Genomic DNA, 56827 nt, shown 5'->3' with positions numbered 1-56827 from the left:
GCTCAGCCCGGTCCTCGGTCTGCCCGAGGACAAGATCCGTATGACGCTGTCCGGCGTCGGCGGTGCGTTCGGCGGCCGCGAGGACCTGTCGATGCAGGCCCACGCGTGCCTGCTGGCGCTCCGCACCGGCAAGCCGGTCAAGATCGTCTACAACCGCTTCGAGTCCTTCTTCGGCCATGTGCACCGCCACCCGGCGAAGCTCTGGTACGAGCACGGCGTCACCAGCGAAGGCAAGATCACGCACATGAAGTGCCGGATCGTGCTGGACGGCGGCGCCTACGCATCGGCCTCCCCGGCCGTCGTCGGCAACGCCTCCTCGCTGGCGGTCGGCCCGTACGTGATCGACGACGTCGAGATCGAGGCCGTCGCGCTCTACACCAACAACCCGCCCTGCGGCGCGATGCGCGGCTTCGGCGCCGTCCAGGCGTGCTTCGCCTACGAGGCGCAGATGGACAAGCTCGCCGCCGCGCTCGGCATGGACGCGGTCGAGTTCCGCCAGCTCAACGCGATGAGCCAGGGCACGATCATGCCGACCGGCCAGAAGGTCGACTCCCCGGCCCCGGTCGCCGAACTGCTGCGCCGCGTCAAGGCGCTGCCGATGCCGCCCGAGCAGCAGTGGCTGGCCGGTGACGCGGAAGGCCGGTCCATCGACATCCGTGACCTGCCCGGCGCCCTGTCGAACACCACCCACGGCGAGGGTGTCGTGCGCGGGGTCGGCTACGCGGTCGGCATCAAGAACGTCGGCTTCTCCGAGGGCTTCGACGACTACTCCACCGCCCGCGTGCGGCTGGAGGTCATCAACGGCGAACCGGTCGCCATGGTGCACACCGCGATGGCCGAGGTCGGCCAGGGCGGCGTCACCGTGCACGCCCAGATCGCCCGCACCGAGCTGGGCGTCACGCAGGTGACGATCCACCCCGCCGACACGCAGGTCGGCTCCGCCGGCTCCACGTCCGCCTCCCGGCAGACGTACGTGACCGGTGGCGCGGTGAAGAACTCCTGCGAGGCCGTCCGCGAGAAGGTCCTGGAACTCGGCCGCGCGAAGTTCGGCACCTACCACCCCGCGTGGGCCACCGCCGAACTCCTCCTGGAGGGCGGCAAGGTCGTCACCGACGGCGGCGAGGTGCTCGCCGATCTGGTGGATGTCATCGAGGGCGAGACCATCGACCTCGAGCTGGAGTGGCGGCACCGCCCGACCCAGGCGTTCGACCTGGTCACCGGGCAGGGCGACGGTCACGTCCAGTACTCGTTCTGCGCCCACCGCGCGGTCGTCGAGGTCGACACCGAACTGGGCCTGGTCAAGGTCATCGAGCTGGCCGCGGCCCAGGACGTCGGCAAGGCGCTCAACCCGCTGTCGGTCGTCGGCCAGATCCAGGGCGGCACCACCCAGGGCCTCGGCCTGGCCGTCATGGAAGAGATCATCGTCGACAAGAACGCGAAGGTACGGAACCCGTCCTTCACCGACTACCTGATCCCCACCATCCTCGACACGCCGACCATCCCGGTCGACGTGCTGGAACTCGCGGACGAGCACGCCCCGTACGGGCTCCGCGGCATCGGTGAGGCCCCGACGCTCTCCTCCACGCCCGCCGTCGTCGCCGCCATCCGCGCCGCGACCGGCCTGGCACTCAAGCGCGTACCGGTCAGGCCCGAACACCTCACCGGCACGTGACGACCTCCGGACGGGGTGGGGGAATGACGATCCCCGCCCCGTCCGGGGCCACCCAGGCGCCACCACTCGGCCTCCGTGGCAACGGCATCCGACCGGACCGGCCGCACCCGCGGCCGCCGGACGGACACCGTCCCGGCCCCTGCCCGGCTCCCGCCGCGCGCACCGGCCAAACCGCTTCATCCCGTTCGCCTCGGGCCGTCCCCCGGGTCGTGCAGCCATAGCAGCATCCCAAAATCCGCACACCATGTGCGGGTGTCCCATTGAACCTTGGGAGTCGGCACCATGACCCAAACCCCTGTAGAGCTGAAGACCACGGCGGAGGACGCGGGCGCGGGCTCGCGCCCGCCGGCCGGACGGTCCTGGCTCGACCGGTACTTCCACATCTCCGAGAGAGAGTCGACGATTCCCCGCGAGGTCCGCGGCGGCATCACGACCTTCATGGCGATGTGCTACATCCTGCTGCTCAACCCGCTCCTGCTGTCCGGCCCGGACGCCAGCGGTCACAAGCTCAGCCATGCGGGACTGATCACCGCGACGGCCCTCGCCGCGGCGGTCTCCACCCTGCTGATGGGATTCCTCGGCAAGGTACCGCTCGCACTCGCCGCGGGACTGAGCGTCTCCGGCGTGCTGGCCACCCAGGTGGCCCCCAACATGACCTGGCCGCAGGCCATGGGCATGTGTGTGATCTACGGCGCCATCATCGTGCTGCTGGTGGTCACCGGGCTCCGCGAGATCGTCATGAACGCGATACCGCTGGCACTGAAGCACGGCATCACCATCGGCATCGGGATGTTCATCGCCCTCATCGGCCTGGTGAACGCCGGATTCGTCGGCAAGGGTGACGCGAAGGGCACCGCCCCGGTCGCCCTGGGCGTCGGCGGACAGCTCTCCGGCTGGCCGGTCCTGCTCTTCTGCGTCACGCTGCTCCTGATCTTCATGCTGCAGGCCCGCAACATCCCCGGCGCGATCCTGATCGGCATCGTCGTCGGCACGATCCTCTCGGTCGTCGTCAACTCCGTCGGCGGCCTGACCGACAAGGACTGGGGCGGTGCGGCCCCGAAGCTGAACGGCAGCGCGGTCTCCATGCCCGACTTCGGGCTCTTCGGACACGTCGAGTTCGGCGGCTGGGGATCCATCGGCGGCATGACCGTCGGCGTCATCGTCTTCACCCTGGTGCTGGCCGGCTTCTTCGACGCGATGGCCACCATCATCGGCGTCGGCACCGAGGCCAAGCTCGCCGACGAGCAGGGCCGGATGCCCGGCCTCAGCAAGGCACTGTTCATCGACGGTGCGGGTGGTGCGATCGGCGGCGTCGCCGGTGCCTCCGGCCAGACGGTCTTCATCGAGTCGGCCACCGGAGTCGGCGAGGGCGCCCGTACGGGTCTGTCCAGCGTCGTCACCGGTCTGCTCTTCGCGGCCGGCCTGTTCTTCACCCCGCTGGCCCAGATCGTCCCGGGCCAGGTCGCGGCGGCGGCCCTGGTCGTCATCGGCGCGATGATGATGAGCAACGCCCGGCACGTCGACTGGTCGGACCGCTCGGTCTCGGTCCCGGTCTTCCTGACCGTGGTCCTCATGCCCTTCACGTACTCCATCACCGCAGGTGTCGCCGCGGGCGTCATCTCCTACACCGCCATCAAGGCGGCGCAGGGCAAGTGGCGTGAGCCCGGCATCTTCATGTGGGTGCTCACGGCGGTGTTCTTCGTCTTCTTCGCTCTCCACCCCATCGAGAGCTGGCTCGGCGTCAAGTAGAGGAGCTGTTCACCATGCTGGACATCGCTGACGAGCTGCACCGCTGGTGCCGCCAGGGGCGTCCGTTCGCCGTCGCGACCGTGGTCGCGGTGGGCGGAAGTGCGCCCCGGCAGCCCGGTGCCGCGCTCGCCGTCGATTCCGACGGCACCGCGATCGGCAGCGTGTCCGGAGGGTGCGTCGAAGGAGCTGTCTACGAGCTCTGCAAGGAAGCGCTGGAGTCAGGGGACTCGGCGGAGCCCGTGCTCCAGCGCTTCGGATACTCGGACGACGATGCGTTCGCCGTGGGGCTCACCTGCGGCGGCGTCATAGACATCTTCGTCCAGCGAGTGGACCCCGGCGTGCGGCCGGAGTTCACGGCGGCCCTGGCCGCCGCCGCAGCGGGAGAGACGGCCGCGGTGGCCAGGATCGTCGAGGGACCGGCCGGGCTGCTCGGCCGGGCCCTGGCCCTGCGGGCCGACGGACGGTACGAGGGCAGCCTCGGCGACCCCGAGCGGGACCGCACGGCGGCGGCCGAGGCCCACGCCCTGCTGGAAGCGGGCCGGACCGGCACGATCGGGATCGGCGCGGACGGCAGCCGCTGCGGCGAACCGCTCACGCTGCTCGTCGAGTCCAGCGTGCCGGCGCCCCGCATGATCGTCTTCGGCGCGATCGACTTCGCCGGCGCCGTCGTCAAGGTCGGCAAGTTCCTCGGCTACGAGGTGACGCTCTGCGACGCGCGCCCCGTCTTCGCCACCCGCGCGCGCTTCCCGGAGGCCGACGAGGTCATCGTCGACTGGCCGCACCGCTACCTCGACGAGACCACCGCCGCGGGACGCGTCGACGGCCGCACGGTCATCTGCGTACTGACCCACGACGCCAAGTTCGACGTACCGCTGCTGGAGCGGGCCCTGAAGCTTCCCATCGCCTTCGTCGGCGCCATGGGCTCACGCCGCACCCACCTGGACCGCCTCGAGCGGCTGCGGGAGGTCGGCGTCACCGAACTCGAACTGGCCAGGCTGCGCTCGCCGATCGGTCTCGACCTCGGCGCGCGGACGCCCGAGGAGACCGCGCTGTCCATCGCCGCGGAGATCGTCGCCCACCGGCGCGGCGGCAGCGGCGTTCCGCTGACGGGCGCGCACACGCCGATCCACCACGAGGCCGAACCCCCGATAGCCCGGCGGGTCGGCTCCTCCGCGGCATAGCTCCTGCTCGTGTCGTCGTTGAGGACCGGAACCGTCCGCAAGGCGTCGTAGCGTAGGCGGTATGCCGACGACGACGCTGGACCGCCGTACGCTCAACCGCGCTCTGCTGGAGCGCCAACTCCTCCTGGAGCGGGCGAAGGTGCCCGCGATCGAGGTGATCGAGCGGCTGCTCGGCATGCAGTCCCAGGCGTCCAACGCCCCGTACATCGGCCTGTGGACCCGGCTGCGGGACTTCTCCTTCGACGAGCTGGCGCAGCTGATGAAGGACCGTGGCGCGGTGCGGCTGACGCTCATGCGCGGCACCGTGCACCTGGTGAGCGCCGGCGACGCGCTGCTCCTGCGGCCGCTGCTGCAGCCGGTGTTCGACCGGATGGTCAGGAGCGCGGCCTGGGGAGGCGCGGCGCTGCGCGACGTGGACCGCGACGAGCTGGTGGCCGCCGGCCGTGAACTCCTCGCCGAGCGCCCGCGCAACCCCCGTGAGCTGCGCGAGCTGCTCGCCGTCCGCTGGCCCGGCGTCGAGCCCGACGCGCTGGAGAAGGCGCTGCGTCTGTGGGCCCCGCTGGTGCAGCTGCCGCCGCGCGGGCTGTGGGGAGAGAGCGGGCAGCCCACCTACGCCACCGTCGAGGAGTATCTCGGCGCGCCGCTCGCCGACCCCGACCCCGGGCCCGTCGTCGAGCGCTACCTGGCGGCGTTCGGTCCCGCGACCGTCGCCGACATCCAGAAGTGGTCGGGACTGACCGGGCTGCGCTCGGTCGTGGCGGGCTTGGACCTTCGTCCATACCGTGACGAGGACGGCCGGGAGCTCCACGATCTGCCCGGCGCGGTGCTCCCCGACCCGGACGTCCCCGTCCCGGCCCGCTTCGTCGCCGACTTCGACAACCTGCTGCTGTCGCACGCCGACCGGACCCGGATCCTCGCCGACGAGTACCGGAAGCGGGTGATGACGGTCAACGGCATCATCCGCGGCACGATCCTGGTCGACGGCTTCGTCGGCGGCACCTGGCGGTTCGATCGTACGAAGGCCGGCGCCGCGGTGATCGTCACGCCCTTCGTACGGCTGACGGCCGGCGACCGCGACGCCCTCATGGCGGAGGGCGCGCGGCTGCTGGCCGTCAGCGATCCGTCGGCGGAGACCCACGAGGTCCGGATCGAACCCGCGGGCTGACGGTGCCGCCGCTCCGGCGGCTTCAGCCCGCCGGGACGGTGTCCACCTGGGTGACACGGGCCGCCCGGTAGGCGGCCACCTGGGCCTGCACCTGGGCCGGGCTCAGCACCTGGTCCTTGGCGAAGTACACGTAGTCGACCTTCTGGTTGTACGAGCGCGGCGTGCTGCCGGTCTGTCCCGCGAGGTCGATGAGCCAGTGGTTGAAGTCGATGAACATCGGCGTCTCCGGCAGATACGGCTCGCCGTGCGTCCCGAACAGCTGCCCGTCGATGTAGTACTTGATGTTCGTGTTGTCGACGGTGACGATCAGGTCGTGCCAGCCGTCGTAGCTCTGCCGGCTCTCGGTGTGGGTGTTGACCGCGTTCCAGGGGTCGTTCTGGTAGGTCTCCCAGGACGTGGTGTACATGATGTTGCCGGTCTCGCCCCAGCCGCCGTTGGGCAGGTACTCGAAGTCCAGCTCCCCGTAGTCGGGGTCCATGTCGTGCGCGAGCGGTGTGAAGGCGAAGAACGTCTGGTTGACGTGGTCCCCGTCCGGGCCGGTGGCGGGGGTGTCGTTGAACTTCACGCGGGCCGCGTACGTCCCGTTGCGGAACTTGCGCGCGGTGGTCTGGATCTCGGTCTCCTTGGTGCCGGCGGCCGTTCCGTCGGTGGTGAGCTTGAGGTTCATGATGCTGTTGCCGTTCTCCGGCGCGAAGGTGACGTCCTGCGGCGACCAGGTGGCCCCCGGGACACCGGGCCCGCCCTGCCCCGACTTCACGGTCCAGCCGTGCTGCTGCACCAGCGGGTCGCTGCTGCTGGTGTAGTCGAAGTCGTCGAAGAGCGCCGGGCCGTTCTGGTTCGGCGGTGTGGTGGGGGGCGTCGTCGGCGGGTCGGTCGGCGGCTGCGTCGGGTCGTTGCCGTCGGGCGCGGTGCCCCACAGAACCGTCCCGCCGCGCTGCACGGTGACCTTCGACCAGTTGGCGTACGACGTCTGGGCGCCGTTGAACGAGTAGTCGTCGCTCTGCCGGAGCGTCGCCCAGGTGGACCGGTAGAACCGCAGCTGCATGTCGCTGGTGTCGGCGCCGGGCGTGAGCGAGCCGGCGCCCGAAGTGAAGCCGATCTCCAGATAGCGGTCGGCGGTGGCGGTGGGGTGCGCCAGGGTGCCGAACGTGCCGGTGATGTTGGCACAGCCGCGCACCGCCCAGGAACAGGCGAAGCGGTACGAGGAGTCGGCGGTGTCGGCCTTGAAGTAGTAGCGCACCGTCACACCGCTGAGCGGCACGGTCGTGCTGCCGGTGTTGGTGACCTTCAGCCACGGTTCCGACTGGTCGGCGGTGGCCCCGGTCGCGCTGGTGCGGTACTGCGCGCTGAGCGAGTCCTGGGCGGCCGAGGCGGGCATGGCCGTCAGCGCGGCGCAGGCCAGCCCGGCGGAGGTGCACAGGGCCATCGCCGTACGCACGCGGACGGGTATACGTGATCTTGCGGACACGGTGAATCCCTTTCCAGGTGGGGGTGTCGCAGGGGGAAGTGCTGGAAGGAACTACTGCTGGTGCGACTGCGGGTGGTGCGCGGTGGAACATCTGTGGGGGAGGCGCACGGCGGTGCCGGGACGGGTGTCAGCGGTGGGTGCCGAGCGCCGCGAGCCGGGCCTCGTGGTGGCGCATGGCGGGGAGGAAGTCGGTGGTCCAGTCGCTGCGGGGGTTCCACGCGCTGTCGGCGAGGGCCGACAGCCGGGGGAAGGCGAGGTACTCGACCTGCGCGGGCGTGGCGGCGAACTCCGTCCACAACTGCCCCTGCGTGCCCAGCACCCGGGCGGTGGCCGCCGGCTCCCAGTCCTGCGGCGCGGGATCGTTGCCGTGCACGGCCCGCAGATCGACGACGGCGCCGGCCTGCCCGAAGGGCTCGCCCGGCCGGTCGGTCTGCGGGTAGTCGAGATACGTGGAGCGGTACGGCGCCATCACGACGTCATGGCCCCGCCGGGCGGCGGCCAGCCCGTGGCCCGAGTCCCGCCACGGCATGACGGTGAACTCCGGCGGCAGCACTCCGCCGTCCTCCGCCCAGCACACCGGCTTGCGGCCCTCGCGCAGCAGGAAGTCGCCGATCCGCCCGAGGAACCAGCCGTGCAGCGCCTTCGGCCCCGCCAGCCGCTCGGCCACGGCCCGCTGCCGCGCCCGTGGGCTGTCCTCCCATTCGACGGTGGGGCACTCGTCGCCGCCGATGTGGATGTACGGGGACGGGAAGACGTCCAGGACCTCGCCGAGCACCGCGCGGCAGAACTCCAGCACCTCGTCGTGCACGCCCAGGACGTTCTCGCACACCCCCCACTCGGTCCACACGTCCAGCTGCCGGCCGGGGACGTTCCCCAGGTGTGGATAGGCGGCGAGCGCCGCCCGGGCGTGACCCGGCATCTCGATCTCGGGGACGACGGTCACCCCCCGCTCGGCCGCGTAGCCGACGAGCGCGCGCAGCTGGGCGGCGGTGTAGACACCGCCGTGCGGATTGTCGTCGTAGCTGGCGCTGCCGGCCCGGCCGGTCATGCTGCGGGCCCGGTGGCCGCCGGTCTCGGTCAGCAGCGGATACCCGGGTACCGGCATCCGCCAGCCCTGGTCGTCGGTGAGGTGCAGATGCAGGACGTTGAGCTTGTGGAAGGCGAGCAGGTCCACGAAACGCCGCAGGAACGACACCGGCTGGAAGTGCCGGGCGACGTCGAGCATCGCCCCGCGCCAGGGGTACCGCGGCACATCGGTGGCCTGGACGCACGGCAGCCGCCACGGCACCCCGGTGACCGGCACCGCCGACAGCGCCTCGGGCGGCAGCAGTTGGCGGATCGTCTGAACGCCGTTCAGCAGCCCGGCCGGCTGCGCCGCCCGCAGCAGGATCGCGTCCGGGCCGACGGTCAGCCCGTAGCCCTCCGCGCCCAGCCCGCCGAGCTGCGGGTCCAGGGCGAGGATGACGTTGCCGTCGGGGGAGGAGCGGAGCGGGAGCCCGGTGGCGGGGCCCAGCAGGGTGCGCAGCAGCCGGGCGGCGCCCTCCGCGCCCTCCGTGACCCGGACGGTGGTGTCGGTGGTGAAGGTGAAGTGGCCCGGGATACGGACCAGATGACTGGGGTGGGGAATGATCACAGCTCGGCCTCCAGGCCCGGACGGACATCGGGGCAGCTCTCGCACGGCGTCTCCCGCATGACGCGTCACCCCTTGACCGCACCGGCGGTCATCCCGGAGGTGACCCGGTTCTGCAGGGCGAGGAAGACCACGAGGACGGGGAGCATGAAGAGCGAGGAGGCGGCCATCGTGGCGCCCCAGTCGGTGCCGAAGACGTTGCTGAACGAGGAGAGCCACACCGGCAGCGTCCTGGCGTCCTGGTTCTTGATGATCAGCGTGTTGGCGAACGCGAACTCGTTCCAGGCCGTGATGAACCCGAACAGCGAGGTGGACAGCAGCCCGGGGGCGAGCAGCGGGAACGTCACCCGGCGGAACGCCTGCGGCCGGGTGCAGCCGTCCACCTGGGCCGCCTCCTCCAGCTCCACCGGTATCGCGGCGAGGAACCCGCGCAGCGTCACGATGGTGAACGGCAGCGTGGTCATGAAGTAGACCAGGGTGAGCATCGACAGCTTGTCGAGCATGTCGGTGTCCCGGGCGATGACGTACATCGGGATCAGCAGCGCCTCCCAGGGCGCCATCTGCGCGGTGAACACCATCAGGATGAATGCCCGCCTGCCGCGCCAGCGCATCCGGCCGACCGCGAAGGCGGCCAGCAGCGCGACGGCCAGCGAGAGCAGCACCGCGCCGAGGGTGACGGTGAGGCTGTTGCGCCAGAAGGTGCCGAAGCCGTCGGCGTGCACGGCGGTGGAGAAGTGGTCGAGGGTGAGGTGCCGGGGCCAGAACGACGGGGTGTCGGCCTGGATGTCCACGGTCGGCTTGAAGGCGGTCAGCACCATCCAGTAGACGGGGAAGACCGACACGGCCACGACGGACAGCGCGGCGAGGTTGAGCGGGACCTTGCGCAGCGACCGGGTCACAGGGCCGCTCCTTCCTGCTGGAACATCCGGCGCAGATTGAGGACGAGCGCCACGAGCAGGATCAGCACGGTGAGCGTGGAGACCGCCGAGCCGACGTCGTACTTGTGGAGCGACTGCGCGATCTGGAAGGCGTAGACGGGCAGGGTGGTGGTCGCCCCGTTCGGGCCGCCTTCGCTGATCACCCAGATCTGGGCGAAGCACTTGAAGCACCAGATCACTTCGAGCGAGGTGATCAGGGCGAACAGCTGCCGCAGCATGGGGAAGGTGACGTGGCGGAAGACCTGGAAGCCGCCGGCGCCGTCCAGCCGGGCCGACTCGTACAGCTCGGCGGAGATCGTGGTGAGCCCGCCGTAGAGGGTCAGCGCGGCGAACGGCACCGACTGCCAGACGACCAGGGTGACCAGGATGAAGAAGGTCGAGTTCCCGTCGGCGAACCAGGAGTAGTCGCGGTAGGAGTCGAACCCGAGCTCCACCAGGACCCAGTTGACCACTCCGAAGCGGGACTGGAAGAGCCACTGGAAGATGGTGGTGGCGGCGATCACCGGCGTCGCCCAGGTCAGCACGAGGGCGCTCATCACGGCCAGCCGCATCCGCTTGCCGAGCCGCGCCAGCATCAGGGCGACCAGGGTGCCGATCAGCATGATGAGGACGACATTGAGCGCGGTCCACCACAGGGTGCGGCGGACCACCGTCCAGAACTCGGGGTCGTTGAGCACCTCCGAGTAGTTGTCGAATCCGACGAAGGTGGCGCCGCCGCGGATCAGTTCGCCCAGCCGGAAGTGCTGGAAGGACATCACGGTGTTGCGGATCAGCGGGTAGAGCAGGAGGAAGGCCGTGCCCACCACGGTGGGAGCGATCAACAGATACGGCCAGACGGCGCCGAGCACGGGCCGCCGGCGGCGGCGGAGGGCCGGGGGCGGATCCACGGAGGCCTGTTGAGGGGGGCGCCGACGGGCGGCGGGGGGTGCAGCGGGCACGACACTTCTCCTGTTGTCCTGTTGGGGTCCGACTCGTCAGGCGGGGGCGGCCACGCGGGCCCGCGCGGACCGCTCCCCGTTCAGGAAGCGGTGTTCAGCGCTTTGGTGATGGCCTCGGACGCGGTACGGGCGGCCGTGGCCGGGTCCGCTCCGGTGAGGTACTGCGTCATGTACTGCTTGATGGGGTTGTTCGCCTCGACGGCCGCCCAGTTGGGGGAGTTGGGGGTGCCGTGGCCGTTGGCCGCGCCGACCGCCATCACCGCGCCGCCCTCGTTGCCCGCCAGCACACCGGCCAGCGACGTCCTGTTGGGGACGTAGCTCATCTCCTTGGCCATGTCCGTCTGCCACTTCTCGCCGGCCAGCGCCTTGACGACCTCGTAGGCCGCGTCCTGGTGCTGCGACGCCTCCGGGATGATGAGGTCGGAGCCGCCGGTGAAGACCGCGCCGGGCTTGTCGGCCGTCTTGCCGGGGATCGGGAAGAAGCCGATCTTGTCCTTCATCGCCGGGTTGGCCTTGATGATCGCGGCCGCGCCACCGGGGACGGAGATGATCTGCGCACTCTTGCCCTTGGCGAAGACCTCCGCCTGCAGCGGCTTGGCCTCGTCGGAGTCCTTCGGGCCCTTGCCCAGCGCCTGGAGCTTCTTGTAGAACGCCATCCCGGCCTGCGCCTGGGGCGTGTCGAGGGTGCCCTTCCACTTGTCGCCGTCCTTGACGGCGAACTCACCGCCCTCGTCCCAGACGAAGCCGGCCAGCGCGTACCAGGTCTGCCCCGTCAGATAGATCCCGTCGTTGCCACCGGTGTTGAGCTTGGTGGTGTCGGCGATCCACTCGTCGCGCGTCTTGGGCGGGGTGGTGATGCCGGCCTGGGTGAAGAGGTCCTTGTTGTAGACCACCACACGGTTGGCGGCGTACCAGGGGATGCCGAACTGCTTGCCGTCGATCTTGCCGGGCTCGGCCAGGCCCGGTATCCAGTCCGCGCCCTTGAGGTCGGCGACCTTCTCGGTCAGATCCTTGACTCCGCCGCTGGCGGCGTACTGCGCGACCTGGGTGTTGCCGACCTCGATGACGTCCGGCGCGTCCTTGCTGGCCAGAGCACTGGTGATCTTCGCGCCGATACCGTCCCACTCCTGGATCTGGATCTTCAGGGTGGTACCGGAGTGGGTCGTCTCGAAATCCGTCTTGAACCGCTGGAGGAAGGGATCGGAAACGCTGCCCTTCATGATCCACACGGTGAGCTCGGCGGGGCTCTTGCCGTCGCCTGCGGTGTCCGACGAGTCGGAGGAGGAACTACAGGCGCTCAGGCCGGCTACGGCGATCGCGAGCGCCGCGGTGCCTGCAAGGAGTCTGGTTCTCACGGGGTCTGTCACCTCGAATAGGAGCGGCGGAACTTACCACTTCACAACTGGTCTGGTGCTGGTTGGAGAAGGTGGCATAGACCAGTGGTGCCGTCAAGAGGTCGTGCAGGCAAAGGCCTGACCCCCGGATTCCCCCGGATCACCGGTACCGGCCGCAACTGGTCCGCCTACGTGACGCGGGCCGGCCTGGCGTACTGGTCAGGATCTGGATAGCCTTCAGGGGAGGTACTGGACAGGACGCAGACAGAACGCTGCCCGGACGCGCCGGGGCGGACCCCGGACGGCACGAAGGAGTCAGGTATGGGAAGCGAGTCGCCACGGTCGGCGCTCAAGCGCGAACGGGTGCGCGACTACCTGTTGGAGCTCGTCGAATCCCATGTGCCCGGCGACCCGATCCCCTCCGAGCGGACCCTGTGCGAGCAGCTGTCGGTCTCCCGCCCGACGCTGCGCTCCGCCGTCGACGAACTGGTCAACACCGGGCTGATCGTCCGCGAGCACGGGCGCGGGATGTTCGTCGCGCCCGCCAAGATCACCCAGGAGCTGGTGGCGGACGAGCACTCGTTCTCGCTGCCGAAGGCCGACGGCACCTGGTCCAGCAAGGTCCTGGAGCTGACCACCGTCCAGGCCGGTGCCAGGGTGGGCCGCAAGCTGCACATCTCACCCGCGGCCGAGATCACCTACATCGCCCGGCTCCGGCTCGTCGACGGCGAGCCGATGGCCATCGAGTACCTGCACGTGCCCGCCCTGCTCGTGCCGGGTCTGCGGCCGGCGGACATGGAGTCCGGGGACTTCTACCGGTTCCTGCGCGACAAGCACCGGGTGCGGGTCCACGAGGCGGTCCAGTCCATCGAGCCGACCGTCACCAACGAGGTCGAGGCCCGGCTGCTGGGCGTGCCGCTGCTTTCCCCGGCCCTGCTCTTCGAACGTCTCACCAAGGACGAGACCGGCCGCCCGGTCGAGTACGTCCACTCGCTCTACCGCGGTGACCGCTATCGGATCGTCTCCCGGCTCGCTCTCGGCGAGGCCGGGGCTCCGGGGCCGGACGCGGCCGTCCGGCACCACCCCGGCATCCCGCCGGGCGATCTGGCGGGCCGCGGCGACGTCCCCTCCTCGATGGTGGGCGACGTTCAGCCCGCGGTGTGAGCGCGGGTCGTTGCGGGGGTGGTGGACGCGGCCGTCGTCAGCACAGGGCGACGGCGACGGCCTCCGGGTCCCGCACCCGGCGGGCGGTGAGCAGGGGGTCGACGGTCACCGTGGTGGCGCCCAGCGGCGCCGACAGCGCCCGGACCGCGGGCTCGGAGAGCCGGATCCACGCCTGCCCGGCGCCCATGACCGACCGCAGCCGCTGCTCGCTGGTGAAGGCGACGGCCGTCCTCGAACCGAGCGGCGTACGGCACAGCCGCAGCGCGAAACCGGCGGGTCCGCGCCGTACGGGTACGTACAGCGGGCCCGCCGGGAGATCGTTCCCGGGCTCTTCTGCGCGGCTGCGCTGCATTGCGGTCCTCCGGGGGGAGCGGACGGGTGGTTCCGGCGCCGGGGCGGCCGGGCGGGGCGGGGGCATCGGTGCGGATGCCGCCCCGACGTTCCCGACGGTATCGCCCCCACGGTGCGCACTCACCTCGCGAACCGGTCGTCGATGCCCGGTTGACCCTGAACCGGGGGGAATTGACACAGGGCCGCCATCCGCCGGCCGGCCACCGGTCAGCGGTAGTTCAGCTCGGCCAGTTCGGTGGCCGGCCGGGTACGGAAGGCCGGGATGCGGCTGACGGCCGGCAGGGCCAGGTTGCGCGCCGTGCGGAGCACGCGGCTCCGGGTGGTGGCGACCCGGGTCGTCCGGTCGGTGAACGCCACGACCCGCTCGGCGACCGGGCGGCGCCGCGCCTCGTAGTCGTCCAGCCGGTCCCCCGCGACGTCCCGGCCGAGCGGGCCGCCGCCCACATGCGCGACATCTTCGCCCGGGTGGTGGCCCCCGCCCTCGCCCCGGCGTTGGCCCCCGTGGGCCCCGATACCGCCCGCCGGGCGGGCCTGGTCTCCGCCCAGCTCCTCGGCCTCGCCCTCACCCGCTACCTCCTGCGCCTGCCCGCCGTCGCCGCCCTCACCCCGGACGAGATCGAGGCCGCCTACGCGCCGGCGATCGCCGGCGTCCTGGGGCTCGGCTGAGCCCGGCGGATAATCCGTTGCCCTGGCGGTCGGCGCCCGGCACAGTGGTGGCATCACCAACGAGGCACGAGGGGAGCGCACGATGAACGTCCAGGCCGGTCTGTCGCAGGCGTATCAGCGCTCTTCCAGTACCCCTTCCCAGCAGGGGAGCCCCGGGGCCACGTAGCCATCGGTGACGGATGTCGCCGGGCCGCCCGCGGGAATTCCCGCCAGGGCGGCTTTTTCGTGGCCGCCCGTCTGCTGAGTCCTTGCAGCTGGGAGAGTTGGCCGAGTGGTAAGGCAGCGGCTTGCTAAGCCGTAGTCGGGTGCGAGCCCGCGCGCGTTCGATCCGCGCACTCTCCGCGTACGTCCTGCAGTTCATGGAGGAGCCAGCCGAAAGGCGGCGCCGGCCGCGGTCTCGAAAACCGTTGGGGTGCGCAAGCATCCGTGTGGGTTCGACCCCCACCTCCTCCGTCCCGGGCGAACTGGGAATCGGTGATCCCAAGGGCCTGTAAAGCCCCCGCTTCGGCTGTGGAGGTTCGAATCCTCCTTCGCCCACCCGGAACGACGCATGCGGAACGACGCACGCCACTGCGGCGCGCCACGGTTGCGAGGCCGGGGCGCGCCGTCAGCGTTTGATGGTGTGGCCGCCGATGCCCATCAGCCGGCCGGGGCCGCGGACACCGTCCTCGTACCACCAGAAGCTGAGACCGATGGCGGCGACGATGAAGCCGCCGATCGAGCCGAGGGTGAGGAGTCCGCTGACGCCCTCGCCGGGGTGCTCGCCGCCGAGGTGGTGGATGGCCAGGACCGAGACGAGCATCGAGGCGATGCCCGCCAGCGTGGTGAGCAGCCACGCCCAGCGCCGGGCCCTGGTCGCTGGGATGCTGAAGACCGTGTACGTGAGCGACGTACGGCAGGTCTCACAGGCGAGGGTGCGCGACTGGCAGCCCTTCGAGGGCCGTTCGACGGGAATCTCGAAGGTCGCCGGCCGGTGCTGTGTGTAGTTGCTGTTACGTTCGGACGAGAGCAGATGTGTGTACCGGGACTGGGGATATTGTCCTAATTGGCGCTTGCCCACCGCAGCTCCTTGACGTCTGGTACTGCGGGCCACAGTAAGCGCCAACATGCCTGTGGCATAGGGAAGTTGACGATTGAAGTACGCGGCGGGCGAGGTATGGGCGGACACGCGAGGTATCGGCCCGGGACCCGCTACGCCCGGCCTTCGGAAGCCTTCGCGAGCGGCGCCTCGCTCCGGCCCCGAGCGTCCCGCCCGGACCGGGGATACGCGCCGAGCGCGAGCAGCAGCGGAGGCGCGGCCGCCAGCAGGAAGCACAGCGGTAGCGGCAGCCGGTCGACGAGGAGACCGGCGGTGCCGGAGCCCAGCGAGGAGCCCGCGTTGACACCCGTGTTGACCCAGGCGGTGGCGCGGGTGGCGGTCCCCGGCGGGGCGAGTTCGTCGGCCGCGAGGTACGCGGTCGCCATGGTGGGGGAGACGATGGTGCCGGCGGCGGCGATGCCGAGGGCGAAGAGGACGACGGTCGGGGCGGCGCCGGTGAGGGCGAAGAGCAGGGCGAGGGCGGCGAGCAGATACGGCAGCCGGCCGGCCGCCGGGCGCCGCCAGGCGATCCGGCCGTAGAGGAGCCCGCCGATCGCGCTGCCCGCCGCGTGCGCGGCGAGGATCCAGCCGGCGGCGGAGGCGCGGTCGTGGTGGTCGGTGAAGGCGACGACGTACAACTCCAGGGCGCCCAGGCAGCAGCCGAGCCCGGCCGCCGCGTACGCCGCCTTGCGGACCCCCGCCGACCGCAGCCGCGCGGCCGGGACGGAGGGCTCGCGCGCGGTGAGCAGCTTCGCGGCCGGGGACGCCGCCAGGGCGAGAGTGCCGATGAGGACCAGGCCGGCGGACAGGGCGAGGCCGAGCGCGGGGCGGACGGCGACGGCGATCAGCGGGCCGGTCATGAACAGGCCCTCCTCCGCCACCGTGTCCAGGCTGAACGCCCGCTGCAGCAGGCGCTTGTCCGGAACGAGGGCGCTCCACAGCGCCCGCATGGTCGGGCCGAGCGGCGGGGTGAGGGTGCCCGCGGCCGCCGACAGGAAGGTGAGCAGCCAGAGCGGGGCACCCGGCCGCCAGGTGGCCAGGCAGAGCGCGGTCAGCGCCACCGCGTACGGGGTGGCGAGGGCGGGCAGGGCGCGCCGTGCCCCCCAGCGGTCGATGAGTCCGGCACGGGCCGGGCCGAGGACGACGCTGGTCGCGGCGAAGACCGTGGTGATCATGCCGGCGACGGCGTACGAGCCGGTCGCCGCGGCGAGCGAGAGCAGCAGGGAGAGGGAGACGATCCCGTAGGAGAGCCGGCCCAACAGGGCGGCGGCGAAGGTGCGGCGGGCATGGGGGACCCGCAGGACGGCGGCGTAGGACGCCGCCGGGCGTGGCGAAGACATGGGTTTTGTTCCTCAGGCAGAGGCGGGCAGGCCGGCGCGAAGGGCGGGCTGCGGCCTAGGCACGAGAGGTGAGGAACATGCGCGCGAGTGTAGCGCACGGCGGGCGCCGGGACCATGGCGCCCACCGCGCGGGAAGGCGGTGGCGGGCGCCATGGTCCGGTCCTGCGGACCGTCCCGTGACCGTTATGGCTGGGTGAGTTCCAGCCGGTCCACGTTGGGTCCGCCGTTCGCGGTGGTCGCGGTCGCGCGGACGGTGTTCGCGCCGGCCTTGAGGGTGACCGTCAGGGACGCGCTCTGCCAGGTGTTCCAGTCGCCGGTCCCGCCGAACGGATGCCCGGTGGAGACCGCCGTGCTGTTGACGGCGATGTCCATCGGCCGGCCGGTCGTCGTCCCGTTCGCGTAGCGGAGCGTGAGTGTGGCGGGCCCCGCCTGCGCGGCGGTCACCGACCACTGGACGTAACTTCCGGTCACGTTGTCGTAGTTGACGAAACCGGTGCCGGTGTAGCCGGTGTGGTTGGACTCCACCGCGCCCTGCGCGACGGCGGCGTCCTCGGCCTGGTACCAGCCGTCCGGCTGCGTTCCGGCACGGGAGACCCGGTAGACGACGGTGGCGTGCGACGGCACGGACGCGCTGATCGCGCCGGTCGTGGAGCGGGTGGCCTTGGACCAGAGGTCCTTGAGCGTGTACGAGGGCGAGCCGCCGAGGCCGATCGCCGAGGCGGTGGTGGAGACCGTTGCCGTGGCACCGGTCTCGTTGAGCAGCGCCACCGCCCGGTCGCCGTTGGCGAGCTGCTTGCTGTAGACGGCCAGGCCGCCGGTGGCCGAGACGATGGTGGCCTGCTTGCCCAACGGGTCCTGGTCCAGGGCGATGACGTCGGTGTTCTTCAGGATGGCCTGGGTGGCGGCCGACGCCGAGCGGACATCGCTGCCGATCAGCAGCGGCGCCGACATCATGGCCCACAGGCTGAAGTGGGTGCGGTACTCGGTGGCGGTCATACCGCCGTTGCCGACCTCGAGCATGTCGGGGTCGTTCCAGTGGCCCGGCCCCGCGTACGCGGCGAGATCGTCATTGGTGTGCACTCTGCTGATCATGCTCGACCAGTTGTCGCTGATGTCGCCGGTGGTGCGCCAGAGGTTGCCGACGTCGGCGCCCCAGGTCCACACCTTGGGGTCGGTGCGGCCCCACTCGCAGATGCTGTAGACGATCGGGCGGCCGGACTTCTTGAGCGCGTCGCGCATCGCCTTGTAGCGCTGCTGCGCGTCGACGCCCTGGTTGTTGCAGTTGTCGTACTTGAGGTAGTCCACGCCCCAGGACGCGAACAGGTCGGCGTCCTGCTGCTCGTGGCCGAGCCCGCCGGGGAAGCCGCCGGTGCCGTTGCAGGTCTTGGTGCCCGCGCTGGTGTAGAGCCCGAACTTGAGGCCCTTGGCATGCACGTAGTCGGCGACGGACTTGATGCCGTGCGGGAAGCGGGTGTGCTCCGGCACGAGGTTGCCGCTCGCGTCACGGGTCTTCTCGGCCCAGCAGTCGTCGATGTTGACGTACTGGTAGCCCACGTCCTTGAGGCCGAGCGACACGAAGCTGTCGGCGACGCCCTTGACCATCGCCTCGTTGAAGGTGGCGCTGCACTGAGTGGTGTTCCAGTTGTTGAAGCCCATCGGTGGCGTGCGGGCCAGGCCGTTCTCCAGGGCGAGCGCGGGGGCGGCGGGGGCGAGGGCGGTGAACGTTCCGGCGGCGGCGATGGTCGCGGTGGCCAGTACGGAGCAGAGCAGGCGGTGCGGTCTCACGGCATCCTCCTCGGGTCGGCACCGGAAAGGTAGGAGCCTGCCGAGTAATCGTCAAGAACCTTTACAGATAGCAGATCGGATGAATACGCTCCGATTGATGGCGCTGCTGCCTGCTGTAGCAGTACTGCTGTCACACACGCACCAACTGATCGGATCTATCCACGCGAGGACATCACGACAGGAAGGACGGTGCACAGCCATGGCCGACACGACGGAACAGACCCCGGCTCAGGGGGAGCGACCGGAGAGCCCGGCGGTCTGGAGTACGCCCGAGTACACGGTCGTCGAGACCGCGCTCGAAGTGACCGCCTACTCGCTCGCCACTCGCTGAGTCCGCCGCCGTGCTGCTGCGGGTACTCGGTACCGCGGCGGGCGGCGGCGTCCCCCAGTGGAACTGCGCGTGCCCCGGGTGCTCCGGGGCACGCCGCCACCCGGGGTGGCGCCGCCGCCACGCGTCGCTCGCGGTCCGCGCGGCCACCGGCCGCTGGTACATCGTCAACGCGACCCCCGACATCGGCGATCAGATCGAGGACTGCCCGGAGCTGCGCCCCGGACCCGGCGCGCGGCAGTCGCCGGTCGCCGGACTCGTCCTCACCGACGCCGAACTCGACCACACCCTCGGCCTCGCCCGGCTCCGTGAGGCCGGCGGACTGCAGGTGGTGTCGACCGCGCCCGTACGACGGGCCCTCCTGACGAAGCTGCGCCTGGGCGAGGTGCTCACGCCGTACACCGCTCTGGAATGGCGGGAGTTGGGGACCGGCGCGGAGCCGCTGGCCGCCGGCTCGGACGTGGACATCGATGCCATCCCGGTGTCCGGGAAGCGGCCGCGCTACGCCGCCGACAGCGCTCCCGACGCCACCTGGGTCGTCGCGCTCCGGCTGCGCGACCGCGCCACCGGCGCCTCCGCCGTCTACGCCCCCGCCCTCGCCGACTGGCCCGACGCTCTCCAGCGGGCCGCCGCCGCAGCCGACTGCGTCATCGTCGACGGCACCTTCTGGGACGACGAGGAGCCCCGCCGCACCGGTATCTCGGAGCGCACCGCCACCGGCATGGGACATCTGCCGATCGACGGCCCGCACGGCACCTCGGAACGCCTCGCCGGCCTGCCGGGACGCCGCCTGTACACCCACCTCAACAACACCAACCCCCTCGTGGATCCGGCCGCGCCGCAGCACAAGCTGCTGGCCGGGCTGGGCATCGAGGTGGCCTCCGACGGGATGGTGATCGAGCTATGACGTCAGCGCCCACGACAGCAGCGGGGCCGCCCGCAACGCCCACGGACTCCGCCATCGACGCCGGGCCCTGGAGCCCGGCCGCATTCGAGGCACGGCTGCGCGCGGTGGGGGAGGAGCGGTACCACGACCGCCACCCCTTCAACCTGCGGATGCACGAAGGAAAGCTCAGCCAGGACGAGTTGCGCCGCTGGATCGCCAACCGCTTCCACTACCAGCGGCACATCCCCGTCAAGGACGCCCTGATCACGGCGAAGTTCGACACCCCCGCACTGCGGCGGATGTGGCTGCGCCGTATCCAGGACCACGACGGCGCGCGGGACGGCGAGGGCGGCATCGAACGCTGGCTCCGCCTCGGCGAGGCCGCGGGACTCGACCGTGAGGAACTGCTCTCCGGCGCCACGGTGCTGCCCGGGGTACGCCTCGCGGTCGACGGGTACGTCAACTTCTGCCGGCTGCGCCCAGCGCTCGAAGCCGTCGCGGCCTCGCTCACCGAACTGTCCGCCCCCGACCTGATGCGCACCCGCATCGACGCCTTCGAACGGCACTACCGCTGGATCGAACCGGACGGGCTGCACTACTTCCGCACCCGCGTCACACAGGGCCGCCGGGACAGCGGGGAGGCGCTCGATCTGGTGATGCGCTGGGCCCGCACCCGGGACGACCAGGAGCGCGCGGTGGCCGCGCTCGGCTTCAAGTGCGATGTGCTGTGGGCACTGCTCGACGCCGTGGACCACGCATGACGACCGCCACGAGCGACGACTGGCGTCCCGCCCTGGCCCCCGCCATCCTGCTGCGCCGCGACCGGGTCCGCTCGACGGACCTGCTGGTGCTGCCCGAGCGGGTCGTCGTGCTGAGCGGCCGGGCGGGCGCCATCGTCCGGCTCTGCGACGGCGGCCACAGCGTTCCGCAGATCGTCGGTGAACTCTCCGCATGCTTCCCCGGCGCACCCGTGGCCACGGACGTACCCGTATTCCTCGACCGGCTGCGGGCGGAGGGCTGGCTGCGATGACCACCCCTGCCGTCCCCGCCGGATCCGGGACGTCCGAACCCGAGGTGCCGCGCCCGTGGGCGCTGCTCGCCGAACTCACCCACGCTTGTCCGCTGCACTGCCCGTACTGCTCCAACCCCCTGGAGCTGAAGGCCCGTTCGCGGGAGCTGGCGACCGGGGACTGGCAGGACCTGATGCGCCAGGCCGGTGACTTCGGTGTCGTGCACACCCACCTGTCCGGCGGCGAGCCGCTGCTGCGGCCCGATCTGGAGGAGATCGTCACCGCCGCCGAATCCGCCGGGATCTACACGCAGTTGGTCACCAGCGGCACCGGCCTCGACCAGGCCCGACTCGGCGCGCTGACCGCGGCCGGGCTGCGCAGCGTCCAGCTGTCCGTGCAGCACGCGGACCCCGCGGCCTCGGACCGGATCGCCGGCAGACGCTCCTTCGCCGCGAAGGAACGGGCGGCCGCGCTGGTACGCGCCGCCGGACTGCCGCTCGGCCTGAACGTCGTTCTGCACCGCGACAACCTGGACGCCCTGGACGCCATCGTCGAACTGGGCCTGGCCTGGGGTGTCGACCGGATCGAACTCGCCAACGCCCAGTTCTACGGGTGGGGCCTGCTCAACCGTGCCGCGCTGCTGCCCGCCCACGAGCAGCTGGCCGTCGCGCGGGACGCGGTCGACCGGTGGCGTACCCGGCTCGGCGGCCACCCCGACCTGGTGTGGGTGGTGCCCGACTACTTCGACGGCGTCGCCAAACCCTGTATGGGCGGTTGGGGCGCGGTCTCACTGACCGTCTCTCCCGACGGCACCGTCCTGCCGTGCCCGGCCGCCGCCACGCTGCCCGGCCTGGACGCGCCGAACATCCGTGACCACACCCTGGAGTGGATCTGGGACCGGTCCCCGGCCTTCAACCGCTACCGGGGCACCGCGTGGATGAGCGACACCTGCCGGTCCTGCTCCCGCCGGGACGAGGACTTCGGCGGGTGCCGGTGCCAGGCCTTCGCCCTGACGGGCGACGCCGCCCGCACGGATCCGGCCTGTGGTCTCTCCCCGGACCACGGCCTGGTCCGCGCGTTCGCCCGGGAGGGCGGAGCCGACGGACCGCTCCCGTACGTCTACCGGTATCCCGGCCGGGCGGCGACGGGACAGCCCGATCGCGTGGGGGTCAGTCGGTCCGGCCGGTGACCGCGACCGTGACGCCGAGGCCGATCATCGCCAGCCCGCCGGTGCCGCCGATCGCCGCCAGCCGGCGCGGGGAGCGCGCGAACCAGGTGCGGGCGGCGGAGGCGGTGAGCGCCCAGAGACTGTCGAAGACCAGCGCGGTCAGGCTGAACACCATGCCCAGGATCAGCAGCTGCAGATGGATCCGGCCCGCGGACCGGTCCACGAACTGCGGGAGCACGGCGGCGAAGAACACCATCGTCTTGGGGTTCGTCACACCGACCACGAACCCCTCCCACAGGGTCCGCAGCCCGCCGTGGGGGGCGGTGCCGGGGACGTTCTGCTCCATCGTCAGGTCACCGCGGTGCCGCAGCGCCTTCACCCCGAGGAACACCAGATACCCGGCGCCGCCCAGCTTCAGTGCCAGGAACACCGCCGCGGAGCCCGCCACGAGCGAGCCGAGCCCGAGCGACACCGCCACGACCAGGACGTAGGAGCCCACCGTGTTGCCGAGCACGCTCTCCAGGGCCGTGCGGCGGCCGTGCGCGAGGGCCCGGCCGAGGACGAACAGCACGCTGGGGCCTGGTATCAGAACCAGCAGCAGGGACATCGCGGCGAAGGCCAGCAGGCGGTCGGTCGGGACCATCACCATCACCTCCGTGGCTGTCAGGGCAGCAGCCCTGCCCGGCGCGCGGACACTACCGCCTCCAGCCGGGTGTGAGCACCCAGTTTTCGCATCGCGGAGCGCAGATAGCTCTTGACGGTCTCCGGCCGCAGTCCCAGCCGCCGCGCGGTGGCCGCGTTCGTCGCGCCCGAGGACACCGCGGCGAGCACATCGATCTCACGCGGTGCCAGCGGCGGGACCGGCACCGCCGGTCGCGGCAGTGGATCGAGGCCCGCGTCGTCCCGCCCCGCCGCCCCCGACGCGGCGGCGATCCGCCCGCAGGCGGTCAGCAGCGCCTGCCGCAGCCGGGGGTCGGTGATCCGCGGGGCGAGGGCGCGCAGCTCGCCGTGCGCCTCGCGGACCTCCTCCCAGGCCCGGGGGTCGACGGAGACCGGCTGGTGGAAGACGGCCAGCAGCCGGTGGGCCTCGTCGCGGACCGCGAGGGACTGCTCCAGCTCCCGCGCCGCGTCCACGGCGGCCGTCAGCGGGCGGTCGCCGAGCGTCATGGGCTGGCGCAGCGCACCGTACAGCACCCCGCGGACCCTGCTGCGGACGACCACCGGCACCGCCAGGACCGACCGCAGACCCTCGGCCGCGACGGCCTGGTCGTACTCATGGCTGATCACCCGCGACGCGTGGTAATCGGTGACGGCGAACGGCCGGGCCATGGCGATGGTCTTGCCGCCCAGACCGTTGCCCGGGGTGATCGCCAGGGTGCGCAGGGCGGACGTCTCCGTGCCCGAGAGCTCCGAGATCCGCAGCTGCCGGCCGCCCGACAGCAGCCCCCCGAAGGCGACCGGCAGTCCGCCGGACCGCCGCATGCGCAGCAGGGCCGCCCGTACGTCGACGGCTTCGCCGAATTCGGTCACGGTCACTCCTTCAGCCCGACACCCCCGTCCGGGGGTGGTGAGACCCGGGTCACTGGATGGACGATGCTACTCAGCGGTCAGGCACTGAGGAGGACACATGGCGGTGACCGGTGGGACGACCGGAGCGACCGAGGGGCCGACCGGGGAGTTCCGGGCGGCCCGCGACTTCCTGTTGCGGCACCGCGAGGAGTACGCGACGGCCTACGCGGGCTTCCGCTGGCCGGAGCCCGAGTACTTCAACTGGGCGCTGGACTGGTTCGACCGGATCGCCGAGGACAACGACCGCACCGCGCTGTGGATCGTGGAGGAGGACGGCTCCGAAGGCGTCTTCTCCTTCGCGGAGCTGGCCGACCGGTCGAACCGTGTCGCCAACCACCTCAGGGACCTGGGCGTGCGGGCCGGTGACCGGATCGTCGTGATGCTCGGCAACCAGGTCGAGCTGTGGGAGACCGCGCTCGCCGCCATGAAGCTGCGCGCCGTCGTCATCCCCGCCACCCCACTGCTCGGACCGGCCGACCTGGCGGACCGGATCGAGCGCGGCGGCGCCAGGCATGTCGTGGTGCGGGCCGAGGACACCGCCAAGTTCGACGGGGTGCCGGGGGAGTACACCCGCATCGTCGTCGGCGGCGAGGCCCTGGACTGGCACCCGTACGAGGAGGCGTACGCGAGCCCCGCCTCGTTCGCGCCGGACGGCCCCACCCGGTCCGCCGACTCGCTGATGCTCTACTTCACCTCCGGCACCACCGCCCGGCCCAAGCTCGTCGAGCAGACCCACCTCTCGTACCCCGTCGGGCATCTGGCCACCATGTACTGGATCGGCCTGCGGCCAGGGGACGTGCACCTCAACATCTCCTCGCCGGGCTGGGCCAAGCACGCCTGGAGCAATCTCTTCGCGCCGTGGAACGCCGAGGCGACGGTGTTCATCCACAACTACACGCGCTTCGACGCGGCCCGGCTGATGGCGGAGATGGACCGCTGCGGGGTCACCAGCTTCTGCGCCCCGCCGACCGTGTGGCGGATGCTGATCCAGGCGGACCTGAGCGCGCTGCGCACCCCGCCGCGCGAGGTGGTCGCGGCGGGCGAGCCGCTGAACCCCGAGGTCATCGAGCACGTCCGCCGGTCCTGGGGCGTCACCATCCGGGACGGCTTCGGCCAGACCGAGACGGCGGTGCAGGTGGCCAACAGCCCCGGCCAGCCGCTGAAGACCGGCTCGATGGGCCGACCGTGCCCCGGCTACGTGGTGGTGCTCGTCGACCCGGTCACCGGCAAGCCGGGCGACGAGGGCGAGATCTGCCTGGACCTCGCGCACCGCCCGGTGGGGCTGATGACCGGCTACGCGGGTGACCCGGAGCGCACCGCGGAGGCGATGGCGGGCGGCTACTACCGCACGGGCGACATCGGTTCGCGGGACGCCGACGGCTACATCACGTACGTCGGCCGCTCCGATGACGTTTTCAAGGCCTCCGACTACAAGATCTCCCCGTTCGAGCTGGAGAGCGTGCTGCTGGAGCACGAGGCGGTCGCCGAGGCCGCCGTCGTCCCGGCGCCGGATCCGCTGCGGCTCGCCGTACCGAAGGCGTACATCGTGCTCGCCGCCGGCTGGGAGCCGGGTGCGGAGACCGCTAAGGCGATCTTCGCGCACTCCCGCGCGGCGCTCGCCCCGTACAAGCGCGTCCGCCGTCTGGAGTTCGCGGAGCTGCCCAAGACCGTCTCCGGCAAGATCCGCCGTATCGAGCTGCGCGAGGCCACCGCCCGGGACGGCAGTGCCGAGTACCGCGAGGAGGACCACCGATGACCGGGACAGGACCGGCCGAAGCGACGGCCGCGAACGAGCCGCCCGAACCGTCCTGGGCCGAACCGTCCTCTGCCGAACCGTCCTCTGCCGAACCGTCCTACGCGAGCGGCACCGGCAGCACCCCGCTGCTCGGCGACACCATCGGCCGCAACCTGGACCGGGCCGTCGCGGCGTTTCCCGGCCGCGAGGCGCTGGTCGACGTGCCGACCGGCCGCCGCTGGACCTACACCGAGTTCGGCCGGGCCGTCGACGAGGTGGCGCTGGGGCTGGCGGCCAAGGGCGTGGCCCGCGGCGACCGCGTCGGCATCTGGGCGGTGAACTGCCCGGAGTGGGTGCTCGTCCAGTACGCGACCGCGCGGCTCGGCGCCGTCATGGTCAACATCAACCCGGCCTACCGGGTGCACGAGCTGGAGTTCGTCCTCCAGCAGGCCGGCATCGGGGTGCTGATCGCCTCGACCGCGTACAAGGCCAGCGACTACCGGGCGATGACGGAGCAGGTACGCGGCGGCTGTCCGCTGCTGCGCGAGGTCGTGTACATCGGCGACCCGGGCTGGGACGAACTGGTGGCGGGCGGGGCGCGGCTGCCGGCCGGGCACCTGGCCGCGTGCGAGGCGGCGAACAGTTGCGACGACCCGGTCAACATCCAGTACACCTCGGGCACCACCGGCTTCCCCAAGGGCGCGACGCTCTCGCACCACAACATCCTCAACAACGGGTACTTCGTCGGCGAGATGATCGGCTACACCGAGCACGACCGGGTGTGCCTGCCGGTGCCCTTCTACCACTGCTTCGGCATGGTGATGGGCAATCTGGGCGCCACCAGCCACGGCGCCTGCATCGTCATCCCGGCCCCCGCCTTCGACCCGGTCGCCACCCTGCACGCGGTCGAACGGGAGCGCTGCACCTCGCTCTACGGCGTGCCGACGATGTTCATCGCCGAACTGGACCTGCCGGACTTCGCGACCTTCGACCTGTCCTCGCTGCGCACCGGGATCATGGCCGGATCGCCCTGCCCGGTCGAGGTGATGAAGCGCGTGGTCGCCGAGATGCACATGGCGGAGGTGTCCATCGCCTACGGCATGACGGAGACCTCGCCCGTCTCCACCCAGACCCGGCGCGAGGACGACCTGGAGCGCCGCACCGCCACCGTCGGCCGCGTCATGCCGCACCTCGAGGTGAAGGTCGCCGATCCGGCGACCGGTGCGACGGTGCCGCGCGGTACGGCGGGCGAGCTGTGCACCCGCGGCTATTCGGTGATGCTGGGCTACTGGGAGGAGCCGGAGCGGACCGCCGAGGCGATCGACGCCGCGCGCTGGATGCACAGCGGCGACCTCGCCGTGATGCGCCCCGACGGCTATCTGTCCATCGTCGGCCGGATCAAGGACATGATCATCCGCGGTGGGGAGAACGTCTATCCGCGGGAGATCGAGGAGTTCCTGTACACCCACCCCAAGATCGCCGATGTGCAGGTCGTCGGGGTGCCGGACGAGCGGTACGGCGAAGAGATCCTGGCCTGCGTCATCCTCCGCGACCCCGCGGACCCGCTCACCCTGGAGGAGCTCGGCGGCTTCTGCCGCGGACAGCTCGCGCACTACAAGATCCCGCGCCGGCTGCGCCTCGTGGACGCCTTCCCGATGACGGTCAGCGGCAAGATCCGCAAGATCGAACTGCGGGAGGACGCGATCCGGGAGATGTCATCCGTAGTGGGCGGCGAGGCCCCGTCCCAGTAGCCCGAAGGCCTGGTCGAGCTCCACGACCGCCTCGGGATACACGTCGTCGGCACTGCGCCCGTCCGACAGCTTCCGCCAGTTGGCCAGGGCGACGACCTGGCGCACGGAGATGATCTGCGCCGCCGCGAGGCGGGGCAGCAGGTCGCCGGGCGCGGCCGACGAAGCCTCCCGCAGTGCTCCGGTCAGCGCCTCCTGGTCGCGGACGGTGTACTCCGCCAGCCGTGCCACCAGGCCGGGCGCCGAGTAGAGCAGCGCGAGATACGCCAGCACCTCAGGGGTGTCGTTGAGCCCGGAGACCGGATCACGGGCGTCGAGGCCCGCCGCGCAGTGCCGGTGCAGCGCGGTGAGCGGTGCCTGGTCCGCGGGGCGGTCGCGCACCACCTGGGCGAACTCGCCCTCGTGGTCGGCGAACCGGTGCAGCGCCAGATCCTCCTTGGTGGGGAAGTACCGGAAGAGCGTCGGCTTGGACACCTCGGCAGCGGCGGCGATCTCGGCGACCGGCACCTGGTCGAAGCCGTGCCGGAGGAACAGTGCGATGGCGGCGTCCGAGATGGCCTGCCGGGTCCTGGCCTTCTTCAGTTCCCGCAGTCCGCCCGTTGGTCCTGGCCGGTTCTCCATGGCGCTCATCGTAGCCGAAGTGCAATCAAGTCAAAAACGTTACTCGGTTGCAGATAAAACTCGGTCATGGTTGCATCGCCGTCAGACGAACGCGGACGAGCTCGATGAGAGGACAGCGGATGACCAGCGTGCTGATCGTGGGAGCGGGACCGACCGGGCTGACGCTGGCCTGTGAACTGGCCCGGCGCGGTACCGCCGTCCGGATCGTGGAAAGGTCCCCGGGACCGCAGCCGGGTTCCCGGGGCAAGGGGCTCAACGCGCGCAGCCTGGAGGTCTTCGAGGGCATGGGGATTCTCGACCGCATGCGGGCGATCGGGCGCGACGACCTGCACTTCCGCAAGTACCGGGGCGGCGAGGTGGTCTCCGACACCGATCCCTTCGCGACCTTCTCCCCGGCGCCCGGCACCCCGTACGTACGCGGGCTGCTCGTCGCGCAGTGGAACGTCGAGCGGGTGCTGCGGGACCGGCTCGCCGAGTGGGGCGTGCGCGTCGAGTTCGGCACCGAACTGACGGGGTTCGAGCAGACCGGCGACACGGTGACCGCCACGTTCGCGGGCGGTGAGCGGATCGAGGTGTCCTACCTGGTGGGCTGCGACGGCGGCCGCAGCGGGATCCGCAAGGCGCTGCCGGTCACCTTCGGGGGCCGGACGCTGCCGGAGCAGCTGATGGTCATCGGTGATGTCGAGGCCGAGGGCTTGAGCCAGGACCTGTGGCACCAGTGGATCGACGAGGACGGCGGCATCATGCTCTGCCCGCTCCCCGCCACCTCGGTGTTCCAGCTCCAGGCGGCCCCCGAGCGGGACGCGGCGGGGCTCCCGGTGGAGGCGTCGCTGGAGAGCTTCCAGCGGATCTTCGACCGGCACGCGCGGCTCCCCGGCATCAAGCTCACCAACCCCGCCTGGATCTCCACCTACCGCGTCAACGAGCGGATGGCCGACCGTTTCCGGGTCGGCCGGGTCCTCCTCGCCGGGGACGCCGCCCATGTGCACTCCATTGCGGGCGGCCTCGGGATGAACACCGGTATCCAGGACGCCTACAACCTCGGCTGGAAACTCGCGCTGGTGGCCGCGGGCCGGGCCGGCGACGGGCTGCTCGACACCTACGAGGAGGAGCGGCTGCCGATCGCCGCCTGGACCATCGACACCAGCGGTGAGCTGTGGCGCCAGGTCTCGCGCTCGATCAGGTCCGCGGGCAGTGGGACGGAGGGCGTGGTCACGCCCGACATCCTCGGCCTGGGGCTGGGCTACCGCTGGAGCTCGCTGGCCGTCGAGCGCGACGCCCGTGCCGACGACGCTCCGCTGCGCGCCGGCGACCGCGCGCCCGACGCCCCGCTGCGGGACGCCGACGGTGCCGCCGTCCGGCTCTTCGAGATCTTCAGCGGCACCCACTTCACGCTGCTCGGCTTCGGCGCCGGCAGCGCGGCGGCGCTCCGGGAGAGCGCGGACCGGCACGGCGACGCGGTGTGGACCTACTCGATCGGTGCGGGCCCGGCGGGCCTGGACGACTTCGCGGGGCACGCGGCCCGCGAGTACGGCGTCACCGGCGACGCCCTGGTGCTGGTCCGCCCGGACGGCCACATCGCGCTCACCGCCCCGGCCGGTGACGCCGGTGCGGTGCACGACTACCTCGGCGCGCTGGCCTAGGGCCGGAACAGAACACGACCGCACCCCAGGCCGTCCTCCGGGGGTGCGGTCGTGCGGTCGGTGGAGCGGGATCAGACGAGCGGCAGGATCGAGGTCGGGGCGTGGCCCGGCTCGGTCGCGATGTCTTCCCACTCGTTGACGCTGGCGATGTCGCTGCCGCTCATCGAGATGTTGGTGATGCGCTCCAGGATCGCCTCGACGACCACCGGGACGCGGTACTCCGCGGCGAGCTTCTTGGCCAGCTCGAAGGCGGGCAGCAGCTCGTCCGGCTCGGTGACCCGGATCGCCTTGCAGCCCAGGCCCTCGACGACCTTGACGTGGTCGACGCCGTAGACGCCCAGCTCCGGGGAGTTGATGTTCTCGAACTCCAGATTGACCTGGAAGTTGATGTCGAGGTTGCGCTGCGCCTGGCGGATCAGGCCCAGGTACGCGTTGTTGACCAGGACGTGGACGTACGGGATCTTGTGCTGCGCGCCGACCGCCAGCTCTTCGAGCATGAACTGGAAGTCGTAGTCGCCGGAGAGCGCGACGACCGAGCCCTCGGGGTCGGCCTTGGCGACACCCAGCGCGGCCGGGATGGTCCAGCCGAGCGGGCCGGCCTGGCCGCAGTTGATCCAGTGCCGCGGCTTGTAGACGTGCAGCATCTGCGCGCCGGCGATCTGGGAGAGGCCGATGGTGGTGACGTACCGGGTCTCCGGGCCGAAGGCGCGGTTCATCTCCTCGTAGACGCGCTGCGGCTTGATCGGCACGTTGTCGAAGTGCGTCCGGCGCTGCAGGGTGGCCTTGCGGTGCTGGGTGGACGCGGCCCACTCGGCGCGGTCGGGCAGCCTGCCCGCGGCCTTGAGCTCCTTGGCGACCTCGACGAAGAGCTCCAGCGCGGCCTTGGCGTCCGACGCGATTCCGTAGTCCGGCGCGAAGATCTTGCCGATCTGGGTGGGCTCGATGTCGACGTGGACGAACTTGCGGCCCTTGGTGTAGACGTCCAGCTTGCCGGTGTGGCGGTTGGCCCAGCGGTTGCCGATGCCCAGGACGAAGTCCGACTCGAGCATCGTCGCGTTGCCGTAGCGGTGCGAGGTCTGCAGGCCGACCATGCCGGCGTTCAGCGGGTGGTCGTCGGCGATGATGCCCCAGCCCATCAGGGTGGGGATGACCGGGGTGCCGGTCAGCTCGGCGAACTCGACCAGCAGCTCGGAGGCGTCGGCGTTGATGATGCCGCCGCCGGCGACGATCAGCGGGCGCTCGGACTCGAGCAGCAGCGAGATCGCCTTCTCGATCTGGGCGCGCGACGCGGTCGGCTTGTAGACCGGCAGCGGCTGGTACGTCTCGGGGTCGAACTCGATCTCGGTGAGCTGGACGTCGATCGGCAGGTCGATGAGGACCGGGCCGGGCCGTCCCGAGCGCATCAGGTGGAACGCCTGCTGGAAGACGCCGGGGACCTGTGCGGCCTCCAGGACCGTGGTGGCGGCCTTGGTGACCGGCTTGGCGATCGAGGCGATGTCGACGGCCTGGAAGTCCTCCTTGTGGAGGACCGCGACCGGGGCCTGGCCGGTGATGCAGAGGATCGGGATCGAGTCCGCGATGGCCGAGTAGAGCCCGGTGATCATGTCGGTACCGGCGGGGCCGGACGTACCGATGCAGACACCGATGTTGCCCGGGTTGGCACGGGTGTAGCCCTCGGCCATGTGGGACGCGCCCTCGACGTGGCGGGCGAGCGTGTGGTCGATGCCCCCGCCGGCCTTGAGCGCGGCGTAGAAGGGGTTGATCGCGGCGCCCGGCACACCGAACGCGTCGGTGACGCCCTCGAGCTTGAGGATCTCCACGGCCGCACGGGCGGCAGTCATACGAGGCATCGAGTACTCCTGGGTCGGACTGTCGGGGTGGGCTCTTGCTGCGAGGCCAGGGCGCCCGGTTTTCCGTACTGCTAGTTTCCGTAATGCGGAAGTCTAGTTCTGCTATATGGAAGTAATCTAGAACGAGGCTTTCCGCCCGTCAAGGCAGTACCTGTTCCGGACCTGTTCCGGACCTGTTCCGGACGCGGAAGAGCGGGCTGCCATCCGGCAGCCCGCTCTCGGTACGCGTGAAGTCGCTGGAGGTCAGGGGATGACGGGCCCCGTCCGCATGAGCGTGTCGGCCGCGTCGTTGACCGGCTGCGGAGTGCCCGTCAGATCCATCACGAAGAGCGGGACGCCCAACTGGTCGGCGCGCAGCCGCGCGTCGTGCGCGTAGCCGGCCAGGGAGAAGAAGGCGCCGACGGAGTCCTCGTTCAGGCAGTTGAGCCAGAGGCACTCGATGTCGCGCAGCGCGGTGGGCTGGGTGGTGGGGTCGATCTGGGCCACGAGGTCGTCGCCGCGCAGATCGATGCCGTTGGCGGCGTGGTCTCCGGCCACCCGGACGCCGGCGAAGCCGAGCCACTTCAGGTACTGGGCGGCGGCGGTGAGCGCGTCACGGGCGGTGCGGATGGTGACCGGGCGGAACGGCGGCCGTGGCGCGGGCGGCGGCGGGCCGGGAACCGTGGGCGGCGAAGGGGCGGCGGACAGCGGGCGCAGGGCCGCGGTGGCCGGGCCGGGAGGAGCGAGTGCCGCGGTGTCGACCGGCATCCGGATCACCGAACCGCAGTCGCAGCCGAACTCGGGCTGCGGCCACTGGTCCTGCCGGCCGCAGTCGGGGCAGCGCATGCTCACCCAGGAGTCGTCCCACGAACGGTGCCGTATCTCCAGCGGGACTCCGCCGCGCAGCAGCGGGAGCGTCAGCGGCGTACCGCAGGCGCAGGGGTAAGTGGTGGTGCTGAACGCGTGCTCGCGGCGGCAGGCCGGGCAGCGCACGGGCACACTCTCTGCCATGGTTCGTTCTCCAAGGCGGGCTCCGGCAATGGGCGTTACCCCATCTTGCAGGAGATTGGAGCCGCCCGGCGACGCAGTTGGCGCGACAGGACAGTCGTCGCGTCGCCGGGCGGAACCTGTAGCCCGCGCTGCCGTGACCTACCCCTCAGAAGTTCACGGCGGCGCGGGCCAGTTCTTGGGTCAGCCCTCGCGCAGTGCGCGGACCGACTCTTCCAGGCGCGCACCGTACTCGGTGTCCGCGGCGTGGAAGTGGGCCAGGTTGCGTTCGATCACGTCATCGCGGGTGACCTGCGAGAGGAACCCGGCGATGTTGGCGATCAGACGGGACTTCTCGTCCTCCGACATGAGCCGGTACAGCTCGCCGGCCTGGAAGAAGTGGTCGTCCTTGACGTGCAGCGGCGCCTCGTGGGTGCCGGTGTAGCCGGACACCGCCTGCGGGGCGGACAGCGCCAGGTCGGTCTGCGACGGGCCCTCGTACGAGTTGGGCTCGTAGTTCTTCAGACCGCGCTTGCCGTTGCGGGTGGCCGCCAGGCCGTCCCGGCCGTAGTTGACGGCCTCGGTCGCCTTCGGCGCGTTGACCGGCAGCAGGGTGTGGTTGACACCCAGGCGGTAGCGCTGCGCGTCGGCGTAGGCGAAGAGCCGGCCCTGCAGCATCTTGTCCGGGGACGGGCCGATGCCGGGCACGAAGTTGTTCGGGGAGAACGCGGCCTGCTCGACCTCCTGGAACACGTTGTCCGGGTTCCGGTCCAGTACCAGCCGGCCCACGCGCTGCAGCGGGTAGTCCGAGTGCGGCCACACCTTGGTGACGTCGAACGGGTTGAAGCGGTACTCCGCCGCCTCGGCCGCCGGCATGATCTGCACGTGCAGCGTCCAGGACGGGTTCACCCCGCGCTCGATGGCCTGCACGAGGTCGCGCTGGTGGCTGTTGGCGTCCGCGCCGACCTGCTCGGCGGCCTGCTCCGAGGAGAGCGAGCGCACACCCTGGTTCGTCTTGAAGTGGTACTTGACGAAGAACGCCTCGCCCTGCGCGTTCGTCCACTGGTACGTGTGCGAGCCGTAGCCGTTCATGTGCCGGTACGAGGCCGGGATGCCGCGGTCGCCGAAGAGCCAGGTGATCTGGTGGGTCGCCTCGGGGGAGTGCGACCAGAAGTCCCAGACGTTGTCGGCTTCCTGGATGCCCGTGAACGGGTCGCGCTTCTGCGAGTGGATGAAGTCCGGGAACTTGATCGGGTCCTTGATGAAGAACACCGGGGTGTTGTTGCCGACGAGGTCGTAGTTGCCCTCTTCGGTGTAGAACTTCAGCGCGAAGCCGCGCGGGTCACGCACCGCGTCGGCGCCGCCGAGGCTGTCCGCGACGGTCGAGAAGCGGATGAACGTCTCGGTGCGCTTGCCGACCGTGTTGAGGAAGTCGGCGCGGGTGAAGCCGGTGACGTCGTCGGTGACCTCGAAGTAGCCGTACGCGCCGGAGCCGCGGGCGTGCACCACGCGCTCCGGGATGCGCTCACGGTTGAAGCGGGCCAGCTTCTCGATGAGCTGCTGGTCCTGGATCAGCAGAGGGCCGCCGAGGCCGGCGGAGGCGGAGTTCTGGTTGTCGGCGACTGGTGCGCCGGACTCAGTTGTCAGCGTGTGCTTGGGCATGGCGGCCTTCCGTAACTACCAAGGGAAGCGAAAGCGTGTGGGTCGGTAGACCGGACAGTAAGGACCGGCCCCGAGGAATGTCAACAGTTTGTTGAAGTTCCTGGTGATGCAAGGTTTGGTGCCGCCCGGCGGTGCGTTTGGGCGCGACAGGACAGGTCACGCACCGCCGGGCGGAATCGGGGGCGAGGCGGAGCCTCGCGCGCCGGCCGGAGCCGGGCGGGGGATCGTCAGCTGGTGACGGGCAGGCCGGACAGCCGCTCGACACCGCGCAGCAGCGCCGAGTGGTCCAGGCCGCCGTCACCCTGGGCGCGCAGCGAGGCGACCAGGTTGGCGACGACGGAGCCGACGGGCAGGGCCGCACCGACATTGCGGGCGGCGTCGGTGACGATGCCCATGTCCTTGTGGTGCAGGTCGATCCGGAAGCCCGGGGCGAAGTCGCGCTTGAGGAAGTTGTCCTTCTTGCGGGTCAGCACGGTGGAACCGGCCAGACCGCCGTTGAGGACCTCCAGGGCGGCTTCCAGGTCCACACCGGACTTCTCCAGGAAGACCACGGCCTCGGCGCACGCCTGGATGTTGACCGCGACGATGAGCTGGTTGGCGGCCTTGACCGTCTGGCCGGAGCCGTGCGGGCCGCACAGGACGATCGTCTTGCCGAGCTTGTCGAGGATCGGCTTGGCGACGTCGAAGTCGGCCTTCTCGCCACCGACCATGATCGACAGTACGGCCTCGATGGCACCGGCCTCGCCGCCGGAGACCGGGGCGTCCAGTACGCGGATGCCCTTGGCGGCCGCGGCCTTCGCCAGGTCCACGGAGGTCTGCGGGGTGATCGAGGAGGTGTCGATCAGGAGCGCGCCGGACTTCGCGTTCTCCAGGATGCCGTTCTCGCCGTAGGCGATCGCCTCGACCTGCGGGGAGGCGGGCACCATCGTGATGATGACGTCGGCGTCCTTGACGGCCTCGGCGATGGAGCCCGCGGCGGTGCCGCCGTTGGCCGCCAGGCGGTCCAGCTTGTCCTGCTCAAGGGTGTAGCCGGTGACGGAGTAGCCCGCCTTGACCAGGTTCTCGGCCATGGGGGAGCCCATGATGCCGAGGCCGATCCATGCGATCTTGGGGAGGGAGCTCATGATCTGTGACCTTTCGGATCAGTGGGCGGAGAGCCACTGGAAGTTGTCGGCACTCGGGCCGGTGGGCTTGTACTCGAGGCCGACCCAGCCGTCGTAGCCGGCCTTCTGCAGGCGGCCCACGAGGTCGTCCAGCGGCAGGGTGCCGGTGCCCGGAGCGCCGCGGCCCGGGTTGTCGGCGACCTGCACATGGCCGGTCCTGTCGGCGTAGCGGTCGATGACCTCGTTGAGGTCCTCGCCGTTCATCGACAGGTGGTACAGGTCCATCAGGAACTTGGCGTTGCCGAGTCCGGTGGCCGCGTTGACCTGGTCGACGACCTCGATCGCCCGCGGTGCGCTGACGATCGGGCACAGCGGCGACTCGGGCTTGTTGAGCGCCTCCACGAGGAGGATCGCGCCGACCCGGTCGGCGGCACGGGCCGCCAGCACCAGGTTCTCCAGGGCCAGGGCGTCCTGGACCTCGGGGTCGACGCCCTCGACCCGGTTACCGTAGAGCGCATTGAGCGCCTTGCACCCGAGCGACCGGGCGAATTCCGCGGCGACCTCGATGTTCGCGCGGAAGCGGTCCGACTCCTCGCCGGGGATCGACAGGGCGCCCCGGTCGGGGCCCGGCAGCTGCCCGGCGTAGAAGTTCAGGCCCACCAGCTGGGTGCCGGCGTCGTTCAGCGCGTTGCGCAGTGCGTCGAGTTCGGCCTGGGCGGGGGTGGGTGTTTCGATCCAGGGCCACCACAGCTCGACCGCCGAGAAGCCGGCCGCGGCGGCTGCCGCGGGACGCTCCAGGAGCGGGAGTTCCGTGAAGAGGATCGAGAGGTTCACATCGAAGCGCGCTTCGGAGAGGCTCACTAGCGTTGCGCTCCTTCCGTATTGCGGAAGTTAGTTTCTGCTTAACGGAAGACTGAACGAACCGGACGCCGGCTGTCAAGTGCGGATGTCGCCACATGAGGCCGACCGGTTAGGTTGGGCCCGTGAAACTGAGGCTGGAATTCACGACGGAACCGTTCGACCTGGACGAGGCTCCCGGCCATGCGCTGGTCGCCCGCGAGGTCGTCGAGACGGCGGACCTGGACGCGGTGGACGTCGGACCGTTCGGCAACACCGCCGAGGGCTCACCCGAGGCGGTGGTGGCCGCGGTGGCCGAGCTGCTCCGGCGCACCCTCGCCGCGGGCGCCACCCGGGTCTCGCTTCAGGTGAACGTCATCGGGGAGGGTGATCAGTGACCGGGACCGGGGGGCACCCGTTCGCCGAGGCGGTCAAGCCGCTGGTGGACGCGATGGGAGCCGAGATGGTCGCGCCGGATCAGGCGCGAGGCGACGATGTGGTGCTCAGTTGGGAGGGCGAGGAGGTGCTCGCCGTCCGGTTGCCCCATCTGGCCGATTCGCTCGATCACATCCTGGCCGACCTCCAGCGCCGGCACGGCACGCTGTCCGAGCTGGACCGGAAGGACAAGCAGGGCGTCGTCCGGATCCTGGAGGAGCGCGGCGCGTTTTCCGTGCGGCACGGGGTCGAAACGGTCGCCACCGCCCTGGGCGTGAGCCGCTTCACCGTCTACAACTACCTCAACAGGGAGAACGCGGCGAAGGCCGCCGAGTGATCGCCGGGCGACCGCAGCCGTAACGTCCCGGCCACCTTTGTTACGGGAAGTTTTCAACAAAGTGTTGACGTGGCCGGATCCCGGCTCTTAGCTTGCGGCTGTGACTTCCAGCGCTTCGCCGGGCCTCGCCCGGCTCAACTCAGCCACCGCGTCCGACGCGGCCGGACTGCTGCACGAGGTGTGCGCCAGCCGGTCGTGGGGCGCGGCGGTGATCGCCGGCCGGCCGTACCAGGACCTCGACGCACTCTTCGCGGCGAGCGACGCGGCCATGGCCGGACTGACCGCCGACGACCTCGGTGAGGCGATGGCCGGACACCCGCCGATCGGGCGCCCCAAGCCGGGCGACCCGACCTCCGAGCGGGAGCAGGCCGGCGTCCAGGAATCGGTACGCGAAGAGCTCCTGGAGCTGAACCTCGCGTACCAGGACGCCCACGGACATGTCTTCCTGATCTGCGCCACCGGACGCACCGGTGACCAGATGCTGGCCGCCCTCAAGGAGCGGATCGGCAACGACACGGACACCGAACGTGAGATCGTCCGCGCCGAACTGGGCAAGATCAACCGTATCCGGCTGACCCGACTCGCAGCAGAAGGAGACCCGTCGTGACGGAGACCTCCGTGTCCACGCACATCCTGGACACCAGCATCGGCCGCCCCGCCGAGGGCGTCCCCGTGGAACTGTCGGTGCGCAACGGCATCGACGACCTCTGGGCGCCGCACGGCGAGTCCAAGACGGACGCCGACGGCCGCTGCAAGGATCTGCCGGCCCTGCCGGAAGGCACCACACACGTACGGCTCGACTTCGCGGTCGAGCAGTACTTCACGACCCAGGAAATCTCAGCCGAGGCACAGCAGGACGCCCCCCGCGTAAGGGACAGCGGCGCTTTCTTCCCGGAGGTGGCGATCACTTTCGCCGTCAAGCCGGGTGAGCACTACCACGTACCGCTGCTGCTCAACCCGTTCGGCTACTCCGTATACCGAGGGAGCTAGCACCGTCATGCCCACGATTCTCGGCCAGAACCAGTACGGCAAAGCGGAAAACCGCGTCGTCAAGATCACGCGGGACGGCGACACCCACCACATCAAGGACCTCAACGTCTCGGTCGCCCTCTCCGGCGACATGGACGATGTGCACTACTCCGGCAGCAACGCCAACGTGCTGCCGACCGACACGACCAAGAACACCGTGTACGCCTTCGCGAAGGAGTACGGGATCGAGTCGGCCGAGCAGTTCGGCATCCACCTGGCCCGGCACTTCGTGACCAGCCAGGAGCCGATCAAGATCGCCCGGATCCGGATCGAGGAGTACAGCTGGGAGCGCATCGCGTCCTCCGACGGCAACTCCCGCTTCATCGGTGCCGACGAGGTCAACCACTCCTTCGCACGCACCAACCAGGAGCTCCGCACCACCCAGATCACCTACGACGGTGAGAAGTGGGAGGTCATCTCCGGCCTGAAGGACCTCAAGGTCATGAACTCCACCAACTCGGAGTTCTGGGGGTTCGTCAAGGACAAGTACACGACCCTCAAGGAAGCGTACGACCGCATCCTGTGCACCGAGGTGTCGGCGAAGTGGCGCTACAACTGGACCAGCGACGACGAGCGCATGCCCAACTGGGAGAAGTCCTACGAGCAGGCGCGCAAGCACATGCTCCAGGCGTTCGCCGAGACCTACAGCCTCTCGCTCCAGCAGACGCTGTACCAGATGGGCGCGCGCATCATCAACAGCCGTTCGGAGATCGACGAGATCCGCTTCTCGCTCCCGAACAGCCACCACTTCCTGGTGGACCTCGAACCGTTCGGCCTGAAGAACGACAACGAGGTGTACTTCGCCGCGGACCGGCCCTACGGCCTGATCGAGGGCACCGTCCTCCGTGACGGTGTCGAGGCCCGCATCCCGGTGGATCTCACCAACCTGTAGTACTTCTGCCTTGTCCCCCGACGCGCGCGCCGGCGTCACGGTCCCCGCATTCCGATGCGGGTACCCGGGGGAGAGCGGGGGCATCTGCGCAAGGAAGCACTGCGGACCCGGTCGTCACCCCGCTCGACCCCCGGGTTCGTCCATCGAGAAGGAAGCACGAGGAACTGCCATGGCAGCACCGCGCATCGTCATCGAGAACTGCGCTATCGCCACCGTGGACGCGAACGACACCGAGTACGCCTCGGGTCATGTCGTCATCGCGGGCAACCGCATCGAGTCGGTAGGCGCCGGCGCTGCCCCCCAGGGACTGGAGAACGTCGTCCGCCGTGTCGACGGCACCGGCCATCTGGTCACCCCGGGCCTGGTCAACACCCACCACCACTTCTACCAGTGGCTCACCCGGGGTCTCGCCCAGGACAGCAACCTCTTCAACTGGCTCGTCGAGCTGTACCCGACCTGGGCACGGATCGACGAAGAGATGGTCTACGCGGCCGCCCAGGGCTCCCTGGCGATGATGGCCCGCGGCGGTGTGACCACCGCGATGGACCACCACTACGTCTTCCCCAAGGGCTCGGGCGACCTGCTGGGCGCCGAGATCCGCGCCGCCAAGGAGATGGGCGTCCGCTTCACCGCCGCCCGCGGCTCCATGGACCGCGGCAAGTCCAACGGAGGCCTGCCGCCGGACTTCGCGGTCGAGACCCTCGAAGGCGCGCTGGCCGCGACCGAAGAGGCCATCGACACCCACCACGACGCCTCGTTCGACTCGATGCTGCACATCGCCGTCGCACCGTGCTCCCCCTTCTCCGTCTCCACCGACCTGATGCGCGAGGGCGCGCTGCTCGCCCGCCGCAAGGGCGTCCGCCTGCACACGCACGGCTCGGAGACCGTCGAGGAGGAGAAGTTCTGCCACGAACTCTTCGGCATGGGCCCGACGGACTACTTCGAGTCCACCGGCTGGCTCGGCGACGACGTGTGGATGGCGCACTGCGTCCACATGAACGACTCCGACATCGCCGCGTTCGCCCGCACGAAGACCGGCGTCGCGCACTGCCCCTCCTCCAACGCCCGCCTCGCGGCCGGTATCGCCCGCGTCCCGGACATGCTCGCCTCGGGCGTGCCGGTCGGCCTCGGCGTGGACGGCACCGCCTCCAACGAGTCCGGCGAGCTGCACACCGAACTGCGCAACGCGCTCCTCATCAACCGCCTCGGCGGCGGCGAGAAGGCGCTCAACGCCCGCCAGGCGCTGCGCCTGGGCACGTACGGCGGTGCGCAGGTCCTCGGCCGCGCCGACCAGATCGGCTCCATCGAGGCCGGCAAGCTCGCCGACCTCGTGCTGTGGAAGCTCGACGGCATCGGCCACTCGTCCATCGCCGACCCGGTCGCCGCGCTGGTGATGGGAGCGGCCGCCCCGGTCACCCTGTCGCTGATCAACGGCAAGCCGGTGGTGGAGAACAATCACCTCACCACGGTCGACGAGGACGCCATCGCGCGTCTCACCCGCGTCCAGGCCCAGCGCCTGGCCAAGATCGCCGGCCTCGTCTAGACCCCACCCCAGAGCAACCGGTCAGGGAGGGACGGCCCCTGACCGGCCGCCGGTCCCGCGTTCGCGCGGACCCGGCAGCGCCGCCCCCGGCCCGTGGACCACGGTCGGTCCCGGATCCCCGGGGGCGGCGTTTTGTGTACCCGCACATATCCGCACATTGACGAAGAACCGCTGTACATACCCCTCCGCTTGATGGCAAGGCCCGTACATGCACCTCCCTGAAACCCGCAGTGCGCACATCGCGTAACCGACAGGAGGAACCGTGGTCGCTCAATCCGTGGCATCGGATTCGGTACATCCCGTGGACCAGACCCTGCCCCCGGGCAAGCTCATCACCAGCGGCCTGCAGCACGTGGCCGCCATGTACGCGGGGGTGGTGGCGCCGCCCCTTGTCGTCGGCGCGGGCATAGGACTCTCCACCGCCGACATCACCTTCCTCATGGGGGCCAGCCTCTTCACCGCGGGCCTCGCCACCCTGCTGCAGACCCTCGGCATCTGGAAGATCGGCGCCCGGCTGCCCTTCGTCAACGGCGTCTCGTTCGCCGGAGTGGCCCCGATGCTCGCCATCGGCAAGTCGGCGGCGCCCGGTCACGCGCTGCCCGTCATCTACGGAGCGGTGATCGTCGCGGGAGTGCTGGGGTTCGTCCTCGCCCCCTACTTCTGCAAACTCGTCCGCTTCTTCCCGCCGGTCGTCACCGGCTCGGTGATCACCCTGATCGGGCTCTCCCTGCTCCCGGTCGCCATCAACTGGTCGCAGGGCGGGGTGCCCGGCGCACCCGGCTACGCGTCGGTGTCCAACATCGCGCTCGCCGGCGCGACGCTCGCCATCGTCCTGGTGCTGCGCCGGGTGCTCACCGGCTTCCTGCAGCAGATCGTCATCCTCATCGGCCTGGTGCTGGGCACCCTGCTCGCCATTCCGTTGGGCAAGTCGGACTTCAGCCCCATCAAGGACGCGGGACTGGTCGGCTTCCCCGATCCGTTCCACTTCGGAGCGCCCGAGTTCCAGATCGCGGCGATCATCTCGATGTGCGTGGTCATGCTGGTCTGCATGACGGAGTCGACCGCCGACATCCTGGCCCTCGGCAAGATCGTGGACAAGCCGGCCGACGAGAAGATGCTCGCCGCCGGCATCCGCGCCGACGCGCTCGGCTCGGCCCTCAGCCCGGTCTTCAACGGCTTCATGGCCAGCGCCTTCGCGCAGAACATCGGCCTCGTCGCGATCACCAAGGTCCGCAGCCGCTTCGTCGTCGCGGCGGCGGGCGGCATCCTCATCCTGCTCGGCCTGTGCCCCGCGCTGGCCTCCGTGATCGCCCTGGTGCCGCAGCCGGTGCTGGGCGGCGCCGGCATCGTGCTCTTCGGCTCGGTCGCGGCCAGCGGCATCAAGACCCTCACCGAGGCGGACCTCTCCGACGGCAACAACCTGCTCATCGTCGCCACGTCGGTCGGCGTCGGCGTCATCCCGGTCGTCTCGAACACCTTCTACGAGCACTTCAACGACCACCTGAAGATCATCCTCGACTCCGGCATCAGCACCGGATGCCTGGTCGCGGTCGTCCTCAACCTCGCCTTCAACCACCTGGGCCGCAAGCCCGGCGCGGAAGCCCCGGGCGAGGGGAACGGCGCCGGTGCCGATTCCGGTGCCGGTGATCAACAGGCCGCCGCAGCACGGGCGTTGCCCGTTCACTGACGCTCTGCGCGAACGGAGGGGCAGCTTGATCCCGGGCCGCCCCTCCGCGTGTCAGGATGTGCCGGTCACGACACTCGGAGGGGGACGGGAATGAATGAGTCGGGTCGGGTCGAGGCGTTCAGCGACGGTGTGTTCGCCATCGCGATCACGCTGCTGGTCCTGGAGATCAAGGTCCCGCCGCACGCGGGGGACCACCTGTGGTCCGCACTCGGCGAGATGTGGCCGTCGTACGCCGCCTACGCGGTGACATTCCTGGTCATCGGCATCATGTGGGTCAACCACCACACGGTCTTCGGCTTCATCGCCCGGGTGGACCGGGTGCTGCTCTTCCTCAATCTGCTGATGCTGATGTGCGTCGCGGCGCTGCCCTGGCCCGCCGCCCTGATGGCCGAGTACCTGCGGGGCGGTGACGCCGCGTCCCATGCCGCCGCCGTCGTCTACAGCGGCTTCATGGTCGCGTACGCCCTCACGTTCCAGGCGATGTGGTGGTATCTGACCAAGCGCGGTCACCTCTTCGACGAGCGGGTCGACGTGGCGGCCGCCCGCGCCACCAGGATGCGGTTCGCGGTCGGTTCGGTCGTCTACCCGATCGCCGTCGGGCTGGCCTTCGTCTCGGCACCGCTCACCCTGGCCGTGCACGGGCTGCTGGCCGTCTACTACGCCTTCAACCAGGTGCCGGTGCCGACCCGCGGGCAGGCGCCGGAACCGGCCGGGACCGACGGGTGAGCCGGCCCCGGCCGGCCGTCATACCCCCAGGCGGGCGCGGAGACGCCGGCTGCCGAGGATGAGCGCGCCGCCGGCGAGCAGCGCCGGGATGCCCAGCGCCAGGTAGTAACCCGCGCCCGGGGTGCTGGTCTTGGACAGTTGCACGGCGTGCCCGCCGACGCCCGCGCCGAGGGCCGCCGCGAGCCAGAAGAGGCCGATCATCTGGCTGACGAAGGTCCTGGGCGCCACCTCGGTGGTGACGCTCATGCCCACCGGGGCGAGCGCCACCTCGCCGCACGCCTGGAGGGCGTACGCCACGATCAGCCACAGCGGCGACACCAGATGGCCGTCGGAGCCGACCACCGTCGCCAGTGCCATCAGCAGCAGGCTCAGGCCCATCAGCCCCAGCCCGATGCCGAACTTGGCGGGTGCGCCGAGCCGGTCGCCCAGCCGGACCCACAGCCAGGCGGAGACCGGTGCGGCGGCGAGGATGAACAGCGGCACCACGGCCTGGAACCAGCTGGCCGGCACCGTGAAGCCGCCGATCGTCCGGTCCGTGCCGACCTTCGCGAACAGGCTGAGCACGGTGCCGCCCTGGATGTAGAGCATCCAGAAGAACGCGGCCGACAGGAACAGCCAGATGTAGGACCGGATCCGCTCCCGCTCCTGCGCGGTCACCACCGGATTGCGCAGCAGCCGGCGGAAGCAGACCACCGGCAGGACGATGGACAACAGCCCGCCCAGTGCCAGCACATGGCGCAGATCGAAGGTGCCGGCGGCGGCGTCCGCGCCGTACAGCACGGTCAGCACCGTCAGGGCGGCGGCGGTGCGCCGCTTCACCCGGCGCCACTCCTCCGCACTCGCGGGCCTCTCCGGTCGCTGCCCTATCTCCCCGAAGTACTTGGTGCCGCGCAGGAACTGGGCCAGTCCGAGGATCATCCCGACGGCTGCGGCGCCGAAGCCCAGGTGCCAGTCGACGGACTCGCCGAGCGCGCCGCACACGATGGGCGCGGCGACCGCGCTGACCTGGATGCTCATGTAGAAGATCGCGAATCCGGCATCCCGTTCGGCCCGCGAGTCACGGGCGTAGCAGGCGGCCAGCACCGTGGCCAGGTTCGGCTTGAGCAGCCCGGTGCCGGCGGCGATCAGGGCCATGCCGACGTAGACGGACGGCACCGCGGGCAGTGCCATAGAGCAGTGGCCTAGGGCGATGAGGACGCCGCCGTAGAGCGTGGCACGGCGCGCGCCGAGGATCCGGTCGCCCAGCCAGCCACCGGGGACCGAGGCGAGGAAGACCGACGCCAGATAGACGCCGAACAGCGCGGTGGCGGTGTCCTCGGACAGGCCGAGACCGCCTTCGGCCTTGGTGGCCGAGGCGTAGAGGAAGAGGATCGCGGCCATCCCGTAGAAGCTGAAGCGCTCCCACATGTCCAGGCCGAAGAGCGTGGTGAACCAGCGGGGCCTTCCCAGGAAAGTGCCGCCGAGGGGCCCGGCGGTCTCCTCTCCCGCAGTGGCCGTCGTGGTGGGAGCCGCCATGGGACCTCCTCCGGGGCAGGGCCGGGCGGGGGCGCGGCCAGTGTGTCCGGTGAGGTTCCCAGGGCGCTATCGGGGACGGCTCAAGAACGTTTCAGCAGTCCCGCAGTCAGCCGGCGGGACTCTCCTGCGGCTCCGCTGCGGGCTTCCAGACGTACGGCGTCGTGGTGGCGACCGGCAGCAGGCCCAGCCGGGCCAGGATCGGGCGGCTGTCGTCGGTCGCGTCGACCTGGAGGTAGCGCACCCCCTGCGCCACGGCGAGCCGGGCGCGGTGGGCGACGAGTGCGCGGTAGATGCCCCGGCCGCGCCAGGCGGCGAGGGTGGAGCCGCCCCACAGCGACGCGAACTCCGTACCGGGGTGCAGCCGCATCCAGGCGGCGGAGACGACCTCGTCCCCCGCCTCGGCGACCACCACGACACACGGGTCGCCCTCGCCGTTCAACTCCCGCTCCAGGACGTCCGGCAGCCAGCTGTGGTCATAGCCCCAGACCGCTTCCTCCATGACCCGCATCCGCTCCAGATCCGCTCGGGAGGTGATCTCGCGCAGCGTCACGCCCTGCGGCGGCACCGGCTCGGCGGCCAGCTGGGCGGCCTCGCCCACCAGTACCGTCTCCCGTTCCCCGGCGGTGAACCCGGCGGCCGTCAGGCGCTCCGGGAGGTCGGCGGGCAGGTCGTGGCCGTGGTACTTCCACTCCACCTCCTCGCCCAGCGCGGCGAAATGGTCGCGCTGCGCGGCGATGAACGTGTCGAGCTCACCGCCCTCCAGCCCGCCGAGGTCGCGGTAGGTGATGAGCCCGCCGTGCCCGGCCAGGAGCTGCCGGACCACGGGGCCGGACCGTTCCGCCGTCTCGCGCGTCACCCCGCGCGCCCGGAGCTGCTCGTTGTAGGTGTCGCGGTACGCGACGGCGCGTTCGTCGATCGTCATGGTCACAACCCCCGGTACATGATGTGGAGTCCGACATAGCCCTCGTCCGGATGCAGGAAGCCCTCCGGGACCGTGCCCAGGACCTCGAAGCCGAGCGACTCGTACAGCCCCACGGCCCGGACGTTCGACGCTACGACCGCGTTGAACTGCATCCCGCGGTACCCCTCGGCGCGCGCCCAACGGAGCGCCTCCTCGGCCAGCGCCCGGCCGGTGCCGTGCCCGGTGTGCTCGGGGGCGACCATGAAGCTCGCGCTGGAGATGTGGGCGGAGCCGCCCATGTGGTTGCGGTTCATCTTCGCCGTGCCGAGCACCGTCCCGTCCTCGCTGACGGCGACCACCGTGCGCGAGGGTGCCTGGAGCATCCACATGTCGCGCGCGGTGGCCTCGTCCAGATCGCGGGGATAGGTGAACGTGTCACCCCGGGCCACGATGCCTTGCAGGAACGGCCAGATCGCGGGCCAGTCGTCAGGAGTCACATCTCGGATGAGCATGACGGACATCATGCGACGAGGGGCGGCCGAAACGCCACTCGGTTTCGACCGCCCCACTGTCGCTTCCCGTTGTCGCCCCGGCTGTCGCGTCCGAGGTCAGACCGGGTGCACCGTCCCCGCGTAGCGCTGGGCGAAGCGGGTGCCGGTGCCTGCTGTGGCAGTGATGTCGTAGCGGCCGCCGCTGGTGGGCCAGAGGATCTCACCGCAGTGGCCCGGGTCCACCCAGGCGGTCCTGGCGGCGCCGCCGAAGTCGTTCGGGGCGACGGTGAACAGGACCGGCTCCTTGCCGGCGTTGGAGAGTTTCAGCGCGACGGAGGTTCCCCGCAGCGTGGCCCGTACGGCGGGGACCGCCACATCGTCCTGGCCGGCCGGGACGACGGTGCCCGCGAAGCGGCGGACGAAGCCGTCGGCGCCGTGCACGGTGAAGTCGTAGCGGCCGTCGGTCTGCGACGCGTCCCAGGTGTACGTGGCGGTGGCGCCGGGCGCGACGGTGAACGGCGTGCCGGAGAACGCCAGCTCGATGTTGGGGTAGACCGTGTAGTGGAAGCCTGTGGTGCCGGTGTTGGACAGGGTGCAGACGACCTTGCCGGTGGCGCGGTCGACCGTGGCGTCCGCCCAGGGGTGGTAGGGCAGCGGCCGGTGCGGGCGCGTTCCCGGCTCCTGGGACGGCATGCTCTGCGCGCCCGTGGCGGGCAGTTTCACCGCGGGCAGCGACTTGTTGGCGTCCGCCTTGGCCATCAGCGCGACGGTGTCCGGCAGCGCCGGTATCGAGTAGTCCGGGTTGGCGAAGTCGAAGCAGCTCGTCAGGTCGCCGCAGACGGAGCGCCGCCAGGCGGAGATGTTCGGCTCCTGGACGCCGGTGACGACTTCGAGGAACCGCAGCACGGACGTGTGGTCGAAGACCTGCGAGTTGACGTACCCGCCGCGCGACCAGGGCGAGGCCGCCCACAGCGGCACCCGGTTGCCGAGACCGATCGGGCGCCCCTGGGCGAACTCCTCGGCCGTGCCGGGCTCCGGGGTCGGCGGGACGACGTGGTCGAAGTAGCCGTCGTTCTCGTCGTACATCACGAGGAAGACGGTGTTCTTCCACACCGCGGGGTTCGACATCAGCGACTGCAGCGCGGTGTTGACGTAGTGCGCGCCGTAGTCGGGGCTGGCGTCCGGGTGTTCGCAGAACAGGTAGGGCGCGACGAGCCAGGAGACGGTCGGCAGGGTGCCGTCCTTGCAGTGCTGGTCGAAGGCGGTCAGGTCCCACTTGGTCATCGCGTTGATGTAGCGGGCGTCGTCCGTCGCGAACTTGTGGAACTGCGAGAAGTAGGCGAGCGCGTTGTCGTCGTAGTCGCCGTACCGCTCGTCGAGACTCGGGTTGTGGTAGACGCGCCAGCTCACCGCGTGCGCGGAGAGCCGCTCGGCGTACGTCGTCCAGTCCGCGACCGGGTTCTCGGGCAGCGGGGTGTTGTCGATCCACGGGCCGGTGGTGCCGTCCTTGCCGGGGCCCGCCGTACCCGACCACAGGTAGAGGCGGTTGGGGTCGGTGGGCCCGGCCATGGAACAGAAATACGCGTCGCACAAGGTGAACGCGTCGGCGAGGGCGTACTGGTAGGGGAGGTCCTCGCGGGTGAAGTAGCCCATCGAGCGCTCGCCCTTGGCGGCGACCCACTTGTTCATGGCGCCGCCGTTGATGGCCTGGTGGCTGGTGCTCCAGTCGTGGGCGAGACCGCCCGCGTTCTGGGCGTTGTACTTGGTGCTGTCCATCCGGAAGGGCAGCATCACGTTGCCGTCGGTGCGGCCCGGGTCGGGCTGGCGGAAGACGGAGTCGCCGCCCGGGAAGAGCAGCCCCTGCTTGTCGTCGAAGCCGCGCACCCCCTTCATCGCGCCGAAGTAGTGGTCGAAGCTGCGGTTCTCCTGCATGAGGATCACCACGTGCTTGACGTCGGCCGGAGTGCCGGTGGCCGCGGCTGTGGCTCCGGCGGTACCGGTCACGGGCGCCGCGGCGGCGGCCGTCCCGGTGGCGCCGGGCAGCCCGACGGTGGCGGCGGCCGCGCCCGCGGCGGCGGTGGCTCCGACGAAGGAGCGGCGGCTCAGCGGGGTCATCGGTGTGCTCCCGGGGTCGGGGTGGCCAGGGTGAAGGTGGCGACGGCGGCGGCGCAGTCGGACGGCCAGCCGTTGCCGGCGGTGCCGGGTGCGGGCTGCGGCCAGCCGGTCACCAGGGTGTGCGCCTCGACGAGGGTCAGCGGGCCGGCGAACTGGACCTGGTCGATGCGGTCCTGCGGCTCCTGGCCGCTGCCGCGCACCTTGCGCACCGGCGACCACGTGTTGCCGGGCGACGCCAGCGGATCGGGGTGCGCGGACCGGAAGGCGTCGATGAGGCCGGCCTGCTTGAGGGCCACGGTGACCGGCCAGTTGACCGGCCCCACCCCGCTGTGCGCCGCGCGGGTGGCGGCCGTCCAGTCCAGGTGCGACGGCGAGGCGAGCCCAGCGGCCAGCACCACCGGGGTTCCGGAGGCCAGATCGGCCTTCATCGCGGCGGCCAGCGCCTGCGCCTGCTGGAAACGGACACTCGCCTGTTCCGCGGCTTCGATCTGCGCGGCGGTTCTGCCGTCCTGCGCCGCGTAGGGGCCGTAGCCGTTCTCGTCGAGCTGCGCGGCCCACAGCCGTACGGTGCGGCCCGCGGCGAGTTGTATGGCCACCCCGGCGGCCGGGAGGGCGGTGGTGGGAGCCGTCACGGTGCCCAGCGGATAGCGGCTGACGACACCGAGGCTGCCGGGGGACTGGTACGAGAACCAGCCCAGCGCGTCCGCGAGCGCCTTGGCGGCGGTGCCGCCGGTCTCCTGCAGGGCCACGACGTCCAGGCCCTGGGTGAGGACGGTGCGCAGCTGCTTCTCCAGCGCTCCGTCGATGTGCGTGCCCGCGTCCCACAGGTTCCAGGACGCCACCTTCAGCCGCTGGGCGGCCGCGGCGGCGCGCACCGGGACCTGCACGGTGAGGGTGTCGGAGCCGCCGGCGCTGTCCTTTACGGCGACGGTCAGCACGCCGGGCCGCGCGGGGGCGGTGGCCGGCGCGGTGCCGGTGACGACACCGGCGGAGCTGACGGAGAGCCAGGAGTCGCCGCCCGTCCGGCTGAACACGGCACTTCCGGCGGGGGTGCCCGCCGGCCGTGTCCACAGTCCGGCGAGTTTGACGGAGACCGCGCCGCCGGCGGTGACGGGCCCGGTGGTGAGCCCGTCGACGACGGCGTGCGGGCGCGGGGCGGCAGGCTTGGGGCGGAAGGAGAAGGCGGCGGTCTGCGCCAGGATGCCGTAGCCGTCCTTGGCCAGCAGATACGCGGTGTAGGGGCCGCCGGTCAGGGTCGAGGTGTCGAGCACGACATCACCGGACGCACCGGGTGTGTACTTCCACACGATCGAGGAGCCGGTGCCGGGCTGACGGGCGCCGTCGTAGACGCCGACCCAGTTCTTGGCGTCCGGCGTGTCGGTGGCCCAGTGGAACGTGAGGCGGTCGCCCTCATAGGGGGCGGCGGGGGAAGTGAGGGCGAGAGTACTGGGTGGCACGGGGGAGGTTCCTCTCCGCCCGGTGGGCACGCCAGCCTCACGGGCCGACCGGGCTGCACAAGTTGGCTGAACAACTTGGGCTATTCAGTCGGCCCGCGGCACACGCGTCAAGAACTCCGGATGTCCGGGGAAGGACGACCCGCAGAACTCGCGCCGGTGACGTCAGGTCCAGTACGGAGGGGATTGCGGCAGGACGTCCGGAACCTCCGCGGGCGGAGCGGGAGCGGGCTTCGGGAAGCACTTGAACTCGAGCTTCTCCAGGGCGCGGACCATCTGGGCAGCGCTGAAATCACGCGGGTCCTGCCGGGTGATAATCGCCCCCACCTGCTTGACGGGGTAGATGCGATTTCCGATCTTCACAGACTCGCCGGTGATGGGTTCGGGCTTGATCCCGCTCATCTTCTGCTCCACCTCGCTTGCCTGCAGATAGAAGGAGACTCCAGCGATGGTGCAGCGGATCATCATGCCTCAGCAAGGGCAGAAGGGACGTAACAGGTACTCCCACGTTGTCACATACCGGCACGATGGCACAGCTCCCCGGGATAACGAAGCGGGCCCCGGCCCTGTGGACCGGGGCCCGCTCGGGCGTGTGAACGGGTGCGGGACGGGTGTCAGCCCAGCAGTTCGTAGGCCGGGAGGGTGAGGAAGTCGACGTACTCCTCGTCGAGCGCGGTCCGCAGCAGCAGGTCGTGCGCCTCGGTCCACTTGCCCGCGGCGAACGCCTCGTCGCCGACCTCGGCACGGATCGCGGCCAGCTCCTGCGCGGCGACGCGCTGGACCAGGTCGTGGGTGGCCTTCTCGCCGTTCTCGAACACGACGCCCGCGTTGATCCACTGCCAGATCTGCGAGCGGGAGATCTCCGCGGTGGCCGCGTCCTCCATCAGGTTGAAGATGGCGACGGCGCCCAGGCCGCGCAGCCACGCCTCGATGTAGCGGGTGCCGACCTGGACCGCGCTCACCAGGCCGTCATAGGTCGGCTTCGCGTCCAGCGAGTCGATGGCCAGCAGCTGGTCGGCGGTGACGTGGACGTCCTCGCGCAGCCGCTCCTTCTGGTTCGGCCGGTCGCCGAGGACCGCGTCGAAGGAGGCGCGGGCGATCGGCACCAGGTCGGGGTGGGCGACCCAGGAGCCGTCGAAGCCGTCGCCGGCCTCGCGGTCCTTGTCGGCCTTGACCTTCTCGAAGGCGACCTTGTTGACCTCGGCGTCACGGCGCGAGGGGATGAACGCGGCCATGCCGCCGATCGCGTGCGCGCCGCGCTTGTGGCAGGTGCGCACCAGCAGCTCGGTGTACGCGCGCATGAAGGGCGCGGTCATGGTCACCGCGTTGCGGTCCGGCAGGACGAACTTCTCGCCGCCGTCGCGGAAGTTCTTCACGATGGAGAAGAGGTAGTCCCAGCGGCCGGCGTTCAGGCCCGCGGCGTGGTCACGCAGCTCGTAGAGGATCTCCTCCATCTCGAACGCGGCGGTGATCGTCTCGATGAGGACGGTCGCGCGGACGGTGCCCTGCGGGATGCCCACGTACTCCTGCGAGAAGACGAAGATCTCGTTCCACAGCCGCGCTTCGAGGTGCGACTCGGTCTTGGGCAGGTAGAAGTACGGACCCTTGCCCTTGGCGATCAGCCGCGTCGCGTTGTGGAAGAAGTACAGCCCGAAGTCGACGAAGGCGCCGGGGACGGCCTCGCCGTCGACGGTCAGGTGCCGCTCCGCCAGGTGCCAGCCGCGCGGGCGCATGACGACGGTGGCCAGCTCGGCCTCGTCCTTCAGCGCGTACGACTTGCCCTGTTCGGTGGAGAAGTCGATCCGGCGCTCATAGGCGTCGATCAGGTTGATCTGGCCGCCGACGACGTTCTCCCAGGTGGGAGCCGAGGCGTCCTCGAAGTCGGCGAGCCAGACCTTGGCGCCGGAGTTCAGCGCGTTGATCGTCATCTTGCGGTCGGTGGGACCGGTGATCTCGACGCGGCGGTCGTTGAGCGCGGCCGGGGCCGGGGCCACCTGCCAGTCTCCCGCGCGGACATGTGCGGTGTCCGCGAGGAAGTCCAGGGTGCCGGTACGGGCGATCTCGGTGCGGCGCTCCTTGCGGAGCGCGAGCAGCTCGGCTCGGCGCGGGGCGAAGCGTCGGTGCAGCTCGGCGATGAAGGTCAGAGCCTGCTGCGTCAGCACCTCCTCCGCGCGGGGGACGGGGGGTGCGTCGTCTGCGACGACGGCCGCCGAGGACGGCACTGCTGCGGACATGGCTGACTCCTCTAGGGGACAAAGGGTGCCGGGCGGCCGCCGGGTCGTGGCCCTGGCACGGGGTGCCGGGCCGTACCGGAATACGGGCGCTTCTGCGAGGTGGAGCATAGTATCCGCATTGCGGAAGATCAACGTTTTGTGGCACGCGGTGCAGCGGGCTCGCTCACGGGTTTCAGAAGGTGCAGGTCATCAGGGGTGTCGATATCGGCGGGGTCGGCGATGTCACCGCACTCGACGAGGGCGATCGCCTCCTGGTGGCGTTTCAGGTAGTCGCGGGCTCCCTGATCGCCGGTCGCGAGGTCCGCGATGTCCGCCCAGCGGTCCGCGCCGAACAGCACCGGATGGCCGCGCCGTCCCCCGTACGAGGCCGCCGCCAGGCTCGCCGGGCCCCGGTACGCGTTGATCACCCGGGCGACCGCCCCCGCGCCGATCCCCGGCTGGTCCACCAGCGCCACGACGACCGCCTGCGCCCCGGTGCCCGCCCGCTGTTCCGCCGTGTCCGCCAGCGACCGCAGGCCCGCGCGCAGCGACGAGCCCATCCCGCCGGCCCAGTCCGGGTTGTCGACCAGGACGCAGCCCGCCAGGTCGGCCTGCTCGCGAACCTCGTCGGCCGCCGCACCGAGCACGATGTGCACCGGCCCGCAGCCCGCCTCGCGCAGCCCGCGCAGCGCGTGCTCGACCAGCGGGCGGCCCGCGTACTCCAGCAGCGCCTTCGGGCGGCCGCCCAGGCGCCGCCCGCCGCCGGCCGCGAGCAGCAGGCCGGCGATGGAGGGAAGAGTGGCGGAATCGCTCGGTGCGATGGGTTTCATGCCTCCTCCCTACAGGACGCGGCGGCCGGAGGCGAAGAGGGGCACATCGGGCGTTTGGCCTCACGGCGGCGGGCGGAGCGCGGGCTTCGGTAGGCTCAGCGCCGTAAGGGACGGGTATTCGCAGGCCAAGGGGCAGACGTGACGAATCATCAGCAGGGCCCGGTGCCCGCCACCGTGGCGGACACCTCGGCCCCGGATCCTGAGATCTTCCAGCCGCTGACGGACGACGACCCGAAGACCGTCGCCGGATACCTGCTCAGCGCCCGCTTGGGCGCCGGCGGGATGGGCAAGGTCTACCTCTCCTACACGCCCGGCGGCCGACCGGTGGCGATCAAGGTGATCCGCCCCGAGTTCGCCGAGGACCCCGAGTTCCGCCGCCGGTTCCGCCAGGAGGTGCTGGCCGCCCAGCGCGTGCAGGGCCTCTACACCGCGCCGGTGATCGACAGCGACACCGAGGGCCCGCACCCGTGGCTGGCCACCGCCTATGTGGCGGGGCCCTCGCTGCACGCGGCGGTCGCCGATCACGGCGCGATGCCGGTGCCGACCGTGCTGCTGCTCATCGCCGGGATCGCCGAAGCGCTGCAGGTGATCCACCACGCGGGCATCGTGCACCGGGACCTCAAGCCGTCCAACGTGCTGCTCGCCGTCGACGGACCGCGCGTCATCGACTTCGGCATCGCGCGGGCCGCCGACACCACCGCGCTCACCAGCACCGGTGTCAGCATCGGCACCCCGGCCTTCATGTCCCCGGAGCAGGCGGCCGGCACGAGCTGCACACCGGCCACCGACATCTTCGCGCTGGGCCAGATCGCGGCCTTCGCGGCGATGGGCGGCGCCGCCTTCGGCGACGGGCCCTCGCACGGCGTGCTCTACCGGATCGTGCACGAGGAGCCGGACCTGTCCGAGCTGCCGGGCGAACTGCGCGAGATCGTCACCCGCTGCCTCATCAAGGACCCGACCCTCCGGCCGTCCACCGCCCAGATCATCGCGATGTGCGGCCAGGCGTCCAAGGACCCGGCGCTGCGCCGCCCGGACGGCTGGCTGCCGCCGTCGTACGCCGCCGATCTGACGCAGGCGGCCGCCCCGGCGCCGCAGCCGGTCCAGCCCGCCGCTCCGCAGCCGGCTCCGCCGGCGACCCCGCAGCCGGGTTATCAGCCCACGCAGGCGGTGCCGCCGACCGCGCCCCCGCTCCACCCGCCGACCCAGCCGGTGAACCACCAGCCCGTCCACCCGCAGCAGGCCCAGCCGCAGCCCGGCCTCCCGCAACAGGCCCACCCGCAGCAGTTCCCGCAACAGGCCCACCCGCAGCAGTTCCCGCAGCAGGCGCAGCCGATGCAGCACCCGCAGCAGCCCCGGCCCCCGATGGGCGGCTACGCGTACCCGCCCACCAACGGCCCCGGCAGGCCCGGGGGCTTTCTGCCCCTGCCGCCGAAGAAGAAGAAGCGGACGGGTCTGGTCGTCGCGGGCGTCATCGTCGCGCTCCTGGTCGGCTCCGCCGTGTACTCGGCCATCAACAAGGGGGACGACAAGAAGTCGTCGAGCAACCAGAGCACCAAGACGCCGTCCGCCACCGGCGGCACGACCGGGAACCAGACCGGGCAGAGCTCGGCCCCGGTGGATCCCAAGCCCGCCTCGTACACCGGCCTCAACATCCCCGGCGGCTACACGTTGACGTTCGCCGACGAGCCTCCGCGCCCGGAGAAGGCGGATGTGAACTACGAGGGGGACTTCGGTTACGCGCCGGACCACATCTCCGGCACGCACGTCGCCACCAACAGCAGCAAGAACACCCTGGCGCTCGTGATGCCCGGTGAACCCGCGACCCTGGCCGGCTGCCGCGCCAACACGCGGTACGCCACGAGCATCCTGAAGGAGACGCTTACCAAGGGTTCGAAGATCTGCGTGACGACCGAGTCGGGGCACATCGGCCTGGTGACCATCCGGGGTTTCGGGTCGGAGCACACGGACAGCGAATACGTCACCGTGGATCTGACCGTCTGGCGCAACGCCGTCGTACCGCGGAACTGATCGCCACCGGAATTGTCGCCAAGTCGCTTGCCGCACAAGGAAGTTGGCGCGGATTTCGTCGTCCGTATGGCGTCCCGCGCATCGGTTCGCGTTAACTGAGCGCGCCCCGGACCCGCTCCGGGGCGCGCGCGGGGGCGCTGGGGGGCGCGCTCGCCGAGGTGTGGGAGGTGGGGGGTGGGGTCTGTGAACGATGAGAGTTGTGGTGCGGCCGCACGTACGGCCGCGGACGTCAGGGCGGGGGCCACGTCCGGCGTGGAGGATCCCCGGGTGACGGCGCTGCGCCTGTCGGTCGCCCGGGTGCGCCGGGAGCTGGCCGGCCTGCGGTCGGAGTTACCGGACCGAGCGATAGCCGAGGACGAACTGGGCGCGCTGGCCAATGCCGCGGACGCCGGGATCCTGGAGATCGACCGGATGCGGCACTCGCTGCTGCTGGTCGCGGCGGCGCTGGGGTCGGTGAGCGCGCTGGCGGTGGCCCTGGCCGAGCTGCGCAGGGCCGTCGACCTCTTCGGGTCAGGCGCTGGTGCCGGCCCCGGCGCTGGCGAGGGCGTGTGACAGCTGCCGGGCGATGTCCTGCAGGATGGGGATGATCTTCTCCGTGGCGACCTCGGTGACCCGGCCCGCGGGCCCGGAGATCGAGATGGCCGCGGCGGCGGGGGAGTCGGGGACGGTGACCGCCAGGCAGCGGACCCCGATCTCCTGCTCGTTGTCGTCCACCGCGTAGCCGGCCTCGCGGATCTTCTCCAGCTCTCTTATGAAATCGTCCGCGTTGGTGATCGTCTTCTCGGTCGCGGCGGGCATCCCGGTACGGGCGAGCAGCGCGCGCACCTCGTCCGGCGGCACATGCGCCAGCAGCGCCTTGCCCACGCCGGTGGAGTGCGGCAGCACCCGCCGTCCTACCTCGGTGAACATCCGCATGGAGTGGCGGGACGGCACCTGGGCGACGTAGACGATCTCGTCCCCGTCGAGCAGTGCCATGTTCGCCGTCTCGCCGGTCGTCTCGACCAGCTCGGCGAGGAAGGGGCGGGCCCAGGTGCCGAGCAGTTTGGCGGAGCTCTCGCCGAGCCGGATCAGCCGCGGGCCGAGCGCGTACCGGCGGTTCGGCTGCTGCCGTACGTAGCCGCAGTCGACGAGGGTGCGCATCAGCCGGTGGATGGTGGGCAGCGGGAGCCCGCTGCTGGCGGAGAGCTCGCTCAGACCGACCTCGCCGCCCGCGTCGGCCATCCGCTCCAGCAGGTCGAAGGCACGTTCGAGCGACTGAACGCCTCCTGCGCGGTCTGACGACACGTGCGATCTCCTCTGAGCGGTTGGGCGAGCGGTGGATGATGGGGGGAAGCCTACCGGCCGACCTCGGCCAATTGATCTCTTGCGGGCCTTCTCCTGTAGCTAGCTACGGAGGCTGTGGCGAAATGTGAATTCCGCTTTGTGGAATCTTACATGCCCTTGACGGTTCACCGCCCTGTCCTGCACATTCGTTCAACAGAACGTTGAAATTTGGAGGCCGCACGTGGTGGAAATGGTCCTGCGCTCGACTCGGGTCGTCACGCCCGAGGGGGAGCGCCCGGCCGCGGTCGCGGTCAGCGGCGGCACGATCGCCGCCGTGTGGGCGTACGACGCCGACGTCCCGGAAGGCGCCCGGCTCGTCGACCTCGGCGACGACGCGGTGCTCCCGGGCCTGGTCGACACCCATGTGCACATCAACGACCCCGGACGCACCGAGTGGGAGGGCTTCGCCTCCGCCACCCGCGCCGCCGCGGCCGGCGGCATCACGACGCTGGTCGACATGCCGCTCAACAGCATCCCGCCCACCACGACCGTCGAGAACCTCGCCGTCAAGCAGGACACCGCGCGCGGCAAGGTGCACACCGACGTCGGCTTCTGGGGCGGCGCCGTCCCCGGCAACGTCAAGGACCTCCAGCCCCTCCACGACGCCGGCGTCTTCGGCTTCAAGTGCTTCCTGCTGCACTCCGGCGTCGACGAGTTCCCGCAGCTCTCCCCTGAGGAGCTGGCGGACGCGCTGACGGAGCTCTCCCGCTTCGACGGTCTGCTGATCGTCCACGCCGAGGACCCCCAGCTCATCGACGGCGCCCCGCAGCGCGGCGGCCCGCACTACGCGGACTTCCTCGCCTCCCGGCCCCGCGCCGCCGAGAACGCCGCCATCGAAGGGCTCATCACCCTCGCCAAGCGGTTGAAGGCGCGGGTGCACGTGCTGCACCTGTCGTCCAGCGACGCGCTGCCGCTCATCGCCGCGGCGAAGCGCGAGGGCGTCAAGCTCACCGTCGAGACCTGCCCGCACTTCCTCACCCTCACCGCCGAGGAAGTCCCGGACGGCGCCACCGAGTTCAAGTGCTGCCCGCCGATCCGTGAGGCCGCCAACCAGGACGCCCTCTGGGAGGGCCTGGCCGACGGCACGATCGACTGCATCGTCTCCGACCACTCGCCGTCCACGATCGAGCTCAAGGTCAAGGAGACCGGCGACTTCGCCGCCGCCTGGGGCGGCATCTCCTCGCTCCAGCTCGGCCTGCCCGCCATCTGGACCGAGGCCCGCCGCCGCGGCCACAGCGTCGCCGACGTCGCCCGCTGGATGTCCCAGGCGCCCGCCGCCCTCGTCGGACTCTCCACCAAGGGCGCCATCGCGGTCGGCTACGACGCCGACTTCGCGGTCCTCGCCCCGGACGAGACCTTCACGGTCGACCCCGCCGAGCTCTACCACCGCAACCGCATCACCGCCTACGCCGGCAAGACCCTGCACGGCGTCGTCCGCAGCACCTGGCTGCGCGGCGAACTGATCGCCGAGAACGGCGTCACGAACGAGCCCACCGGCCGTCTGATCACCCGGGAGACCGCATGACCTCCACGTCCTCGACTTCGTTCACCGGTGATGCGCGGCCGTTCGGTGGGGGTGATCCGTATGGGGATTATCGTCGTGCGGAGTTGCCGTTCACGGATCTGGTGGATCTGGCGGATCGGCGGTTGGGTGCGGGGGTGATCGCGGCGAATGACGAGTTCTTCGCGGAGCGGGAGAATCTGCTGATCCCGGAGCCGGCGC

The 56827-nt window shown here is 70.8% G+C and carries 52 protein-coding genes, 3 tRNA genes and 1 pseudogene (1 of these 56 cut by a window edge); 29 read left to right on the top strand and 27 right to left on the bottom strand.

What is annotated here, in order from left to right; all coding sequences use genetic code 11:
• The 4 genes from G3I60_RS24915 to G3I60_RS24900 form a co-directional block, all read left to right on the top strand.
• Window positions 1-1672 carry the 3' portion of a xanthine dehydrogenase family protein molybdopterin-binding subunit gene (locus G3I60_RS24915; protein WP_203673750.1) on the top strand. The gene continues 716 nt to the left of window position 1, outside the view, so 1672 of the gene's 2388 nt are visible here — the last part of the coding sequence; the start codon falls outside the window, past its left edge; it ends in the stop codon at window positions 1670-1672.
• A 282-nt stretch (window positions 1673-1954) separates the two neighbouring features.
• Window positions 1955-3421 carry an NCS2 family permease gene (locus tag G3I60_RS24910; protein ID WP_138358066.1) on the top strand — a complete coding sequence of 489 codons (1467 nt, stop codon included), beginning with the start codon at window positions 1955-1957 and terminating at the stop codon, window positions 3419-3421.
• 14 nt (window positions 3422-3435) lie between these two features.
• Window positions 3436-4602 (top strand): XdhC family protein, encoded by a 1167-nt coding sequence (locus tag G3I60_RS24905; RefSeq protein WP_138358068.1) that lies wholly within the window; start codon window positions 3436-3438, stop codon window positions 4600-4602.
• Window positions 4603-4663: 61 nt separating this feature from the next.
• Window positions 4664-5767, top strand: a complete 1104-nt coding sequence (locus tag G3I60_RS24900; RefSeq protein WP_164295215.1) for a winged helix DNA-binding domain-containing protein — start codon at window positions 4664-4666, stop codon at window positions 5765-5767.
• 22 nt (window positions 5768-5789) lie between these two features.
• On the opposite strand, the gene G3I60_RS24895 is transcribed toward G3I60_RS24900, so the two are convergent.
• The 5 genes from G3I60_RS24895 to G3I60_RS24875 form a co-directional block, all read right to left on the bottom strand.
• The gene (locus G3I60_RS24895; RefSeq protein WP_164295261.1) at window positions 5790-7193 is read right to left on the bottom strand and encodes a cellulose binding domain-containing protein; all 1404 of its coding nucleotides are present in this window, start codon (window positions 7191-7193) and stop codon (window positions 5790-5792) included.
• 169 nt (window positions 7194-7362) lie between these two features.
• Window positions 7363-8865: a beta-N-acetylhexosaminidase gene (locus tag G3I60_RS24890; RefSeq protein WP_343241268.1), complete on the bottom strand. Its 1503-nt coding sequence runs from the start codon at window positions 8863-8865 to the stop codon at window positions 7363-7365.
• Window positions 8866-8933: 68 nt separating this feature from the next.
• Window positions 8934-9764 carry a carbohydrate ABC transporter permease gene (locus G3I60_RS24885; RefSeq protein ID WP_138358074.1) on the bottom strand — a complete coding sequence of 277 codons (831 nt, stop codon included), beginning with the start codon at window positions 9762-9764 and terminating at the stop codon, window positions 8934-8936.
• Window positions 9761-10690, bottom strand: coding sequence for a sugar ABC transporter permease (locus G3I60_RS24880; protein WP_343241267.1), 930 nt, complete (start codon window positions 10688-10690; stop codon window positions 9761-9763). Before G3I60_RS24880 ends, G3I60_RS24885 begins: the two co-directional genes overlap by 4 nt.
• A 131-nt stretch (window positions 10691-10821) precedes the next feature.
• On the bottom strand, window positions 10822-12096 hold the full coding sequence (locus G3I60_RS24875) for an extracellular solute-binding protein (RefSeq protein WP_164295213.1): 1275 nt from the start codon (window positions 12094-12096) through the stop codon (window positions 10822-10824).
• A gap of 300 nt (window positions 12097-12396) precedes the next feature.
• On the opposite strand from G3I60_RS24875, the gene G3I60_RS24870 reads away from it, so the two are divergent.
• Window positions 12397-13239 carry a GntR family transcriptional regulator gene (locus tag G3I60_RS24870; RefSeq protein ID WP_138358078.1) on the top strand — a complete coding sequence of 281 codons (843 nt, stop codon included), beginning with the start codon at window positions 12397-12399 and terminating at the stop codon, window positions 13237-13239.
• Between the two features lie 37 nt (window positions 13240-13276).
• On the opposite strand, the gene G3I60_RS24865 is transcribed toward G3I60_RS24870, so the two are convergent.
• Window positions 13277-13591 carry an SAV_915 family protein gene (locus tag G3I60_RS24865; protein WP_164295212.1) on the bottom strand — a complete coding sequence of 105 codons (315 nt, stop codon included), beginning with the start codon at window positions 13589-13591 and terminating at the stop codon, window positions 13277-13279.
• Window positions 13592-13797: 206 nt separating this feature from the next.
• Window positions 13798-14034: a hypothetical protein gene (locus tag G3I60_RS45675; RefSeq protein ID WP_164295211.1), complete on the bottom strand. Its 237-nt coding sequence runs from the start codon at window positions 14032-14034 to the stop codon at window positions 13798-13800.
• Here G3I60_RS45675 and G3I60_RS45670 point away from each other — a divergent pair, their 5' ends adjacent.
• The 4 genes from G3I60_RS45670 (at window position 14035) to G3I60_RS24840 (ending at window position 14793) form a co-directional block, all read left to right on the top strand.
• The gene (locus G3I60_RS45670; protein ID WP_164295210.1) at window positions 14035-14256 is read left to right on the top strand and encodes a hypothetical protein; all 222 of its coding nucleotides are present in this window, start codon (window positions 14035-14037) and stop codon (window positions 14254-14256) included.
• A gap of 257 nt (window positions 14257-14513) precedes the next feature.
• Window positions 14514-14598, top strand: a tRNA-Ser gene (locus tag G3I60_RS24850).
• Between the two features lie 19 nt (window positions 14599-14617).
• Window positions 14618-14709: transfer RNA gene (locus G3I60_RS24845), tRNA-Ser, on the top strand.
• Window positions 14710-14713: 4 nt separating this feature from the next.
• Window positions 14714-14793, top strand: a tRNA-Tyr gene (locus G3I60_RS24840).
• Between the two features lie 70 nt (window positions 14794-14863).
• On the opposite strand, the gene G3I60_RS24835 is transcribed toward G3I60_RS24840, so the two are convergent.
• The 3 genes from G3I60_RS24835 to G3I60_RS24825 all read right to left on the bottom strand — a co-directional run bounded on the left by G3I60_RS24835 (window position 14864) and on the right by G3I60_RS24825 (window position 18414).
• Window positions 14864-15316, bottom strand: coding sequence for a hypothetical protein (locus G3I60_RS24835; protein WP_164295209.1), 453 nt, complete (start codon window positions 15314-15316; stop codon window positions 14864-14866).
• 131 nt (window positions 15317-15447) lie between these two features.
• Window positions 15448-16674 carry an MFS transporter gene (locus G3I60_RS24830; protein ID WP_164607740.1) on the bottom strand — a complete coding sequence of 409 codons (1227 nt, stop codon included), beginning with the start codon at window positions 16672-16674 and terminating at the stop codon, window positions 15448-15450.
• Between the two features lie 183 nt (window positions 16675-16857).
• Window positions 16858-18414 (bottom strand): carbohydrate-binding protein, encoded by a 1557-nt coding sequence (locus G3I60_RS24825; RefSeq protein ID WP_307811587.1) that lies wholly within the window; start codon window positions 18412-18414, stop codon window positions 16858-16860.
• Between the two features lie 244 nt (window positions 18415-18658).
• On the opposite strand from G3I60_RS24825, the gene pqqA reads away from it, so the two are divergent.
• From pqqA to pqqE, 5 genes are read left to right on the top strand one after another with little or no spacing between them, the layout of a single operon-like run.
• Window positions 18659-18790 (top strand): pyrroloquinoline quinone precursor peptide PqqA, encoded by a 132-nt coding sequence (gene pqqA, locus G3I60_RS24820; RefSeq protein WP_138357438.1) that lies wholly within the window; start codon window positions 18659-18661, stop codon window positions 18788-18790.
• Between the two features lie 10 nt (window positions 18791-18800).
• Window positions 18801-19694, top strand: a complete 894-nt coding sequence (gene pqqB, locus G3I60_RS24815) for a pyrroloquinoline quinone biosynthesis protein PqqB (protein ID WP_164295207.1) — start codon at window positions 18801-18803, stop codon at window positions 19692-19694.
• Window positions 19691-20434, top strand: coding sequence for a pyrroloquinoline-quinone synthase PqqC (gene pqqC, locus G3I60_RS24810; protein ID WP_164295206.1), 744 nt, complete (start codon window positions 19691-19693; stop codon window positions 20432-20434). Before pqqB ends, pqqC begins: the two co-directional genes overlap by 4 nt.
• Window positions 20431-20703: a pyrroloquinoline quinone biosynthesis peptide chaperone PqqD gene (pqqD, locus tag G3I60_RS24805; protein ID WP_138357441.1), complete on the top strand. Its 273-nt coding sequence runs from the start codon at window positions 20431-20433 to the stop codon at window positions 20701-20703. Before pqqC ends, pqqD begins: the two co-directional genes overlap by 4 nt.
• Entirely contained in the window at window positions 20700-21872 is a 1173-nt protein-coding gene (gene pqqE / locus G3I60_RS24800) for a pyrroloquinoline quinone biosynthesis protein PqqE (protein WP_164295205.1), read from the top strand. Before pqqD ends, pqqE begins: the two co-directional genes overlap by 4 nt.
• Here pqqE and G3I60_RS24795 read toward each other — a convergent pair.
• Entirely contained in the window at window positions 21853-22494 is a 642-nt protein-coding gene (locus tag G3I60_RS24795; protein ID WP_164295204.1) for a LysE family translocator, read from the bottom strand. The genes pqqE and G3I60_RS24795 overlap by 20 nt on opposite strands.
• A gap of 20 nt (window positions 22495-22514) precedes the next feature.
• Window positions 22515-23381, bottom strand: coding sequence for a LuxR C-terminal-related transcriptional regulator (locus G3I60_RS24790; protein WP_343241261.1), 867 nt, complete (start codon window positions 23379-23381; stop codon window positions 22515-22517).
• A 97-nt stretch (window positions 23382-23478) separates the two neighbouring features.
• Between G3I60_RS24790 and G3I60_RS24785 the strand changes: the two genes are divergently transcribed.
• Together G3I60_RS24785 and G3I60_RS24780 are read left to right on the top strand one after the other, a co-directional pair.
• Window positions 23479-25176, top strand: coding sequence for an AMP-binding protein (locus G3I60_RS24785; RefSeq protein WP_164295203.1), 1698 nt, complete (start codon window positions 23479-23481; stop codon window positions 25174-25176).
• Window positions 25173-26906 carry an AMP-binding protein gene (locus G3I60_RS24780; RefSeq protein ID WP_164295202.1) on the top strand — a complete coding sequence of 578 codons (1734 nt, stop codon included), beginning with the start codon at window positions 25173-25175 and terminating at the stop codon, window positions 26904-26906. Before G3I60_RS24785 ends, G3I60_RS24780 begins: the two co-directional genes overlap by 4 nt.
• On the opposite strand, the gene G3I60_RS24775 is transcribed toward G3I60_RS24780, so the two are convergent.
• Window positions 26871-27524 carry a TetR/AcrR family transcriptional regulator gene (locus tag G3I60_RS24775; protein ID WP_164295201.1) on the bottom strand — a complete coding sequence of 218 codons (654 nt, stop codon included), beginning with the start codon at window positions 27522-27524 and terminating at the stop codon, window positions 26871-26873. The genes G3I60_RS24780 and G3I60_RS24775 overlap by 36 nt on opposite strands.
• 119 nt (window positions 27525-27643) lie before the next feature.
• Here G3I60_RS24775 and G3I60_RS24770 point away from each other — a divergent pair, with 119 nt between their 5' ends.
• The gene (locus G3I60_RS24770) at window positions 27644-29167 is read left to right on the top strand and encodes an FAD-dependent monooxygenase (protein WP_164295200.1); all 1524 of its coding nucleotides are present in this window, start codon (window positions 27644-27646) and stop codon (window positions 29165-29167) included.
• A 71-nt stretch (window positions 29168-29238) separates the two neighbouring features.
• Here the strand turns inward: G3I60_RS24770 and gcl are convergent, their stop codons facing one another.
• From gcl to G3I60_RS24745, 5 genes are all read right to left on the bottom strand, one after another.
• A complete protein-coding gene (gcl, locus tag G3I60_RS24765) occupies window positions 29239-31017 on the bottom strand; it encodes a glyoxylate carboligase (protein ID WP_203673743.1) in 1779 nt (592 codons plus the stop codon).
• Between the two features lie 243 nt (window positions 31018-31260).
• The gene (locus G3I60_RS24760) at window positions 31261-32007 is read right to left on the bottom strand and encodes a hypothetical protein (RefSeq protein WP_164295199.1); all 747 of its coding nucleotides are present in this window, start codon (window positions 32005-32007) and stop codon (window positions 31261-31263) included.
• Between the two features lie 180 nt (window positions 32008-32187).
• Window positions 32188-33645, bottom strand: a complete 1458-nt coding sequence (locus G3I60_RS24755) for a catalase (RefSeq protein ID WP_138357449.1) — start codon at window positions 33643-33645, stop codon at window positions 32188-32190.
• 227 nt (window positions 33646-33872) lie between these two features.
• Complete coding sequence (locus G3I60_RS24750) at window positions 33873-34769, bottom strand: 2-hydroxy-3-oxopropionate reductase (RefSeq protein WP_138357450.1); 897 nt, start codon at window positions 34767-34769, stop codon at window positions 33873-33875.
• An 18-nt stretch (window positions 34770-34787) separates the two neighbouring features.
• Complete coding sequence (locus tag G3I60_RS24745) at window positions 34788-35609, bottom strand: TIM barrel protein (protein ID WP_164295198.1); 822 nt, start codon at window positions 35607-35609, stop codon at window positions 34788-34790.
• 122 nt (window positions 35610-35731) lie between these two features.
• On the opposite strand from G3I60_RS24745, the gene G3I60_RS24740 reads away from it, so the two are divergent.
• The 8 genes from G3I60_RS24740 to G3I60_RS24705 all read left to right on the top strand — a co-directional run bounded on the left by G3I60_RS24740 (window position 35732) and on the right by G3I60_RS24705 (window position 42234).
• On the top strand, window positions 35732-35983 hold the full coding sequence (locus tag G3I60_RS24740) for a hypothetical protein (RefSeq protein WP_138357452.1): 252 nt from the start codon (window positions 35732-35734) through the stop codon (window positions 35981-35983).
• 53 nt (window positions 35984-36036) lie between these two features.
• Window positions 36037-36357, top strand: coding sequence for a helix-turn-helix domain-containing protein (locus G3I60_RS24735; protein WP_187145344.1), 321 nt, complete (start codon window positions 36037-36039; stop codon window positions 36355-36357).
• 100 nt (window positions 36358-36457) lie between these two features.
• Window positions 36458-36964 carry a 2-oxo-4-hydroxy-4-carboxy-5-ureidoimidazoline decarboxylase gene (gene uraD, locus G3I60_RS24730; protein WP_138357454.1) on the top strand — a complete coding sequence of 169 codons (507 nt, stop codon included), beginning with the start codon at window positions 36458-36460 and terminating at the stop codon, window positions 36962-36964.
• On the top strand, window positions 36961-37347 hold the full coding sequence (uraH, locus tag G3I60_RS24725; RefSeq protein WP_164295197.1) for a hydroxyisourate hydrolase: 387 nt from the start codon (window positions 36961-36963) through the stop codon (window positions 37345-37347). The genes uraD and uraH overlap by 4 nt, the downstream gene beginning before the upstream one ends.
• A 7-nt stretch (window positions 37348-37354) precedes the next feature.
• On the top strand, window positions 37355-38278 hold the full coding sequence (gene pucL / locus G3I60_RS24720; RefSeq protein WP_164295196.1) for a factor-independent urate hydroxylase: 924 nt from the start codon (window positions 37355-37357) through the stop codon (window positions 38276-38278).
• Window positions 38279-38447: 169 nt separating this feature from the next.
• On the top strand, window positions 38448-39821 hold the full coding sequence (locus G3I60_RS24715) for an 8-oxoguanine deaminase (protein ID WP_164295195.1): 1374 nt from the start codon (window positions 38448-38450) through the stop codon (window positions 39819-39821).
• A gap of 262 nt (window positions 39822-40083) precedes the next feature.
• Entirely contained in the window at window positions 40084-41508 is a 1425-nt protein-coding gene (locus G3I60_RS24710) for a nucleobase:cation symporter-2 family protein (protein ID WP_164295194.1), read from the top strand.
• 90 nt (window positions 41509-41598) lie between these two features.
• Window positions 41599-42234 (top strand): TMEM175 family protein, encoded by a 636-nt coding sequence (locus G3I60_RS24705; RefSeq protein ID WP_164295193.1) that lies wholly within the window; start codon window positions 41599-41601, stop codon window positions 42232-42234.
• Window positions 42235-42252: 18 nt separating this feature from the next.
• On the opposite strand, the gene G3I60_RS24700 is transcribed toward G3I60_RS24705, so the two are convergent.
• The 8 genes from G3I60_RS24700 to G3I60_RS24665 all read right to left on the bottom strand — a co-directional run bounded on the left by G3I60_RS24700 (window position 42253) and on the right by G3I60_RS24665 (window position 51753).
• Window positions 42253-43749, bottom strand: coding sequence for a peptide MFS transporter (locus G3I60_RS24700; protein WP_164295192.1), 1497 nt, complete (start codon window positions 43747-43749; stop codon window positions 42253-42255).
• Between the two features lie 106 nt (window positions 43750-43855).
• Window positions 43856-44671, bottom strand: a complete 816-nt coding sequence (locus tag G3I60_RS24695) for a GNAT family N-acetyltransferase (RefSeq protein WP_164295191.1) — start codon at window positions 44669-44671, stop codon at window positions 43856-43858.
• A 2-nt stretch (window positions 44672-44673) separates the two neighbouring features.
• Complete coding sequence (locus tag G3I60_RS24690; RefSeq protein ID WP_138357461.1) at window positions 44674-45162, bottom strand: GNAT family N-acetyltransferase; 489 nt, start codon at window positions 45160-45162, stop codon at window positions 44674-44676.
• A gap of 96 nt (window positions 45163-45258) precedes the next feature.
• Window positions 45259-47256, bottom strand: coding sequence for a phosphocholine-specific phospholipase C (locus G3I60_RS24685; protein WP_164607738.1), 1998 nt, complete (start codon window positions 47254-47256; stop codon window positions 45259-45261).
• Window positions 47253-48713, bottom strand: a complete 1461-nt coding sequence (locus tag G3I60_RS24680) for an endonuclease/exonuclease/phosphatase family protein (protein WP_164295189.1) — start codon at window positions 48711-48713, stop codon at window positions 47253-47255. The genes G3I60_RS24685 and G3I60_RS24680 overlap by 4 nt, the downstream gene beginning before the upstream one ends.
• 162 nt (window positions 48714-48875) lie before the next feature.
• Window positions 48876-49172 (bottom strand): SCO5918 family protein, encoded by a 297-nt coding sequence (locus G3I60_RS24675; protein ID WP_203218473.1) that lies wholly within the window; start codon window positions 49170-49172, stop codon window positions 48876-48878.
• Between the two features lie 152 nt (window positions 49173-49324).
• The gene (gene aceB / locus G3I60_RS24670; protein WP_138357464.1) at window positions 49325-50944 is read right to left on the bottom strand and encodes a malate synthase A; all 1620 of its coding nucleotides are present in this window, start codon (window positions 50942-50944) and stop codon (window positions 49325-49327) included.
• Between the two features lie 128 nt (window positions 50945-51072).
• On the bottom strand, window positions 51073-51753 hold the full coding sequence (locus G3I60_RS24665; RefSeq protein WP_164295188.1) for an NTP transferase domain-containing protein: 681 nt from the start codon (window positions 51751-51753) through the stop codon (window positions 51073-51075).
• Window positions 51754-51891: 138 nt separating this feature from the next.
• Here G3I60_RS24665 and G3I60_RS24660 point away from each other — a divergent pair, with 138 nt between their 5' ends.
• Together G3I60_RS24660 and G3I60_RS24655 are read left to right on the top strand one after the other, a co-directional pair.
• The gene (locus G3I60_RS24660; protein WP_343241964.1) at window positions 51892-53781 is read left to right on the top strand and encodes a protein kinase; all 1890 of its coding nucleotides are present in this window, start codon (window positions 51892-51894) and stop codon (window positions 53779-53781) included.
• Window positions 53782-54033: 252 nt separating this feature from the next.
• A complete protein-coding gene (locus G3I60_RS24655) occupies window positions 54034-54333 on the top strand; it encodes a DUF5955 family protein (protein ID WP_138357473.1) in 300 nt (99 codons plus the stop codon).
• On the opposite strand, the gene G3I60_RS24650 is transcribed toward G3I60_RS24655, so the two are convergent.
• Window positions 54292-55065 carry an IclR family transcriptional regulator gene (locus tag G3I60_RS24650; RefSeq protein WP_138357466.1) on the bottom strand — a complete coding sequence of 258 codons (774 nt, stop codon included), beginning with the start codon at window positions 55063-55065 and terminating at the stop codon, window positions 54292-54294. The two genes, G3I60_RS24655 and G3I60_RS24650, sit on opposite strands and share 42 nt — an antisense overlap.
• 229 nt (window positions 55066-55294) lie before the next feature.
• On the opposite strand from G3I60_RS24650, the gene allB reads away from it, so the two are divergent.
• Both allB and G3I60_RS24640 read left to right on the top strand, forming a co-directional pair.
• The gene (gene allB / locus G3I60_RS24645; RefSeq protein WP_164607744.1) at window positions 55295-56629 is read left to right on the top strand and encodes an allantoinase AllB; all 1335 of its coding nucleotides are present in this window, start codon (window positions 55295-55297) and stop codon (window positions 56627-56629) included.
• Window positions 56626-56827: pseudogene (locus G3I60_RS24640) on the top strand (allantoicase); the annotation flags it as partial. The gene allB and the pseudogene G3I60_RS24640, both read left to right, overlap by 4 nt.

It is taken from the genome of Streptomyces sp. SID13666, from assembly GCF_010548325.1.
Taxonomy (GTDB): Bacteria; Actinomycetota; Actinomycetes; order Streptomycetales; family Streptomycetaceae; genus Actinacidiphila; species Actinacidiphila fildesensis.
Note: the sequence above shows the minus strand (reverse complement) of the source record. Positions and strands in the feature narration are given on the sequence as shown.

Excerpts from the sequence above, each read along its gene's own strand:
- G3I60_RS24750 (WP_138357450.1), bottom strand. The coding sequence starts at position 34,769 with ATGAGCTCCCTCCCCAAGATCGCATGGATCGGCCTCGGCATCATGGGC.
- aceB (WP_138357464.1), bottom strand. The coding sequence starts at position 50,944 with ATGTCCGCAGCAGTGCCGTCCTCGGCGGCCGTCGTCGCAGACGACGCA.
- pucL (WP_164295196.1), top strand. The coding sequence starts at position 37,355 with ATGCCCACGATTCTCGGCCAGAACCAGTACGGCAAAGCGGAAAACCGC.
- G3I60_RS24690 (WP_138357461.1), bottom strand. The coding sequence starts at position 45,162 with ATGCTCATCCGAGATGTGACTCCTGACGACTGGCCCGCGATCTGGCCG.
- gcl (WP_203673743.1), bottom strand. The coding sequence starts at position 31,017 with ATGCCTCGTATGACTGCCGCCCGTGCGGCCGTGGAGATCCTCAAGCTC.
- G3I60_RS24830 (WP_164607740.1), bottom strand. The coding sequence starts at position 16,674 with ATGTCTTCGCCACGCCCGGCGGCGTCCTACGCCGCCGTCCTGCGGGTC.
- pqqE (WP_164295205.1), top strand. The coding sequence starts at position 20,700 with ATGACCACCCCTGCCGTCCCCGCCGGATCCGGGACGTCCGAACCCGAG.
- G3I60_RS24705 (WP_164295193.1), top strand. The coding sequence starts at position 41,599 with ATGAATGAGTCGGGTCGGGTCGAGGCGTTCAGCGACGGTGTGTTCGCC.
- G3I60_RS24755 (WP_138357449.1), bottom strand. The coding sequence starts at position 33,645 with ATGCCCAAGCACACGCTGACAACTGAGTCCGGCGCACCAGTCGCCGAC.
- G3I60_RS24785 (WP_164295203.1), top strand. The coding sequence starts at position 23,479 with ATGGCGGTGACCGGTGGGACGACCGGAGCGACCGAGGGGCCGACCGGG.
- G3I60_RS24760 (WP_164295199.1), bottom strand. The coding sequence starts at position 32,007 with ATGGCAGAGAGTGTGCCCGTGCGCTGCCCGGCCTGCCGCCGCGAGCAC.
- G3I60_RS24910 (WP_138358066.1), top strand. The coding sequence starts at position 1,955 with ATGACCCAAACCCCTGTAGAGCTGAAGACCACGGCGGAGGACGCGGGC.
- G3I60_RS24905 (WP_138358068.1), top strand. The coding sequence starts at position 3,436 with ATGCTGGACATCGCTGACGAGCTGCACCGCTGGTGCCGCCAGGGGCGT.
- G3I60_RS24735 (WP_187145344.1), top strand. The coding sequence starts at position 36,037 with ATGGGAGCCGAGATGGTCGCGCCGGATCAGGCGCGAGGCGACGATGTG.
- G3I60_RS24895 (WP_164295261.1), bottom strand. The coding sequence starts at position 7,193 with ATGGCCCTGTGCACCTCCGCCGGGCTGGCCTGCGCCGCGCTGACGGCC.
- G3I60_RS24700 (WP_164295192.1), bottom strand. The coding sequence starts at position 43,749 with ATGGCGGCTCCCACCACGACGGCCACTGCGGGAGAGGAGACCGCCGGG.
- G3I60_RS24665 (WP_164295188.1), bottom strand. The coding sequence starts at position 51,753 with ATGAAACCCATCGCACCGAGCGATTCCGCCACTCTTCCCTCCATCGCC.
- G3I60_RS24770 (WP_164295200.1), top strand. The coding sequence starts at position 27,644 with ATGACCAGCGTGCTGATCGTGGGAGCGGGACCGACCGGGCTGACGCTG.
- G3I60_RS24865 (WP_164295212.1), bottom strand. The coding sequence starts at position 13,591 with ATGCAGCGCAGCCGCGCAGAAGAGCCCGGGAACGATCTCCCGGCGGGC.
- pqqD (WP_138357441.1), top strand. The coding sequence starts at position 20,431 with ATGACGACCGCCACGAGCGACGACTGGCGTCCCGCCCTGGCCCCCGCC.
- pqqC (WP_164295206.1), top strand. The coding sequence starts at position 19,691 with ATGACGTCAGCGCCCACGACAGCAGCGGGGCCGCCCGCAACGCCCACG.
- G3I60_RS24695 (WP_164295191.1), bottom strand. The coding sequence starts at position 44,671 with ATGACGATCGACGAACGCGCCGTCGCGTACCGCGACACCTACAACGAG.
- G3I60_RS24795 (WP_164295204.1), bottom strand. The coding sequence starts at position 22,494 with ATGGTCCCGACCGACCGCCTGCTGGCCTTCGCCGCGATGTCCCTGCTG.
- G3I60_RS24780 (WP_164295202.1), top strand. The coding sequence starts at position 25,173 with ATGACCGGGACAGGACCGGCCGAAGCGACGGCCGCGAACGAGCCGCCC.
- G3I60_RS24775 (WP_164295201.1), bottom strand. The coding sequence starts at position 27,524 with ATGGAGAACCGGCCAGGACCAACGGGCGGACTGCGGGAACTGAAGAAG.
- G3I60_RS24685 (WP_164607738.1), bottom strand. The coding sequence starts at position 47,256 with ATGACCCCGCTGAGCCGCCGCTCCTTCGTCGGAGCCACCGCCGCCGCG.
- pqqA (WP_138357438.1), top strand. The coding sequence starts at position 18,659 with ATGGCCGACACGACGGAACAGACCCCGGCTCAGGGGGAGCGACCGGAG.
- G3I60_RS24715 (WP_164295195.1), top strand. The coding sequence starts at position 38,448 with ATGGCAGCACCGCGCATCGTCATCGAGAACTGCGCTATCGCCACCGTG.
- G3I60_RS24870 (WP_138358078.1), top strand. The coding sequence starts at position 12,397 with ATGGGAAGCGAGTCGCCACGGTCGGCGCTCAAGCGCGAACGGGTGCGC.
- allB (WP_164607744.1), top strand. The coding sequence starts at position 55,295 with ATGGTCCTGCGCTCGACTCGGGTCGTCACGCCCGAGGGGGAGCGCCCG.
- G3I60_RS24900 (WP_164295215.1), top strand. The coding sequence starts at position 4,664 with ATGCCGACGACGACGCTGGACCGCCGTACGCTCAACCGCGCTCTGCTG.
- G3I60_RS45670 (WP_164295210.1), top strand. The coding sequence starts at position 14,035 with ATGCGCGACATCTTCGCCCGGGTGGTGGCCCCCGCCCTCGCCCCGGCG.